The organism is Rhodococcus sp. IEGM 1372 (genome assembly GCF_030056835.1).
Lineage (GTDB): Bacteria > Actinomycetota > Actinomycetes > Mycobacteriales > Mycobacteriaceae > Rhodococcoides.
Map to the genome: position 1 here is coordinate 1 of NZ_JASHKS010000016.1, position 56,061 is coordinate 56,061.

General features: G+C 63.2%; 63 protein-coding genes (1 of these 63 only partly in view). 27 read left to right on the top strand and 36 right to left on the bottom strand.

Annotated elements, in window-relative coordinates:
* From QM590_RS14640 to QM590_RS14695, 12 genes are all read right to left on the bottom strand, one after another.
* The coding region (locus QM590_RS14640; protein WP_269595468.1) for a toprim domain-containing protein at positions 1-565 on the bottom strand (565 nt) is incomplete at its 3' end.
* A 23-nt stretch (positions 566-588) separates the two neighbouring features.
* Entirely contained in the window at positions 589-885 is a 297-nt protein-coding gene (locus QM590_RS14645; protein ID WP_269595469.1) for a hypothetical protein, read from the bottom strand.
* Between the two features lie 58 nt (positions 886-943).
* A complete protein-coding gene (locus QM590_RS14650; protein WP_269595470.1) occupies positions 944-1,780 on the bottom strand; it encodes a hypothetical protein in 837 nt (278 codons plus the stop codon).
* On the bottom strand, positions 1,777-2,340 hold the full coding sequence (locus tag QM590_RS14655; protein ID WP_269595471.1) for a hypothetical protein: 564 nt from the start codon (positions 2,338-2,340) through the stop codon (positions 1,777-1,779). The genes QM590_RS14650 and QM590_RS14655 overlap by 4 nt, the downstream gene beginning before the upstream one ends.
* A gap of 313 nt (positions 2,341-2,653) precedes the next feature.
* Positions 2,654-2,872 (bottom strand): hypothetical protein, encoded by a 219-nt coding sequence (locus QM590_RS14660; protein ID WP_269595472.1) that lies wholly within the window; start codon positions 2,870-2,872, stop codon positions 2,654-2,656.
* Complete coding sequence (locus QM590_RS14665) at positions 2,869-3,189, bottom strand: hypothetical protein (RefSeq protein WP_269595473.1); 321 nt, start codon at positions 3,187-3,189, stop codon at positions 2,869-2,871. Before QM590_RS14665 ends, QM590_RS14660 begins: the two co-directional genes overlap by 4 nt.
* Positions 3,153-3,680 carry a thermonuclease family protein gene (locus QM590_RS14670; RefSeq protein ID WP_283279198.1) on the bottom strand — a complete coding sequence of 176 codons (528 nt, stop codon included), beginning with the start codon at positions 3,678-3,680 and terminating at the stop codon, positions 3,153-3,155. Before QM590_RS14670 ends, QM590_RS14665 begins: the two co-directional genes overlap by 37 nt.
* Before the next feature lie 366 nt (positions 3,681-4,046).
* Positions 4,047-4,376, bottom strand: coding sequence for a hypothetical protein (locus QM590_RS14675; protein ID WP_269595475.1), 330 nt, complete (start codon positions 4,374-4,376; stop codon positions 4,047-4,049).
* Positions 4,377-4,467: 91 nt separating this feature from the next.
* Positions 4,468-5,388 (bottom strand): hypothetical protein, encoded by a 921-nt coding sequence (locus QM590_RS14680; RefSeq protein ID WP_269595476.1) that lies wholly within the window; start codon positions 5,386-5,388, stop codon positions 4,468-4,470.
* Positions 5,389-5,558: 170 nt separating this feature from the next.
* Positions 5,559-8,699 (bottom strand): type I restriction endonuclease subunit R, encoded by a 3,141-nt coding sequence (locus QM590_RS14685; protein WP_269595477.1) that lies wholly within the window; start codon positions 8,697-8,699, stop codon positions 5,559-5,561.
* A gap of 4 nt (positions 8,700-8,703) precedes the next feature.
* A complete protein-coding gene (locus tag QM590_RS14690; protein ID WP_269595478.1) occupies positions 8,704-10,041 on the bottom strand; it encodes a restriction endonuclease subunit S in 1,338 nt (445 codons plus the stop codon).
* On the bottom strand, positions 10,038-12,008 hold the full coding sequence (locus QM590_RS14695; protein WP_269595532.1) for a type I restriction-modification system subunit M: 1,971 nt from the start codon (positions 12,006-12,008) through the stop codon (positions 10,038-10,040). Before QM590_RS14695 ends, QM590_RS14690 begins: the two co-directional genes overlap by 4 nt.
* Before the next feature lie 483 nt (positions 12,009-12,491).
* Between QM590_RS14695 and QM590_RS14700 the strand changes: the two genes are divergently transcribed.
* The 5 genes from QM590_RS14700 (at position 12,492) to QM590_RS14720 (ending at position 16,543) form a co-directional block, all read left to right on the top strand.
* Positions 12,492-13,103 carry an SLATT domain-containing protein gene (locus QM590_RS14700; protein ID WP_269595479.1) on the top strand — a complete coding sequence of 204 codons (612 nt, stop codon included), beginning with the start codon at positions 12,492-12,494 and terminating at the stop codon, positions 13,101-13,103.
* Positions 13,100-14,401, top strand: coding sequence for a nucleotide-binding domain-containing protein (locus tag QM590_RS14705; protein ID WP_269595480.1), 1,302 nt, complete (start codon positions 13,100-13,102; stop codon positions 14,399-14,401). The genes QM590_RS14700 and QM590_RS14705 overlap by 4 nt, the downstream gene beginning before the upstream one ends.
* 331 nt (positions 14,402-14,732) lie before the next feature.
* Positions 14,733-15,671 carry a non-homologous end-joining DNA ligase gene (ligD, locus tag QM590_RS14710; RefSeq protein WP_269595481.1) on the top strand — a complete coding sequence of 313 codons (939 nt, stop codon included), beginning with the start codon at positions 14,733-14,735 and terminating at the stop codon, positions 15,669-15,671.
* Between the two features lie 90 nt (positions 15,672-15,761).
* On the top strand, positions 15,762-16,130 hold the full coding sequence (locus QM590_RS14715) for a histone-like nucleoid-structuring protein Lsr2 (RefSeq protein ID WP_094688949.1): 369 nt from the start codon (positions 15,762-15,764) through the stop codon (positions 16,128-16,130).
* A gap of 41 nt (positions 16,131-16,171) precedes the next feature.
* Entirely contained in the window at positions 16,172-16,543 is a 372-nt protein-coding gene (locus tag QM590_RS14720; protein WP_032407509.1) for a hypothetical protein, read from the top strand.
* A gap of 78 nt (positions 16,544-16,621) precedes the next feature.
* Here the strand turns inward: QM590_RS14720 and QM590_RS14725 are convergent, their stop codons facing one another.
* From QM590_RS14725 to QM590_RS14810, 18 genes are all read right to left on the bottom strand, one after another.
* Positions 16,622-17,098, bottom strand: coding sequence for a hypothetical protein (locus tag QM590_RS14725; RefSeq protein WP_269595482.1), 477 nt, complete (start codon positions 17,096-17,098; stop codon positions 16,622-16,624).
* 49 nt (positions 17,099-17,147) lie between these two features.
* Positions 17,148-17,696 carry a hypothetical protein gene (locus QM590_RS14730; RefSeq protein ID WP_094688951.1) on the bottom strand — a complete coding sequence of 183 codons (549 nt, stop codon included), beginning with the start codon at positions 17,694-17,696 and terminating at the stop codon, positions 17,148-17,150.
* Entirely contained in the window at positions 17,693-17,833 is a 141-nt protein-coding gene (locus QM590_RS14735) for a hypothetical protein (protein ID WP_155290488.1), read from the bottom strand. Before QM590_RS14735 ends, QM590_RS14730 begins: the two co-directional genes overlap by 4 nt.
* A 75-nt stretch (positions 17,834-17,908) precedes the next feature.
* Positions 17,909-18,310, bottom strand: coding sequence for a hypothetical protein (locus QM590_RS14740; protein ID WP_094639450.1), 402 nt, complete (start codon positions 18,308-18,310; stop codon positions 17,909-17,911).
* A gap of 38 nt (positions 18,311-18,348) precedes the next feature.
* The gene (locus tag QM590_RS14745) at positions 18,349-19,980 is read right to left on the bottom strand and encodes a M23 family metallopeptidase (RefSeq protein WP_269595483.1); all 1,632 of its coding nucleotides are present in this window, start codon (positions 19,978-19,980) and stop codon (positions 18,349-18,351) included.
* Positions 19,977-20,342 (bottom strand): hypothetical protein, encoded by a 366-nt coding sequence (locus tag QM590_RS14750; protein WP_027494135.1) that lies wholly within the window; start codon positions 20,340-20,342, stop codon positions 19,977-19,979. The genes QM590_RS14745 and QM590_RS14750 overlap by 4 nt, the downstream gene beginning before the upstream one ends.
* Positions 20,342-22,186: a putative type IV secretion/conjugal transfer ATPase gene (locus QM590_RS14755; protein ID WP_269595484.1), complete on the bottom strand. Its 1,845-nt coding sequence runs from the start codon at positions 22,184-22,186 to the stop codon at positions 20,342-20,344. The genes QM590_RS14750 and QM590_RS14755 overlap by 1 nt, the downstream gene beginning before the upstream one ends.
* Before the next feature lie 54 nt (positions 22,187-22,240).
* On the bottom strand, positions 22,241-23,746 hold the full coding sequence (locus tag QM590_RS14760) for an SCO6880 family protein (protein WP_219520323.1): 1,506 nt from the start codon (positions 23,744-23,746) through the stop codon (positions 22,241-22,243).
* Complete coding sequence (locus QM590_RS14765; RefSeq protein WP_269595485.1) at positions 23,743-25,302, bottom strand: hypothetical protein; 1,560 nt, start codon at positions 25,300-25,302, stop codon at positions 23,743-23,745. The genes QM590_RS14760 and QM590_RS14765 overlap by 4 nt, the downstream gene beginning before the upstream one ends.
* Positions 25,299-26,135, bottom strand: coding sequence for a DUF8175 domain-containg protein (locus QM590_RS14770; RefSeq protein WP_219520325.1), 837 nt, complete (start codon positions 26,133-26,135; stop codon positions 25,299-25,301). Before QM590_RS14770 ends, QM590_RS14765 begins: the two co-directional genes overlap by 4 nt.
* Positions 26,132-26,770, bottom strand: a complete 639-nt coding sequence (locus tag QM590_RS14775; protein WP_219520326.1) for a DUF8175 domain-containg protein — start codon at positions 26,768-26,770, stop codon at positions 26,132-26,134. Before QM590_RS14775 ends, QM590_RS14770 begins: the two co-directional genes overlap by 4 nt.
* Before the next feature lie 53 nt (positions 26,771-26,823).
* Positions 26,824-27,096 (bottom strand): hypothetical protein, encoded by a 273-nt coding sequence (locus tag QM590_RS14780; protein WP_094639457.1) that lies wholly within the window; start codon positions 27,094-27,096, stop codon positions 26,824-26,826.
* Positions 27,097-27,163: 67 nt separating this feature from the next.
* Positions 27,164-27,349, bottom strand: a complete 186-nt coding sequence (locus QM590_RS14785) for a hypothetical protein (protein WP_219520328.1) — start codon at positions 27,347-27,349, stop codon at positions 27,164-27,166.
* Positions 27,346-27,642 carry a hypothetical protein gene (locus tag QM590_RS14790; protein ID WP_094639458.1) on the bottom strand — a complete coding sequence of 99 codons (297 nt, stop codon included), beginning with the start codon at positions 27,640-27,642 and terminating at the stop codon, positions 27,346-27,348. The genes QM590_RS14785 and QM590_RS14790 overlap by 4 nt, the downstream gene beginning before the upstream one ends.
* Positions 27,643-27,680: 38 nt before the next feature.
* Positions 27,681-28,325, bottom strand: coding sequence for a DUF6668 family protein (locus tag QM590_RS14795; protein WP_094639795.1), 645 nt, complete (start codon positions 28,323-28,325; stop codon positions 27,681-27,683).
* A 32-nt stretch (positions 28,326-28,357) separates the two neighbouring features.
* A complete protein-coding gene (locus QM590_RS14800; RefSeq protein ID WP_230074838.1) occupies positions 28,358-30,046 on the bottom strand; it encodes a cutinase family protein in 1,689 nt (562 codons plus the stop codon).
* Between the two features lie 50 nt (positions 30,047-30,096).
* On the bottom strand, positions 30,097-31,002 hold the full coding sequence (locus tag QM590_RS14805) for a DUF8176 domain-containing protein (RefSeq protein WP_269595486.1): 906 nt from the start codon (positions 31,000-31,002) through the stop codon (positions 30,097-30,099).
* 92 nt (positions 31,003-31,094) lie between these two features.
* A complete protein-coding gene (locus QM590_RS14810) occupies positions 31,095-32,396 on the bottom strand; it encodes a hypothetical protein (RefSeq protein ID WP_269595487.1) in 1,302 nt (433 codons plus the stop codon).
* A 1,374-nt stretch (positions 32,397-33,770) separates the two neighbouring features.
* Between QM590_RS14810 and QM590_RS14815 the strand changes: the two genes are divergently transcribed.
* From QM590_RS14815 to QM590_RS14825, 3 genes are all read left to right on the top strand, one after another.
* A complete protein-coding gene (locus tag QM590_RS14815; protein ID WP_241257678.1) occupies positions 33,771-34,274 on the top strand; it encodes a helix-turn-helix domain-containing protein in 504 nt (167 codons plus the stop codon).
* Between the two features lie 89 nt (positions 34,275-34,363).
* Positions 34,364-34,582 (top strand): hypothetical protein, encoded by a 219-nt coding sequence (locus QM590_RS14820; RefSeq protein WP_219520330.1) that lies wholly within the window; start codon positions 34,364-34,366, stop codon positions 34,580-34,582.
* 441 nt (positions 34,583-35,023) lie between these two features.
* A complete protein-coding gene (locus tag QM590_RS14825) occupies positions 35,024-36,793 on the top strand; it encodes a hypothetical protein (protein WP_269595488.1) in 1,770 nt (589 codons plus the stop codon).
* Positions 36,794-36,841: 48 nt separating this feature from the next.
* Here the strand turns inward: QM590_RS14825 and QM590_RS14830 are convergent, their stop codons facing one another.
* The 3 genes from QM590_RS14830 to QM590_RS14840 form a co-directional block, all read right to left on the bottom strand.
* Positions 36,842-37,987, bottom strand: coding sequence for a GAF domain-containing protein (locus tag QM590_RS14830; protein ID WP_269595489.1), 1,146 nt, complete (start codon positions 37,985-37,987; stop codon positions 36,842-36,844).
* Positions 37,947-38,744 (bottom strand): MBL fold metallo-hydrolase, encoded by a 798-nt coding sequence (locus QM590_RS14835; protein WP_269595490.1) that lies wholly within the window; start codon positions 38,742-38,744, stop codon positions 37,947-37,949. The genes QM590_RS14830 and QM590_RS14835 overlap by 41 nt, the downstream gene beginning before the upstream one ends.
* Positions 38,745-38,888: 144 nt before the next feature.
* Positions 38,889-40,130 (bottom strand): cytochrome P450, encoded by a 1,242-nt coding sequence (locus QM590_RS14840; RefSeq protein WP_411741355.1) that lies wholly within the window; start codon positions 40,128-40,130, stop codon positions 38,889-38,891.
* Between the two features lie 184 nt (positions 40,131-40,314).
* Here QM590_RS14840 and QM590_RS14845 point away from each other — a divergent pair, with 184 nt between their 5' ends.
* From QM590_RS14845 to QM590_RS14865, 5 genes are all read left to right on the top strand, one after another.
* Positions 40,315-42,186 (top strand): putative bifunctional diguanylate cyclase/phosphodiesterase, encoded by a 1,872-nt coding sequence (locus QM590_RS14845; protein ID WP_269595492.1) that lies wholly within the window; start codon positions 40,315-40,317, stop codon positions 42,184-42,186.
* A 588-nt stretch (positions 42,187-42,774) separates the two neighbouring features.
* Positions 42,775-43,572: a ParA family protein gene (locus tag QM590_RS14850; protein WP_269595493.1), complete on the top strand. Its 798-nt coding sequence runs from the start codon at positions 42,775-42,777 to the stop codon at positions 43,570-43,572.
* A 236-nt stretch (positions 43,573-43,808) separates the two neighbouring features.
* Complete coding sequence (locus QM590_RS14855) at positions 43,809-43,988, top strand: ParB family protein (protein ID WP_269595494.1); 180 nt, start codon at positions 43,809-43,811, stop codon at positions 43,986-43,988.
* Positions 43,989-44,350: 362 nt separating this feature from the next.
* Entirely contained in the window at positions 44,351-45,295 is a 945-nt protein-coding gene (locus QM590_RS14860) for a DUF2637 domain-containing protein (protein WP_269595495.1), read from the top strand.
* Positions 45,292-45,921 (top strand): TetR family transcriptional regulator, encoded by a 630-nt coding sequence (locus QM590_RS14865; protein ID WP_269595496.1) that lies wholly within the window; start codon positions 45,292-45,294, stop codon positions 45,919-45,921. Before QM590_RS14860 ends, QM590_RS14865 begins: the two co-directional genes overlap by 4 nt.
* 131 nt (positions 45,922-46,052) lie before the next feature.
* Here QM590_RS14865 and QM590_RS14870 read toward each other — a convergent pair whose 3' ends face one another.
* Entirely contained in the window at positions 46,053-46,964 is a 912-nt protein-coding gene (locus QM590_RS14870; RefSeq protein ID WP_269595497.1) for a hypothetical protein, read from the bottom strand.
* Between the two features lie 91 nt (positions 46,965-47,055).
* Here QM590_RS14870 and QM590_RS14875 point away from each other — a divergent pair, with 91 nt between their 5' ends.
* The 9 genes from QM590_RS14875 to QM590_RS14915 all read left to right on the top strand — a co-directional run bounded on the left by QM590_RS14875 (position 47,056) and on the right by QM590_RS14915 (position 52,169).
* Positions 47,056-47,256, top strand: a complete 201-nt coding sequence (locus tag QM590_RS14875) for a type II toxin-antitoxin system HicA family toxin (RefSeq protein WP_269595498.1) — start codon at positions 47,056-47,058, stop codon at positions 47,254-47,256.
* Complete coding sequence (locus tag QM590_RS14880; RefSeq protein WP_269595499.1) at positions 47,253-47,639, top strand: HicB family toxin-antitoxin system; 387 nt, start codon at positions 47,253-47,255, stop codon at positions 47,637-47,639. Before QM590_RS14875 ends, QM590_RS14880 begins: the two co-directional genes overlap by 4 nt.
* A gap of 228 nt (positions 47,640-47,867) precedes the next feature.
* Positions 47,868-48,020: a hypothetical protein gene (locus QM590_RS14885; protein ID WP_269595500.1), complete on the top strand. Its 153-nt coding sequence runs from the start codon at positions 47,868-47,870 to the stop codon at positions 48,018-48,020.
* 2 nt (positions 48,021-48,022) lie between these two features.
* Positions 48,023-48,223: a hypothetical protein gene (locus tag QM590_RS14890; protein WP_269595501.1), complete on the top strand. Its 201-nt coding sequence runs from the start codon at positions 48,023-48,025 to the stop codon at positions 48,221-48,223.
* 66 nt (positions 48,224-48,289) lie between these two features.
* The gene (gene imuA', locus QM590_RS14895) at positions 48,290-49,138 is read left to right on the top strand and encodes a DnaE2-dependent mutagenesis accessory factor ImuA' (RefSeq protein ID WP_269595502.1); all 849 of its coding nucleotides are present in this window, start codon (positions 48,290-48,292) and stop codon (positions 49,136-49,138) included.
* Positions 49,135-49,467 (top strand): hypothetical protein, encoded by a 333-nt coding sequence (locus tag QM590_RS14900; RefSeq protein ID WP_269595503.1) that lies wholly within the window; start codon positions 49,135-49,137, stop codon positions 49,465-49,467. The genes imuA' and QM590_RS14900 overlap by 4 nt, the downstream gene beginning before the upstream one ends.
* 60 nt (positions 49,468-49,527) lie before the next feature.
* Complete coding sequence (locus tag QM590_RS14905) at positions 49,528-49,914, top strand: hypothetical protein (protein WP_269595504.1); 387 nt, start codon at positions 49,528-49,530, stop codon at positions 49,912-49,914.
* Positions 49,915-50,046: 132 nt separating this feature from the next.
* On the top strand, positions 50,047-50,442 hold the full coding sequence (locus QM590_RS14910) for a hypothetical protein (RefSeq protein ID WP_269595505.1): 396 nt from the start codon (positions 50,047-50,049) through the stop codon (positions 50,440-50,442).
* Positions 50,443-50,531: 89 nt separating this feature from the next.
* The gene (locus QM590_RS14915) at positions 50,532-52,169 is read left to right on the top strand and encodes a ParB/RepB/Spo0J family partition protein (RefSeq protein WP_269595506.1); all 1,638 of its coding nucleotides are present in this window, start codon (positions 50,532-50,534) and stop codon (positions 52,167-52,169) included.
* An 84-nt stretch (positions 52,170-52,253) separates the two neighbouring features.
* Here the strand turns inward: QM590_RS14915 and QM590_RS14920 are convergent, their stop codons facing one another.
* Both QM590_RS14920 and QM590_RS14925 read right to left on the bottom strand, forming a co-directional pair.
* Positions 52,254-53,201 carry a DUF2971 domain-containing protein gene (locus tag QM590_RS14920; protein WP_269595507.1) on the bottom strand — a complete coding sequence of 316 codons (948 nt, stop codon included), beginning with the start codon at positions 53,199-53,201 and terminating at the stop codon, positions 52,254-52,256.
* On the bottom strand, positions 53,198-53,440 hold the full coding sequence (locus QM590_RS14925) for a helix-turn-helix transcriptional regulator (protein WP_269595508.1): 243 nt from the start codon (positions 53,438-53,440) through the stop codon (positions 53,198-53,200). Before QM590_RS14925 ends, QM590_RS14920 begins: the two co-directional genes overlap by 4 nt.
* A 239-nt stretch (positions 53,441-53,679) precedes the next feature.
* On the opposite strand from QM590_RS14925, the gene QM590_RS14930 reads away from it, so the two are divergent.
* The 5 genes from QM590_RS14930 to QM590_RS14950 all read left to right on the top strand — a co-directional run.
* On the top strand, positions 53,680-53,919 hold the full coding sequence (locus tag QM590_RS14930; protein WP_269595509.1) for a hypothetical protein: 240 nt from the start codon (positions 53,680-53,682) through the stop codon (positions 53,917-53,919).
* A gap of 122 nt (positions 53,920-54,041) precedes the next feature.
* Positions 54,042-54,257 (top strand): hypothetical protein, encoded by a 216-nt coding sequence (locus tag QM590_RS14935; RefSeq protein ID WP_283279199.1) that lies wholly within the window; start codon positions 54,042-54,044, stop codon positions 54,255-54,257.
* Entirely contained in the window at positions 54,257-54,913 is a 657-nt protein-coding gene (locus tag QM590_RS14940; protein ID WP_269595511.1) for a DUF6349 family protein, read from the top strand. The genes QM590_RS14935 and QM590_RS14940 overlap by 1 nt, the downstream gene beginning before the upstream one ends.
* A gap of 35 nt (positions 54,914-54,948) precedes the next feature.
* On the top strand, positions 54,949-55,875 hold the full coding sequence (locus QM590_RS14945) for a hypothetical protein (RefSeq protein WP_269595512.1): 927 nt from the start codon (positions 54,949-54,951) through the stop codon (positions 55,873-55,875).
* A 136-nt stretch (positions 55,876-56,011) separates the two neighbouring features.
* Positions 56,012-56,061, top strand: the start of a protein-coding gene (locus QM590_RS14950; protein ID WP_269595513.1) for a hypothetical protein. It continues 283 nt past the right edge of the window; the window shows 50 of its 333 coding nt (coding positions 1-50); it begins with the start codon at positions 56,012-56,014; the stop codon falls past the right edge of the window.

The following is a 56,061-nucleotide window of genomic DNA, read 5'->3' on the forward strand; positions in this document are numbered from 1 at the left end:
TCGAGAGCATGTCCCACTTCGACCGGAAGTCGGCCTTGCGGTAGTCGCCCTCGGCGGCGATCGCGCTGACCGCTCGACGGGCTGTGAAGGCCTTACGCAGCGATGCGGGAGTTTCGTCCAGGAACTCCATCCGTTCGAGCTTCTTGTTCTCGAGGCCCAGGTACTCAACGATCTCCCAGCCCAGCAGTGAACCTTCACCTGTCGGGTCGAGATCGGCTGCATTGCAGACGCTCTCGCACTCCGAGAGCACTGACTTCAGTTCGTGGAGCAAGCTCTTCGCGTCCGAATCGGTGACCAACTTCCCGCCGGACACCCTGCGCCGGATCTCTCGCTCCCAGCGGAAGTCGTCTGCGTTCCACGGGAGATGTTCGAGCTCCCAGCTCCGGTACTTCTCGGCGAGGGACGACGTGACCATCGCGGAGGGGTCTTTCAGCTCGAGCAGGTGACCGCGAGCATTGACGATGACGTACTCCGTGCCCTCGAACGTGCCCCTCATCCCACCAAGCGCTGCCGCGAAATTGCGAGCCGCCGAGGGCTTCTCGGTCAGAATTCCAACTTTTCCCATGTTGTCTGCCTCTTTTCGAGAGTTCAGTGATCCGTCGGTAACGGTCGATCTTGTTCTGCGCGTGCTTGTATGGCTGATTCGTGCAGCGCGGCCCAGTCCTCGTTCTCGAGGAGCGTCGAGGTGCCACGTCGCCCGATCTCGACGACGGTGGCGGTGAGGGCTCGGTTCGCTTTCTCTGCGAGCTCGGCACCGACTGGACTGTTCATCAGCCGTGCGAAAGTGACCACGCGATCTTGGTTGAACAGTCGCAGCTCGAGGTCGTCGTCGCTGAGGCGAGATAGATCGTCGGCGTCGGTTGTGCTGGTGGGGGGTGTGTTCATGGCAGGCCTTCCGGATGTAGGCGGTGATGGGGGATGGGCCGAAGTCGACTCCGGGTGGTCATCCGGTCTCCCAGATCCCGCGCCAGTCGGACTCGATCGACAGGATGTCGGTCACGCGTGCGTCCAGATCGGTGACGTCGCCGTGGGTGGTATCGAGTCCGTAGATGCCGACGGCATTGGTCTCCATCAGCAAGCCGCCGTCCTGGTCGACTTCGAGAGCGACATCGAGGTAGGCAGTCCGTCCGGCGGCTTCGATCGTCTCGAAGGCTTCCGCGATCTCGGGCCACGTCGCTTGCCGCCGCGCTGCCGCGTCGCCGCTGGGCACCGCCACCTCGCCGGGGTGCGCGGCGAGCAGCCTCGGCCAGGGGATCGGTGCGTTCGCCCATGCCAGAAGCAGCGAGGAGGCCACCGCCGCATCGGCCCGTCCGATCAGGGCACCGGCCGTCGCCTCACGCAGCCAGTCCGGTACGTCGGCGTCCGCGGTGAACGTCCCCCGCTCGTCACCGTCGATCGAGGTCCAGTCGATGTGCGAGCGCAGTTCGGTGAACCTGCGGTGCGCTCGCGGGCTCCATTGCGCCCAGTACCGGTCGCAGGACTCGGTCAGTTCGGCGCGTGTGTCCTGTAGAGCACGTGCGCAGGGCAGACAGTGCGGATCGGTGTGAAAGACGTCGACCGACCACGCTCCGGTGGGTTCACCATCCGGTTGGCCAGGAAGCGCGGCCCTGCTCACCCAGTTACCGAACCGGGGAACGGTGGGTGCCACGGTCCCGGTGATCTCCTGGAAAGGAGCGGCACCGAGAACGGGCACCAGGCCGGACACGAGCCATACGGCATGGTTACCGACTCGCCAATGGTCGGGGGTGAGTCGAGGATCGCTGACCAGATCTGAGGTCACGAAAACTCCTTCTCGCTGTGGTCGGAGCACCGGTAGCTCTGCGGGGTCGGGCCTGCGGAGCCTGCGGCAGCGCAGACGATGCCGGTCGATCCGAGCCCTGCCACCACTACACCCGTCGCAGGCGGTCCATCGGCGGCGAGCGATATGCCAGCGCACATCCACCGCTGTTCGGCGAGGACCGTCATCCCCATCACCAGCGCAATGAGTGCCGCATTCATCCACACGTACGGACTCAAGAGATACTCAGGCCGTCCTGCGACACGAGCGAGAATCCCGCACGCGATCAGAACTGTGAAGAACTCCCGCACCATCCGCCGCGGCAGCACAGCCAAGGATCGTCGAAGCCGCGGCCTACGTAGCGACGGCGGAGACACCACTATCGAGACCCAGCTGAGGACAACAGCGATGACGGCAACGAACCATGACAGTGCGAGCGCGAATCCGGCAGCCACGCTGCTGGAGCCGATCTCTTCCGCTGCCCTCAGTACGGAGTCGAATGCGTCGAACACCGCCAGCATCGTGGGCCGCAGGGTGTCTGCTGCGGCGATATCAGCGCGCACGGAATCTAGATCGACCCACCGCGGGAGACCGAGCAGCAATGTCAGCCCCGCGACACCGATAGCGAAAGAGCATGTGGGTCGCAGGTACGGCAGAAGTTCACGGGCAAACCTTGCTACTGGCCGCGTGTTTGTAGTGTCGGATAACAGGTCTCGGAGACTCATCTGAACAGCTCCAATCGAATAGGTAGGGACACAGCGGCCCCGAAGTTGTAAGCGGCGTCGATATGAATCAGGTACGTCGGTCGAGCGGTGAGCATCGGTCGCATCAGTACTGCGGTCTGAAACGTGTTGTGCGGCAGTAGCGGTGAACCAGTCATGAGATATAGGGCGAGAGGCTGTAGGTGCCGGCCATGATCAGGCAGCCGAGGACGGAACCGACCAGCACTTTGGTGTTCTCTACCTCGCGGCCGTCGTGGTGCTTGCGGGTTCGTGCCATGCGGCCCAACGCGACCAGCACCCCGATTGCGCAGGCCAGGTAGATCGACAGCGTGACCACTTCGAGCACCGGCAACGCGCCGAGCGCGGCCGTCATGCGATCCACCCCAAGAACTCGTAGGCGGCAAACGAGACAAGGCTGCCGACCGCGGTCCCGATCACCACTTCCGTGGTCTTGGCCGCACGGCCTTTCTTGCTCGTTCGAGTCCATGCGATGCGGCTCAACGCGACAACAAACGCTGCTCCACAGAGGACGCACATGGCCAGCATCAACCCCCGAAAGAGCGGCAGTATCTTCAATGGCCCGGTCGGTGGGGGCAACGTGCTCTCGGTCGGGTGCAGCACAACCTGAGCGAACAACACAGCGGACTCGGTGATCACGAGGCTGTGTCGCCGAAGCACGGTGCGCCCCACAGGCCTGCACCGTTGGTCTGCGCAGTCGATTGCGCGGCAGTGATGTTCGCGGCCTCGGCCAGGTGTTGGTCTTGATAGATGTACGCCCGGGCCATTCCGGTTTCGGCGGCGCGGACGCTGTAGTTGCTGCCGTCGGGGAGCTGGACGTAGCGCAGGAGGCGTCCGTAGCGGTCGGTGTCGTCGGCTACCGGATCGGCGGTGAGGGTGATCGTGGTGCCGTCGAGCTGCTGGTGAGCCCAGGCGCTTGCTTCCGGCCCCCAGCACTGCACCGGTGCGTCGGGGTGCACTGTTTCGGGGGTATCGATACCGAGGATGCGGACCCGTACCGGGTCGCCGCCGGTCGACAGACGCACGTCGACGGTATCGCCGTCGATGACCCGATCCACGACACCACTGGTCGCAGAGATGGCGTCAGCGGCGTGTGTGAGGTTCGGGGGAGCGGTCAGGGGATCGCAGCCCGCCAGCATCGCGGCGACGGCCGGAGCGGCCACGCAGACTGCGAATATGCGCGTGCCTGTTCGCGGCAGACGTGGAGAACGGGCAGAGCACCGAGGGAGTGTGGACATGAGGGCCTTCGTGGGTGTGAGCGCGTCGGCCAGCACACGGCCACCGGGATGCACGCTGCTGAGCAGCGGTCGGTGGGTGCTGACCACAGGACGCTCGACCGTGACCCTCATCGACGGTCGAACACACCAGCCAATCTAGCGCATAGCACCGACATGATGGGCGTACCCGCTTCGCGCTGGGTCTCCCGATCGACAGTCAGAGCTGATGCGGAAACAAGCGTGGGTGTGCGCCGACGGCCCGGGCGTGCTTCTGGCGCGAGTAAGACGGGTCGTCGACGACATCAACCGAAATCAGTCGTAGTAGTAAAAAACGCGACTGGTCATGGTGTCAGCGTCGTCGTGGAACGCGCCGAAAGCTTCCTTAAGAAGCTCGTAGGCAGGTGCCAACTGTGTCTGCTCGATCTTCGTTACCGATGAGACAGTCCATCCGACGATCCCGTCGTGTCCCTCAATTGGCTTGCCGAACAGATCGACCAGGGCTTCGCGGCGGTACCCGTTCTCCACCAGATCGTCCTCGGTGTACCAATCGCTCCTGGGGTCATGAACGTATTCGTCCTGGGCCCTCTGTAGTTCGGTCACGAGCCAGTCGTCGCCAGTCGGTGGTGTCGTGGGTTCGGGCACTGCAGATTCCTTTCGGGTCGCGTCGCGAGTACCACTCCTTGTCCCAGTAGGTTATTCGATGCATGTCCACCTACCTCAATGGATGCTGCATTCACGTCGAATGCGGCAGTTGTCCGTTTGTCGTAAGCTCGCCCAGGGCGGAAACTTGATATCTAAGTGCGGCTTCGACGTCGATTATTTCTTTTGAATGATCACGAATATCGGTTGCGTGCCACTCACTAATGCCTGCGTCTTTGTATAACGCATCGAATTTGCTGGAATCTAGCGCGTCAATCTGTCCGGCGATTTCCATGTCACGCTCAATTTTTGCTTTCTTGACCAATAATTTTTCAATTGGACGAAGACGTGCCCGGTATTCGTACAAGGCGGCTACCTGATCGGCGAGAGCTTTCAGGGCAGCTGCGGCGGCCTGCAAGTTGTTCTCGGCAGCACTGCGGATCAACGGCGAATTTCGGGTCGCGCCATCGGGAAGCGTGGCAAGTGCTGAGTCGATCCGCGCCGCACGATTCATGACATCGACGACCGTTGCGTACAGGTCAAGACGTCCTCGCACGGTCTGGGACGAGAGCGACGACCATGCGGACGACTGCCTTATTTCCTCGCTGACTACGGATGCGAGTACTGCCGCTTGGCGGGCTGAGGCCGCAATAGGGTGGTTGATATCGCGGGACCAGACCTGCCTGGAAGGATCGTTCGCGCGTCTTCGGTCGGTCAACCATGCGTGTCCGACTGAGATACCCGCGAAAGCTACGAACGCCAGAGCGAGCGCCACGAAACTGAAGGCAACAGTCAAGAGGCCATTGTCGATCGACTCCACAAGCGGTCCACCTGCTGCACAAACCGCGACGAAAGTACCGAGCGCAGAAATGACGGCCAGCCAAACGATGGACTCCGGCACCGGGTCCTCGAAGATCGCCTTCTGGTGGCGGCTGTAGATATCGGAGTCCACAGAGTTCGCCGTCTCGGCCAGCCACTTTTGAGACCCTGTCGACTTGCGGGCGTTGTCTGCCATGGTCAGCCTGCCTTGAGATTTCGTCGTTGAGATCCATTGTCTCAGGTCCGATATGTCGCTCGATCACGCGGCTGTGAACACTGAATGCTGACGGTCCCGTGTCGATATCGAGCACCAGCGACAGGGGTGCTTACGATTATGACAACTGCGGCCGATAAGCAGCCCTTATGTCAAGAAGCTGCCGGGGGTCGATCGTTCCCCTGAGACGCGCCTCGAAACGCGCGGTAGATCTCGGGCAGCAGCCCGTCGAGCAGGGCTTGGGCGATGCTCTCGCTCGACAGAATCTGCCCCGACAGATCCTCCGAGGCCTTCATGGACTCGATCACCGCGCCGGTGAACACCGTTTTGATGTCGGGGCTGGCCGAGAATTGCGCCAGCGAGTTCGCGCGCGCTTGTTCTTGCAGCGTCTCGCTCTCGGTGAGCTTGTCTCGGATGTGGGTGACGACGGCGCGGGCGTCCGCTTCGGTGTGCTCGCCGGAGAACAGGTCGTTGATCTTGGCAATGATCTCCTCGAACCGCACCATCTCCGGATCGCGCACGGTACCGCTGCCGGCCTCGCGCATCGGATCGACGGTGGCCTGCCCCGTGAGCTTGTTCTGCGTGGTGGCTTGTTTGTGCTGGTCGATGTAATCGAACTGGACTGTCGACAGGTCGATTTCGTGGTTGATCTGCTCGCTGGTGATCGTCGGGGCCAGATGCTTGAGGAACCGTGAGCGGGCTTCGAGCTGCGGGTCTTCGTAGTCGACGATCTGGGAGAGGAAGTCGTAGAGCTTGATGTAGGTCGAGACGTCCTTGCGGAACATGTCCAGCTCGTCCCGTGCAGTCTGATCGTTGTTGGCCAGAGCCTGGTGTTCACCGTCGCGGAAGCGTTGACGAGCCGGGGTGATCCACCGGGTCAATGCGTTGTTTCCCTTGCCCCCCACGAACGCGTCCGCGAACCCGGTGACCTCGCTGTCGGTGTAGATCGCAGCCATGTCCAGTTTGCTGGCCAGGGTGTGAATGATGTTCGGATCGGTTACCCCGGACAGCGTGGTGGCCTCGTAGTACGGCTCGAACGCGTCGACGATGTCCTTCGGATCGTTGGCGAAATCGAGGACGAACGTCTGATCCTTCTTCGGAGGCAGGGTCCGGTTCAACCGGGACAGTGTCTGCACCGCTGCTACACCGGAGAGCTTTTTGTCCACGTACATCGCCACCAACAATGGCTGATCGAAACCGGTCTGGAACTTGTTGGCCACCAACATCACCTGGTAGTCGTCGGTGTCGAACGCATCGCGCAGATCCCGGCCTTTGAGACCTGGGTTCATCGACGTCTCTGTCAGCTTGTCCGGGCCGGACTCGGCGTCGATGACTTCTCCGGAGAACGCGACCAGTGCGGCGACGTCGGTGTAACCGTGCTCGGCGACGTACTTGTCGAACGCAACCTTGTACCGCACAGCAGCTTTGCGAGAAGAGGTGACAACCATGGCCTTGGCCTTGCCGTCGAGTCGCCAGGCAATGTTGGCCCGGAAGTGCTCGACGATGATCTGCACCTTCTGGGAGATGTTCGTCGGGTGCAGCTTGACCCAGTTCATCACAGACGTGATGGCCGCAGACTTGTCCACCAGATTCTCATCGGCCGGCCCGTCTGTCCTGACCGCGACGGTCCCACCCGTGCGGTCGGTATCACTCTCGTATGCCCGGCCGTTGTGGGTGAGACGGAACGCGGTCTTGTACGGGGTGTAGTTGGTCAGCACGTCCAGGATGAAGCCCTCCTCGATGGCCTGCTGCATCGAGTACAGGTGAAACGGCTCTGGTAGCCCGTCCGGTCCGGGCCGGCCGAACAGCTCCAGGGTTTTTCCCTTCGGGGTCGCGGTGAACGCGAAAAACGAAACGTTCGGGGTCGAGGCCCGAGCAGTCATCTGCGCGGCCATCACGTCCTGGGTGTCGTAGCTGCCTCCGTCGTCGAGCTCCGCCAACTCGCCCGGTGACAAGACGTCCTTGAGCCGCTTCGACGCCTCACCAGCTTGGGAGGAGTGTGCCTCGTCGGCGATGATCGCGAACGAGCGCGATGCCAGTTCGGTGCGGTCGGCGATCGCCTCCAGGGCGTGCGGGAATGTCTGGATGGTGACGATGATGATCGGGGTCCGTGCCGCGAGAGCATCAGCGAGTAGCTTCGATTTCGAGCCGCCGAGCCCGTCGATGTGGGCTACGACGCCGTGCACCTTGTCGATCTGCTTGATTGCCTCCTGCAGCTGGGAGTCGAGGACGGTGCGGTCGGTGACGACGATGACCGAGTCGAACACCTTCTCGTCGGCGGCGTTGTGCAGCCCGGAGAGTCGGTGCGCCAGCCAGGAAATGGAGTTGGTTTTCCCGGATCCGGCTGAATGCTGGATCAGATACTTGTGGCCGGGTCCCTCGGTGCGAGCGGCTTCGACGAGGCGGGTGACCGCTTCCCACTGGTGATATCGCGGGAAGAGCATCGTCTTCTTCCGAGTCTTCTTTCCTGTGATCGGGTCGACGCTGTCGCGGATTTCGAGGTGCATGAACCGGCCGAGGATGTCCAGCCACGTGTCGCGCTGCAGAATTGTCTCCCACAGGTACGCGGCGGGGGATCCATCAGGATTGGCGGGATTTCCTTTGTGGTGTTGGTTGCCGCGGTTGAACGGCAGGAAGACCGTGCCCGGCCCGGCGAGCTTGGTGGTCATCTCCACTTCGCTGTTCGAGACCGCGAAATGCACCAACGCACGCGAACCGAACGCCAGCAGCGGCTCGCCTTTCGGGAGCCGATTGTTTTTGTACTGAAGGACTGCGTCGGTGATGTTCTGGGTGAAGTCGGTCTTGAGTTCGGCAGTGGCGACAGGTAACCCGTTGACGAAGAACACAAGGTCGATGCTGTTGGAGCACTTAGACGAGTAATGCACCTGCCGCATCACCCGCAACCGCACCTTCGCGTACTTCTCGGCTGTGGTCGCGTTCAGCGTCGTGTTCGGCGCGAACTGACACATCGTAAACTGCGCATTGATGTGCTTGAACCCCCGCCGTAGCACCGACAGAGTGCCGCCGTCCTTCGACGGATCAGCATCCAGAGTCTTCGCTAGCGCCTGCAACACGCCGCGCTGGGCGGCTTCCAGCGTTGGGCCCGCTAGACCTGGTTTAAGGTGCTTCGCCAACTGGTCCGGCTGGGTGTCAGCGAGCCATCCGAACACATCCTCGGGAAACAACGCCAACTCTGGGTCGTAGCCGGAGTCACTCGCCGAGTACAGCCAATTGTGGGCAGCCAAGTGCTCACAGATCTCCCGCTCGAACTCGATCTCATTGTGCTGAGCCATGGGTCTACGCCGCCCCCCGAATGTCGATTTTCCCGGTTACGGCAGCCGTAATCAGCGCCGAGCGATACTCCCGCAGCGTGCCAATGGCCTCAGTCGCCTTCGCTATCAAAGCATCCAGATTGCGGCACTTATTCTCGATAAAGACGACGATCTGCCGTTGCTCATCGACGGGCGGAATTTCAAAGACGAACTGGCCAAGATCCTCAGCAGACATATTCGGCTGCGCGGATCCGGAATTTAGGATGGAGCGCTGGCCCTCCTCCTGGGCGGAATTCAGCAACCAATAAGCGAAGTTGCTGTCTATTTCGGTCGGCTTCCGATTTCGTAGCGCAACGAGTGAGGATGCAAGAGCTCCGCCTGAGGAAAGATCATAAACGCAATTTTTACCGAGAGAGCCACGGAGGCAATATAGAATGTCGCCGGCCTGGAGCTTCGCTCCTCCCATCGTCGCGTACTTCTCAGCGGTGATGTAGTTCATCGAGGAGAAGTCAACGCGTCCGTCCTTCAGGTGGCCGGCGTTGATGAATGGCACTCCTTCATCGACGAGTTCGTTGCTCGAGGGGTAGTTCGAGCCTCGATCGCCGTTCATGAAGCTGAATAGCCAAACGAGCTTCTGACGTACCCACGATTGAGGGACACTTCCAATCCACGCCACACCTGAGTCCTTCATCTGGGCGTCGGGGTTAAGTCCTTTGGTGACGGCGTGGGTGATGGTGGCGGTGCGGTTCTCGCGCAGGGTGGCGATCAGCTGGTTCTGTTTATCGACCAGCGCATCAATCTTAGATGTCTCGCGGTCGAGAAAGTCCACAATGAGCAGCTGCTCGTCGGTCGGTGGCACTGCAGTCGGCAGACGCCTCAATTGCCCCTCGTTCACAGACGGCACTGCGCCCGGATTGACGAGGACATCAAATCGAACTTGAGAGAGCAGATAACGAGCAAACCGTGGATCCACACGATTCCCCGAAATAAAGGCCATCATGTTGTTGTCGATGCAGCCTGGTTCAGGCAACGACGCAATTCGGCCCAGGAGGAGTGCCGCACCGACCTTGGCAAAGACGAGATCCCCGGCTGAAAGGATCGTGGCACCCAGCTTGCGTGCGGTCGCGCGCGAGATTGTGTCGTTCCGAGACTCAAGCACCCCTGACCGGCTCGCTCGGCTAAATGCATTTACTTTGTGGAATGCAAGTTCTTGGTCGGTGATGCCTTGATACTCGTGCGGAAATCCACAGCCGCCTTCGAACCTTCCGAATTTGGAAAATGTTCCGACGGTCCAGTGCGACGGGACATCGCCGAGCCATCGCGTGTCCGTACTGACATATTTTGGGTATCTTGGCCAGTTCACTGGCCAACCCCGGCGAGCATTTCTGTAATGTCTTTGACCAGAATCTGCAAGTCTGCCTTAATCTCGCCTAGGTCGCGGGGTGGGATGTACTGGTAGAAATGGCGGGTGAAGGGAATCTCGTAGCCAATTTTGGTTTTGTCGTGGTCGATCCACGCATCTGGAACGTGAGGGAGAACTTCGCGGGCGAAGTACTCTTCAATGTCCTCGGTCAGCGGCACGTTCTCAGTGTCCCGGAGCGCCGGATCGGGTTCAGGGTTGCCCTTGGAGTCGGTGCAGATCACCGCGTTGTCATCGTGCTCGCCGATACTGGACCAGAGTGCTTTAATCAGTGGAGAACCAGGTTTGATAATGCCGGCCTGGCGTAGAGCATCCTTCAGTTCGCCTACGAACGCATCACGGTCGTTCCACACCCCACCAATCAGCCCGGTCAAAGCATTGCGAATCGCGGCCTGCTCTCCCGACTTCAGCTTTTCGATTGGTTTTTGGGCGAGAACCCCATCGACCGTGTCCGAGGTGAGCTCGAATCGCAGCTGCAGGGGCCGCTCGACGGTGATTGTCGCGTAGCCGAAGTCTGCGTTATCGAAAACCTTGGAAAGGGCCGGTTTGTCTGCGTCGCCTTGGTCGTTTACCTGCTCGATGTACAGCTCGGCGATGGTCGCGATGTCGTCGGGCCGGAGTTCCTTGCGTTTGGAACCAAGGGACTTGCGCATCTTCCCGAACATGGACGAACCGTCGATCAGCTGCACCTTGTTCTTGCGGTCTGAGGGCTTGTCGTTATCGAGGATCCAAATGTAGGTGCTGATACCGGTGTTGTAGAACATGTCGACAGGCAGCGCCACAATTGTGTCGAGTAAGTCGTTCTCGATGATCCAGCGACGTATGTTCGATTCCCCCGATCCGGCTCCACCGGTGAACAGCGGGGACCCGTTGAGGACCATCGCCAGTCGGCTGCCTCCGTCACGTGGGGCGCGCATCTTCGAGATCAGGTGCATCAAGAACAGCAGCGACCCATCGGAGACCCGGGGTAGGCCCGGTCCGAACCGTCCGGCGTGTCCCCGCTGATCGTGTTCGTCAGTTACTGCTTTTTGTGCCGATTTCCATTCAACACCGAAGGGTGGGTTGGAAAGTAGGTAGTCAAAAGTGTTGCCTGAGTAGCGATCGTCGGTGAGGGTATTGCCGAGGTAGATGTTATCGATGTCTTGGCCCTTGATGATCATGTCGGACTTGCACATCGCGTAAGAGCGGGCGTTAATCTCTTGGCCGTACATCACGAGGCGGGCCTTGGGGTTCATGTCGTGTAGGTGCTCGTCGGCGACCGAGAGCATGCCTCCGGTGCCGGCGGCGGGGTCGTAGATGGTCCGGACGATGCCGGCTTTGGTGAGCACTTCGTCATCGTTCTGGAAGAGGAGCTCGACCATCAGTCGGATCACTTCACGAGGGGTGAAGTGATCACCTGCCTGGGCGTTGTTGGACTCGGCGAACTTGCGAATCAGTTCTTCGAAGATGTAGCCCATGTCGTGGGCGGAGACCATCTTCGGGTGTAGGTCGACGTTCGCGAACTCTCTGACGATCAGGAAGAGAAGGTTCTTTTTGTCCAGGTCCGCGATCAGCGAGTCCATACCGAAGCCGTCGAAGACATCTCCGACGTTCGAGGAAAAGCCTGCGATGTAGTCGATCAAATTGTCGGCCAACCCTTCCGGGTCGGCGGCCAGCTTCGCAAAGTCCCACATTGAGGTGTTGTAGAACGAGTATCCCGATTTCGCGGTCAGGAACGGTTTGAGCGCAACACCCGACTGCTTGCGCTTCTCGAATTCGGTGAGGACCGCTGCTTTGGTCGGGTCGAGGATGCAGTCCAGGCGGCGCAGAATGGTCAGCGGCAGGATCACATCGCCATACTGGTTGGGTTGAAACGGTCCGCGCATCAGGTTCGCGATGCTCCAGATTAGTGCTGCGTTGGTCTTGGCCATCAGTGGTGCGGTCTCCTCGATAAGTGCGTTTGCGTTGAAAGTTACCCCCACGTGGGTTCCGGCGCGGGAGGTGTCGAGCCGCGAGCGCGGCAGTTCAGTCGAGGGTTGAGCCTGGTTCTTGGTCGGTATCACGTTCACACAGGAGGTTGCGGTGTCCTACTCGGCGATCCTGTAGGCCAAGGTTGACAGCGCGGCAGGCGAAGACCAGCGGCGCGACGACGTAGAACCCTGTCACCCAGAAGAGCTGCCCTCGGCTCCCGGTGATCCCTTAGGTTTGGTCACTTTGCGGTAAGCGCTGCTCGTTGGGCGGCCTTTGGCATGTTGGCGAAGCGGGGGTGTAATCGAAGAGTGATTCTTTCCGTGTCGGTGACCGTGGGCATACTTGGCTCCAGTGCAGCGACCGTCGTCAGGCGTCGCATTCCGGCGACACCGATTCGGAGGTCCTACGGGGATGCACCGGCCGGTAACGACGATCGGAGAGACGTGGCAGAAGAGACAGAGCCTGGCGATACAGGTCAGGCTGGAGAGGCCTCTTACCTGTTAGCGCAGGTACGAGAGTCCTTCGGCCGCGTGGTCTACAGCCACAAAACCCGTGAAAAGCAGGCCGACATTTGCTTCACGAAGCACCGGTGGCAGCAGGGCATCCTTATCGCCCTCACGGCTGTTAGCTCCGGCACCTTCCTGGTCGCGGTGGTCGGCCTATTCGGGGACCCAGCACTCACCAGTCTGGTTACATCGTTCATCGCGCTCCTGGTCACCTGGATCAGCCTTGGTGCCAAAAATTTCAGGTTCGCGGACGAATCCGACGCCCATCGCGGCGTCGCCTCCCGGCTGTGGGACATCCGTGAGTCCTACATCTCCCTAATTTCCGACCTGATGTCCGGCGGTATCTCCGATGAACTGGCTAGGTCTCGGCGCGACGAGCTTCAGGAGGCCACCCGTGGCGCTTACGCCGATGCTCCCAGGACGACCCCGAAGGCATACACACGGGCACAAGAAGGACTCAAGCACAACGAGGAGATGACCTTCGCTGACCACGAGATCGACCTGTTCCTCCCCGAAGCGCTTCGTCTCAATCGGGAGCCACGATCGTGAAGACATCGGAAATTTTTGACGCGTTGCTTGCGAACCTTAAAGTTGGCGACACGGCAACGACAGTGGGAGCTCGCAGAGACGAAATTACGAAGTCGTTGAACAAGGACTTCCGGTCCAAAGACGGTGACACCACCCACAAGTTGATGGTCGGGTCCTACGGCCGGCACACCGCCATCAAGGGTGTCTCCGATCTCGACATGATCTATATCCTCCCCTCCGATATCCGGGCCAATTACAACACTGAGTCAGGCCCCCGGAGGGTGCTCGAGCGCGTCCGGGACGACCTGAAAGCTCGATACTCGAACACCGACATCCGTGTCGATCAGTGCGTTGTGCGCGTGCAATTCACGAGTAACGCTTTCAAGTTTGAGGTGCAGCCGGCGTTCGAGAACTCTGATGGCAGTTTCGATTACCCGGACACATCCGCGGAGAGTTGGAAGGTCACCAAGCCTCGCGCCGAGATCGAGGCCACAAAGGCGTGCAACGACCGCACCTCGACGAATATGCGCCATCTTGCGAGGATGGCCCGAGCGTGGAAGAACGCCAACGGTGTAGGTATCGGCGGGCTGCTCATCGACACACTGGTGCATCGGTTCTTCGCCCAGACCAGTGACTACGACTCGGCTGGGACCGGATCGTTCGACTTGATGGTCCGCGACTTCTTCTTCTTCCTCAAGGAGGAGCCGGACAAGGACTTCTACCTGGCGCTGGGCAGCAATCAGCGGGTGAAAGTCAAGGCGCGATTTCAGCCCAAAGCCAAGAAGGCGTATAGACGCTGCCTTCAGGCGATCATTGATGAGGGCAAGGCCTCGGCGAACAAAAAGTGGCGCGAGGTCTTTGGAACATCGGTGCCGCTCAAGACCGTCGTCGAGTCGGCTCGCTCTTTCGACAACACCGAAGAGTTTATCGAACAGAAGTACCCTGTCGACGTCCAGTACACGCTCGCAATCGACTGCACCGTCACTCAAAACGGCTGGCGTCCGGCCTCCCTGCGCGAGATGCTCCACGCCAAGTCTCTGCTCTTGCCCAATAAGGAATTGGACTTCACCATCGTCGATTGCAACGTTCCAGGTTCATATGATGTCCGTTGGAAAGTGCTCAACCAAGGTGAGGAAGCCGAGCGTCGGAACAGAATTCGTGGGCAGATCGTCGAGCCGAACCGCGTGACCGGCAGGGGCGAACGCACCTCCTTCCGCGGCGAGCATGTGGTCGAATGCTATGTCGTACAGGATGGAGTAGTGGTCGCACGGGACCGCATCGACGTGCCGATCGGCGCGACGGCTGGTACTTCCACCTAGTCGATACCGCCTTTACGTGCGGGTGACCGGCGGTCCGATAAGGCAGTCTTCGATCAGACCGGACCACCGACGTGCTCCTTTATCGCTAACGACATTCATTGCCGATAATATAGATTATGTCAGGTTGCAGTCGAAAGTCATTGTCATGCAACGTATGTCAATCCTACCTGCTGGCGCGACCGCCTGCCGGACGTGATCTAGAAGTACCGCGGATCCGCCGTTGTGAAGCAGTTCCGTTTCGTGTTGCAAGCCGCGGTGCTGTTGCTCGAGATGGTTCGGATGCCAGCGGCGCGGGCATTCGTCGCCGATGCCCCCGAATCCGTTGTCTCCGATGCTTGCCACTGCTGGGCCGCTCCCGTCCGGACCGGCCTGGGTGTGGGAATGGAAGTGGGATGGCCAACGTGGGGTCAGCGTTGTCGACGGCGCATCGCGGGTGAAGCTGTTCTCGCGCAACGGAAACGACATATCCGCCTCGTTCCCGGATGTGGCGTCGGCGTTGTCGGATACGACGGCGGGGCGATCGATGATCCTTGACGGTGAGTTGGTGGCCCTGGATTCGGGCGGTCGGCCCGATTTCGGGTTGCTGCAACGCCGAATGCATGTCGCGCGGCCGTCGGCGGCGTTGCTGCGGTCGACCCCGGTGACGTATTTCGTCTTCGATGTCCTCGACGTCGACGGCGAATCGGTCCGGACGCTTCCCTACACGCAGCGCCGTGCGCTGCTCGAGGGTCTCGGCGTGGCAGACGGGCGGCGAGTGCAGGTGCCGCCGACTATGACGGGAATCGACGGCGAGACGTTGATGGGCATTGCCGCCGACAACGGTATCGAGGGGGTCGTGGCGAAGAAGGCTGAGTCGGTGTACCGATCGGGGATCCGGTCGCCGTCGTGGATCAAGGTACCGATCCGGAACACACGCGAAGGCGTGATTTGCGGATGGGTTCCGACGGGCGGCCGCGCTGGCGGGACACTGGCGGCGCTGCTCCTCGGAGCGTACGACGAGGCGGGCGAGTTGGTCTACATCGGTCGTGTGGGAACGGGTTTCACTGATCGGATGCGCCGGGAGCTGCGGAGCGCGCTTGCTGATCGCACTCGTTCGGACAGTGCGCTGCACGGTCCGGTTCCGCGCGCCGACACGGTCGGGGTGTCGTGGGTGGCACCGGAATTGGTGGCGACCGTGGAATATCGCGAACAATCGGCAACGGGGCGTTTACGGCATCCCGCATTCAAAGGAATCCGATCCGATATCGCTCCCCGCGATGTCGTGACTTGAAAGGGTGCAGCTCATCGCCACATTCGTTGGTTACGCTGGCCGGGTATCCGAGTCCGTAGGCATTGTGTGTGATCGAAAGGTTTTTCGGCTGTGGCCAAACGAGTGACAACCCAATTGGTGGACGATATCGACGGGTCGGTCATCGACGACGAATCCGGCGAAACGATCGAATTCGCGGTCAACGGTGTCGAGTATGTGATCGACCTGAAAGCGAAGAACGCCACCGAGTTTCACAGGAAGCTCGACTACTACATCGAGCATTCGACGCGGGTCGGTGGCCGCAAGCGTAAGCCCTCCCCCGCCGGCGCGGCGACGCCCGCGAAGACCGGGACACCGGCCACGCGTGATCCGGCGCAGACACGCGCGATCCGGCAGTGGGCGGCCGACGAGGGTTACGAGATCAGCGATCGCGGTCGGATCCCCGCTGCGATCGAAGAGGCGTACAACTCAGCCCACTGAGTACCGCGACCCTGTCGGTGGTCGGCCCTACAGTGTCGCGTGTGAGCGAGTGCGAGTCCGTCGACGCGGCTGCGGTGCCCAATAACGTGCTCGACGAGCTCGCCGAGGTTCTGATCGACAGGCTCGATCAACTACTCGATCGGTTGACCGACCGGGCGTTGGCCGCGCCGACACCAGGGTCGGCTGCGTGGGAGTCGGAGTGGAGCATCCGCAATACGGAGACCGGCCGCGCCCGTGAACGCGAACGCTCTCGGATTCGCGCCGAATTGGTACGACGAGCAGGTGCCGGCCTCGGCACAGTCGGCTCCGCTCCCCCGGTTGCTTCGCCGCCCCTCGCCGATTCGGTGCCCCGATCACGCAGAGTGCGTGCAGCTCGTCGTCGCGTCGACGAGGCACAGCTCGCGTTCTTCTGAGATCAGCTGTTCAATTGCTTTCTTGCTGCTCTCGCGGACTGGTGTGGCGAGTTCGTGCGCACCTTCTGTGTCATCGCGCTAATTCGAGGCGGTCGCTGTCACCGTAGGTGGAAGCGCATCGACCATGGCGGCTACTTCGGCGTCCGATAGATCTTGGTCTGCGTCGGGCGGGGCGGAAATCATCTTTCGCAGGCGGTCAGGCTGAAAGGTGCTTTCGAGGAGCTCTACGGCACGGTAGATGACGGTTTCTTCGATGTGTTGGACGTGGTCGATGAGCCAGCCTTGAATTTCGTCTGGTCCCTCGACGTGGGGGCCGAAAAGGCGTCTTAACGCCTCAGGCTTGTACCCCCAGTCGATCAGCTCGGTAGCTGTGAACCAGCGGCCGGTGGGTCCGGGGGCCCAGTCTTCGTGGCCGTAGTGCGGGTCCGCCTCGTTGGTTGGACCTGGTTGTTCATCACGGGCAGGGTCTTTGGCGTCGTCGGGGATCCTGGTATCCGACATTGTGGTCTCTCCTTGTTCGATCTTCTCTGGTGTGGCGTTTCTGTCGTAGCCCATGGGTCCCCTCGTCTTCTGCGCTCGCGGTTGATGGTGTCTGCCGGCACCTCTACCGGCTGGCGTTGTCCAGGCGGTAGTTCGCGACTTTCCAACCGTGGTCCGTGCGTTCGAGGTCGACGGTGGCCGTGTATGCGGTGTACGGGGTGATCTCGCCGCTGGTGTGCTGCACGGTCTGCGAGATCACAACTGGGACAGTGGCTTTGCCGGTGCCTATGGAGGGCTCGCCGTCGAGTGTGGTGATTGCGGTGACGATGTCGCTGCTGCGGGACCACGCGGACCACTCCGACATCGGTTGCGGCGCTGGAATCGGGCGTGCTGCGGCCGCGGTGGCCATCGGCCCTGTGAGGTTGTCTCGCTGCTCGTGCAGGGCTTCCCACGGTGAATCCTGTACTGCTGGTTGCCATGTGTACACACCGGACATGACGGACGTTGCTACTCCGGCCGGGTCCGTGGCCGAGGGGTCGATGGCAATTCCGGCGTCGGTGCCCGCACGCGGGGGTGTGTCCGAACCACGTGAGAAGAACACGATTGCGGCGGCTATGGTCACCGCGCCGACGATGCCGAAGCACGCGAGAACGATTGTCGCTGTGCGGTTCATCTCGAGCGTTCCTGGGAATCGAGTGCATCGGCTGGATCGGTGTCGGAAATTTGTCCCAGTGCAGCGGCTTTGGCGATGACTTCGAGCCAGCCGGTGACGGGTCCGTGGGTGTCGGTGCGGTCGAGGATGTGTGCCATGTCTGTGCTCCTTCGATTCGATGATGGTCAGTGTCGCAACGGGTACCGACACATCTGCGCGGGTCGGCGGTTGCTCTATCCGAGGATGTTGACTCCCGCAGCGGCGAACACGCTGACAGTCCAGATCGCCCACATCGCCAGGAGAGTCGATGCCACAGCGATTGCTTTCTTCAGGGCGGTGACCGTCCAGTTCCTACCCCGCATGTAGTCGATTCCGACCGCCAACACACTCCCGATAGCCAGGGCGACGGTGACCACGATGATCGCCCACCATCCCTGGCCGAGGGCGTCCTCTGTTGCTTCGAGGCGGCCGGCGTTCTCTTCGATGGTGTCTGCGGACGGTAGGACCCAATTCGCTACGGGAACGGACCAGGCCAGCCAGATGACGACTGCGGTCACGGCGAGCGCGACGAGCGCTCGGTGCACGTCGTGGGGTCCCAATTCGTATGCCGTGCGGTGGGGTGTGCTGGTGGCCATGGCCGTTGTCTCCTTCGGTCGTGCGTGGTCGGTGAGGGCTATCGAGCCAGGTCGTAATCGGATGCGGTGGCGGTGATGGTGGCGACGTAGTTCTGGGTCTCCGAGTAGGGCGGGATGCCGCCGAACTGTTGGACCGCTCCGGGGCCGGCGTTGTATCCGGCGAGCATCAGTTCGACGGGATCGCCGGTGATGGCACCGGATTCGATACCCGGTCGCAGGGTGTCTGCGACCGAGCAGTTGTAGCGTCCCTGCGCCATGACGGCGTCGCCGATGTCGTTGGGATCCCCCTCCCCCGCTGCCCCGGTGACGACGCCCTTGTCATCGACGGGGAAACCGAACGACGCCCACGTGCCGGGTAGGAACTGCGCATACCCTTCGGCACCGGCCGGGCTGGTCAGGCCCGGTGTGAAGCCGGATTCCTGTTTGAGCTGAGCGGCGAGGATCGCGGGTGAGAGCTCGCGGCACTGCGCGGCCGAGAGGGCGAGCCACGGCTCGAACTCGGGAGGGATCTGGCCGGCGGCGAGGTTCGCGTGATCACCGAGACCGGCACCGGGTGCGGTGGTGCAGTTGCCTGTGGCTTTCGGTGCCGATCCGCCGCCGCCTGGGACGGGCCCGTAGGTCTGGCCGGGTGCCGGTGCGCCGTGGCCGACTGTGGTGACGTGGACGTGGTCGAAGTGGTTCTGGGTGGGAGACCCCCTGTCCTCCATGGTGTTCGGTTCACCTTGGGAGGGGATGTATTCCTGTCGCCAGATCATGTATTCGATCTGGAGGTAGTCGCGGTTCGCCCACAGGTAGTCCTTCACCTGGTCGCCGAGTGCTTTTCCTTCCTCGGAGGACCAGTTGTCAATCATGATGTCGGCTGCGCGTCCGGAGGGGTGATCGTCGAATCCCCCACCGTCGGCGCGCCACCCACCGATGCGCGTGATCTGCGGGAACTTGGCGTGGATGGCGCGGGCGACGCGGACGGTGTCGACCTGGAAGTGCTCTTCGGAGCCGACATTGGCGGGCAGCGCTGCCATCTCCGCGGTGCCGCCGTTCGGGGCGGGCGAGGTCGGTGCGGTCGTCGACGGCGTCGGCAGTGGACTCTGACCGGTCTGCCCGCTGCCGGGTTCGGCGGCGGCTTCGTAGAACGGCTGCGGGTCGATCGCGTTGTCGGGTGACCAGGGGCCGGTGTGGTACTCGAAGTGCAGGTGCGCGCCGGTGGTGTCGCCGTTGTTGCCTTCGTCGGCGATGTGCTGACCGGCGGTGACGTGCTCGCCAGGCTTGACCAGGACACCGTCGGGGAACATGTGCCCGTAGACGGTGGAGACGATCTGGCCGTCGATGTTGTGTTCGAGGACGATCCACATCCCGAACCCGTCGGCGGGTCCGGCTTGCGTGACGGTGCCGTCGGCGTAGGCGTAGATCGGTGTGCCGACGGGACCGGCGAGGTCGATGCCCTTGTGCATCGTTCCCCACCGTGACCCGAACGGGCTCGTCAGCTGTGCTTCGGAGGTCTTCATCGGCTTGGAGAAGGACCCGGCCGGAACACCACCAGCAGCCGCGGAGATACCTTTCCCGGGAATGCAGTTGGTGGGTACTTCTTCTCGGACGCCGGTGGTGACGAACAGGACCACGAACAGCGACAGTGCGAGCACCACGCTCAGCGCGATCGCGCCGCCCTTCTTCACAGCGCAGCCGCCCCGAACGAGTGCGAGCCGTAGGATTGGGTGGTGATCGAGCGCGGCGAGCAGGCGGCGAGTCGTTCGGTGAGAGTGCGGTTCTCGCTGCGGAGCCGCCCGATCTCGGCTTCGGCCGCCCGTAGCTTCGCGGCGACGTCATCGGACGCCGGGGACCGGGAGGATCCGAACTTGTCCTTGACCCACCGTGTCACGGTGTTCTCGTGCGCTCCGATCGCTCGAGCAAGGACTGCAACACATTCGGCGCGCGAGGCGTAGTTCTGGCGAGACTTCTCGTACTCGGTCAATACCCATTGCCGGGTCTCGGCGGGGAACTCGGCTCGCCGATGATCGCGGGGATCGTCGGCGCGCATCACCGCGCACCGACCAGTTCGGAGTCGTTGCCGTAGGCATCTGCACCGTCGAGTTCGTGGTGCTGGCCGGCGAAGTACTCCGCGAAGCGGGCGTTGGTGTCGTGGACTCCGGTGTCGTATTCGACGTCGGTGAGGATGGTCTGGATGGGGATGCCGGGGGTGTTGTCCTTGGCGACCTTGATCAGGAACTTCCCGCGGCCGATCGGGTTGCGGACGGTGCGGCGTTCGGATCCGCGTAGCGCTGCCCCTCGTGACCAGGAGGTGACCATGCCCGCTTCGGCGTCGGTGAACTTCAGCTCCCCCGAGAGGCGCTCGACCTCACCGATCGGCAGGCCGCCGCACACGACCATGCCGGCGCGGTCGATGAAGCCCTTCGCGGTCTTGATATCGGCTTCGGTGGGCAGGGTTTCAAGGTCGCGGCCGGTGTGGGTGATCATCAGCAGCCCGGTCGCGTCGGTGCGGTTGAGGCGGGTGATCTCGTTGACGCGGGCGACCATGCCCGGTCCGGCACCGATGACCTGCCACAGCTCGTCGAGGGCCATCAGGAACAGGCGTTGACGGTCCAGGCCTGCGTCGGCGAGCAGGTGCGCCGCTTCCACGGTGCCGTAGGCGTCGGCCCAGCAGGAGAGCATCACGGCCGCTTTGAGGGTGGTGTCGCCGCGGTCGAGGGAGGAGACGTCGATGCAGATCATCGGTGCGTCGAGGTCGATCGGTTCGGTGGTGTGGTCGGCGAAGATGTCCCCGAGTGGCCCTGAGGTCAGTGCGCCGAGGGCCTGCATCAGTTCGGTGATGGCCTCGCGGTAGCCGTCACGATCGGTCTTGTACGCCGCTTGGAGCATGGCCGGTGATCCGGCGTCGATGCGGGCGTAGAGGTCTTTGAGCAGCGGCGGGTGGGTGTAGGAGAATCCGCCGTCGGCGTACAGCTCGCGCAGCGCGATCCCGATCAAGGAATTCTCGAAGGCCTTCACCGAGTGGGTGTCGTAGCGGATCAGCTCGACCAAGGCGCAGACGGCGTTGATCTGACGGGTGGAGATGGTGATGGTGGCGACGTCGATCAGCTCGTCGAGCTCGGCGATCCGGGCTGGGTCGGTGGCTTCGTCGCGGGCGGCGATCGCGCGGACGACGGCCTGCCCGAGGGCCCCGGCGGCGAGCGGGTTGAGGTGCCCGCCGCCGTGCCCGAGGGTGATCACCTGCCCGCCGAGCAGGCGGGTGAGCTTGACGTATTCGCCTTTGATGTCGCCGGCGACAATGGGGGTCTGTCCCCATCCGCACGCCCCGAGGAGGATCTTGCGGATCAGCGTCGACTTCCCCAGGCCTGGCAGGGACAGGACGAACATCGAGGGGTTTCCGATGAGCTTGTCGCGGAAATACGCGAACGGATCGCACGAGACGGCGTTGCCGGTGATGGCGTGCTGACCGACGATGGTCCCCGACGAGGGCGCGGCCGCGCCGATCGCCCACGGGTTGAGCCCGCACATCTGCACCGAGGTCGCTTCGTACTCGATCGGGGCCGGGACGGTCGACATTCGGCCACCACCGGCACCCTTGAGCCCGCGTGTGGTCGAGGACAACGACTCCCGCCACAACTGGTCCGAGGCGGCCTCTTGAATGAAGGCTTGGTTGCTGACCGGGTTCTCGTTGCGCCACCGAGTCAGGCCGATGCCGCGTCGCGAGAGCTTGTAGGGCTCTTCGGCGTCACCGGTCGCGACGGCTGCGGCGAGCGCGGCGTAGTCGGTGTCGCCGATGATCCAGCGGACGAACGCCGACGGCTGCGCAGTGTCGGTCTCGAAGTGCAGGTCGCCATCGCTGTATCCCGAGTCGGGTCGGTCGGCGGTCATGGTCATCGTCGGGAGTCTCTTTCTCACGCAGGGGTATGGGCCGGTGTGGGCGAACAGCGTCTAGCTGCGGCGCACCAGGATCGAGGTCGAGATCTGATCGGGCAGCAGCACACCCACACCGAGACCGGCGACGAACGCGGCATCCTGGAAGGCGAACGCGCGGCGCAGCCGCAGCCGGGAGCGGGCAGCGAGTGATTCGGTGACGGCGGCGGCGTTGGCGATCTCGTCGACCGAGCCGACGGTGATCGTCAGCAGCGCCGAATAGCGTTCGTATCCGGCTCCGGAGACCATTTCCCGGCGTGCCTGCTCGGCGATCTCGTGGCGCTTCTCCGACCCGGCGGAGGTGATCTTGTTGCCGCGAGAATTGATCGCGTGCAGCGCGTCTCGGTGCTGCTTGTCGACCTTCTTCGCGGCGTCCCCGGCGGTGTAGGGGCGGTAGACGAGAGTGAGGCGCTTGCGCGGGAGGTCGTCGTGCGGCTGCAGCAACGGTTTGAGGACGGTGTCTGTGAACACCGATTCCGGAGGCGCGGCCATCTCCCAGACGACCGAGACGCCACCGTCGTGGCGGTAGTGACCCCACTCGGTCTTCGCACGTCCCGGTCCGGCGTCGTCCCAGTCGACACCGTGCTCTTCGCCGGAGATCTCGAGTTCCTCGAAGTCGTTCTCGGTCGACGGGTTGTAGGAGCGGTGCACGGCCGCGGTGATCTCGGCGGCGGTCATCGGCTGGGCATCGATCCCGGCACCGGAGAGTGACTCGTACAGATCCGGCAGACGACGGGCCAGCTCGGTGGCCATCTCCTCGGGGTCCTTCTGCCGCTCTTTGGTGGTGGCGCGGAAGGTGATCGACAACCGCGCGAGGGTGCGGTGGCGACCGGACGGCATCCGGACGGCGGACTGCTGGACGAACGTCGCCGCCAACGGCGGTGCGGCGTCGACGAGTTCGTGTTCTGCTCGCCGCGCCAGCCGCAGCCCGGTGGCGGGAATGTTCTCCACCACCACCACCGCGCCGACGATGTCGCCGGGCAGGCCGAGATCGGCGAGGTAGACACCCCAGTCGGCGGTGTAGAGATCCTTGTCGCGCTGAACGATTGCTTCGTCACCGCCGGGGAGGGCGTCGAAGACGACGGTGTAGCGGTGATCGTCGGGGTTGTGGATCATTCCGAATTCGTTGCCGTGCCGGTCGATTCCCATGTAGACCTTGGTGCGGGCGAGCAGTCCGGGGAGTTTGTATCGGCCACCGGGGATCCTCGAGTGCGGTCCTGCGTGGTATTCGGTGGACTTGTCGACGTGCTTGCGGCGAAACCATTGCATTCTCAGTTGTCCTGTCTCGTAGAGGGTTCGGCCGTTCGGCGCGATGACCAGCGGGGTGAGGATCACTGCGCCGACACCCATCAACGCGAGTCCGAAGAGGACGTTTCCGAAGATCAGGACCGCGAACGAGACCGCGAAAAATCCTGCGCCGTAGGCGATTACCTTCGTAGGTAGGCCGAACGCGAACGTGCTCTGCGGCCGGTTGCCGGCCGAGTAGATCGGCGGCTCGTACGGCGCTTCGAGCTGTGTGGTCATCGTTGGATCCGTCCGTGGTAGTTGCCGACTGCACCTTCTGCAGCGGAGCCGAGGGTGTTCGAGATCGAGCCTGCGGTGCGGCCGGCGTTGCCTGCGGCTTTGAGTGCCCCGGCTGCCCCACGCAGGCCTGCCGAGGATGCGGTGCGTCCTGCCGAACCGACGGCCGAGCCGACTCTGCGGGCTGCACCCATCGGCCCGGACGATGCACCTGCGTGGGAGGGACTCGATCCCCCGTTGTAGCGGCCCTGAAATCCGGGGGTGGAACGTGCGCCGGTGCCGTTCCCACCCGAGGACCCACCTTTGCCGCCGCCACCGGAGGATCCGGCGACGGTGTTGGCCGCTGCCCCGAGGGCACGCGACCCGGCCCTAGCGGTACTGCCCATCACCGCGCCACCGGCTGAGCTGACCTGTCCGACTTCGCGGCCACCGGCGGAGATGGTTTCCGCTGCGGGAGCGACGATCTTGACCAAGGTGGGCAGGGAGAACCCGACGACGGCCAGCAGGATCGAGCCGATGATGACCGTGGCGATCTGATCCGAGCTCGACGCCGAGGATGCCCAGAACGCGAACAGATACAGCAGCGTCGCTACCGGCTTGAACAGCAGCGCGCCGAGAGTGAACGCGATCATCGACTTGTAGGAGCTACGCCCGGTGCCGGTGGCCGACGCTGCGGCGGCGAGCGGGATGACGGCGACGACGACGCACAGCACGGCCTCACGGATCAGCAGTGCGATGAGCTGGGCAACCGAACCGAGGAACGCGAACCCGGCGCAGGCGAGAGCGAGTATCGGGCCGAGGCCGGTCTTGTCGTCGAACGCGGTGATGGCGGTGATCTTTTCGTTCAGATCGCCGCCGACGAACTTCTCGAGCGCGTAGGCCGAGGCGACGTCTCCGACTTGGTGGAACATCAACACCAGGATCGGCAGCAGCGAGACAGTGATGACCGTGCGGACCAGCATGCTGGCTGTTTCGGTGGCTCCTTCCATCACTGCTTGTTTGCGGGCGATGGCGAGTTTGGTCATCGCGATGACGATCGAGGCGAACAAGGCGACGAGGGTGAATCCGGTGATGATGTTGCGTAGCCCCGACATGGCGTTCTCGGCGGCGAGTCCTGGTATGCCCGAGGACATCCAGAAGGTCATGACGGTGCGGAATGCCTGGCTGTTGCCTTCCATCACGGCTTTGGTGAAGTCACCGACGGGGTCACCCCAGAACGCGGACGATGCGGAGGAGACGGCAGTGGAGATCGCGTCACCGGGATTGTCCTCGAACGAGTTGGAGAGGCAGAACACCTGAGGGAGTGCGTCACCGGTCACGCTGTTGAGTTGGTCACCGATCCAGGTCGAGTCCTCGCGCGCCTTGTCCAGGCATTCCCGGCGATCCTTCTGAAAGTCGTTGCCTTGGTTGGCGATATCTGCGATTCCAGGAACGGGCGGTGGGTCCTGGGCGTACGCGACGGCGTTGCTTCCCGCGATGATCCCGACGGTGACCACCGCGAGAAGAAGGAACCGAATCGCACCGCGTCGGATTCGCTCGAAGACGTTCGGGCGCGTCACGCGAAGCTCCAGGGAGTGAAGGAACTGATGTCGGTGATGTCGGTGTCGGTGGCGACGGAGCGTTTGTCGAGCCGGCTCCTCCAGGTACCGCCGTCGTAGAACATCGACGTGCGCAGGACTGTGTAGACAGGGGTGGTGCGGCGTTGCCCGTTGTCGTCGATGGGAACTTCGATGGCGAATTCGACTGACGCGAAATCAGAAGTGCAACTTCCGATACGGAACGCCACCGGAGCGGGAAAACCAGTGGCGGCGTCTTGACCGGGCGAGTCCCACGCTTCGGCAGCGGCACCGCGATCGAGTTCGTCGGTGTGCACCGTGAGGAGCTCGTAGGCGTCTTTTGCCACCGGACCGGGACCGTACGTCGTTGCCACCCAATTCCACCCGGCCAGGGCTGCCCCCTGGGGAGTCTGTGTGTAACCGGTGGGTACGTTGCCGGTCACCGCGGTGGGTCCGTCTGTGGTCGAGACCAGCAGCGGAAGTGAGGCGGTCTGTTGGATCTGTACTCCGGCCGGTGAGGTGACGGGTGTGTTGGTCGGAGTGCATTCGATCCGCGGTTCCGGAGCGGTCTGTGGCAGCGGCTGCCCGATCGGGTTGTTGGGGACGGTGACCTTGCGGCCGAGTATGTCGACGACGGGTGTGCCGAAACCTCGTTGGCCGTTGCTGCCCGATCCGGACGGGTCGCTGGGCGTGGGTTCGGTGGTCGACGGTGCAGCCGTGGCCGGTGGGGTGTCGTCGTCGTTCATGTTCGGGACGATGAAGACGATCGCACCGACGATTGCGACGACGACGAGCGCCGCAACGCCGATCAGGATGGTGCGGATGCGGCGGCTCATGAGGTGCGCTCCAGGGTGGTGTAGCCGTCGAGGGAGTCCAGTTCGACGGCGTCGATGTTCTCCTCGGCGGTCGGTAGGACGATCCGCCAGTCATCCGATATCCATTGCAGCGCAACCGGGTAGGCATAGAGCTGGGTGTCGGTACCGATGGTTTGGGCGACCGACACTGCCGCTGAGAGCGGGTCGTCGCTGTAGTCGGTGACCTCGAACCCGACGAACTTCGGTGCGGCGTCGGCGGGGACCGATCCGGAGACGGTGACGGCGGTGCGGGCGGCCGCGAATTCGTCGCGGCCCGGTCCGGGTGCGGTGACGGTGTTGACCACGTCCGGCCAGGCGCGGTCGTCGGCGACGGCGAGTGCGGTCTGTCCGTTGATCGCGGCCAGGACAGCGCCTTGCGGGGTTTGTGCGTATCCGCTGCGGTTCACCGATGTTCCGGCGAAGGGCCCGTCGATCCGTGAGGTCGGCACAGACACTCCCGCGACCTCGCGCCAGGTCAGTTCGGCCGGGGCGGAGCGCAGATCGGGTGCTGCGTCCGGGGTGGCGGTAGGGGCGTCGTCGTTGCCGGATCCGCACGCAGCGAGTGCGAGGACGGTCGCCGCTGTCGCGGCGATCCGGAGTGTGCGGGAGACGGTCATCAGGTGAGGCCTTTCGGGTCGAATGTAGTTCGGGTGCAGCGAATGTGGGTTTCTCAGGCGAGGACGGCTTGAGCGATCCCGGATGCGGATCCGATGATGGCGGCGCAGATCAGGATGCGGGCCAGGGTCGCGTCCTCGACCATCTGTGTTCCGGTGGACTTGCGCTGGTTGACGAACACGGCCCCGCACACGAACAGTGCTGCGATGCAGGTGATGATGGCGAACCAGAGCAGCCACGACAGGCCCGTCATGATCGGCTGCCACACCTCGTCGGGCCATTCGACCGGTTCGGTGGGTGGTTGAGCGAGCACGTCGGTCATGGCCATGACACGTTCACCCACCAGGCGCTGAACGAACAGAGCACGGTGATGGCCAGGGCGCCGGTGTGACCGGTCATGCGATCACCGCGCCGATACCTGCGGAGACAGTGCCGACCACGGTCGAGACCAGCAGGACTGTGGTCGCGCGGTCGTGTCGGCTGCAGATGGTCTTGTCGACGGCGACCACACCTCCGCTGATCACCATCGCGCTGATCGAGGCGATGAACACCCCCCACAAGGTCCAGTTCAAGGCGGTCATAGGACGAGCATGTTGACCAGGCCGGCGGCACCACCGATGACAATGGACCCGAACAAGCCGCCGACGAGTTTGCCGGTGGCACCGCCTTGGCCACCGCCGGAGATCTTCTCGTAGGCGAGCATCGCGCCGCAGATCATGATTCCGGCGACGGCGGCGATGATGCAGCCCCACATCAGCCAGGACAGCAGGGTCAAGATCTTCTCCCCGGTGCGGCCGTCCGGTGCTTGGGGGCTGACATCACCGATGTTCTGTGCGAGGAAGGTGGTTGTCGACGCGGCGAGGGTAGTGATCATGGTTGATCTCTTTCTGTGAGGGTGAGTGGTATTGCGGTTCAGTGGCCTGCCGCGATGCGGGCGGCAGCGAAGATTTCCCGCCCGATCACGGCGAGTTCGTGGTGTGGCGTGGTGGTCGAAGGGGCGGGTGCCCGCATCCGCCCGGGTGGGGGTGGGTCGGGCTCGGAGGGTGTCCAGATCGCGAGCTCGTGCTGTCTGTGGGTGCGCAGATCCTCGACGTACGGGATCCGCCAGACCGCCGGGGCTGCGGAGGCGACGACATCGGCCCAGCGGCGCAGGGTCTTCGGGAGTGGGCCTGGTGCGTCGGGAACCAGAGCGAGTCCGAGGAGGGTGCAGCCGCCGGTCAGTCCTGCGGCTGCTTGCAGGAGCAGATCGTGTGCAGCGTCGAGGCCGGCGCGGTCGGTGCGCGCGACGACCACGACGTGCGGGTGCCGGTCGCGGGCGGGCCAGCCCCGGCGGGCGTCGCCCGCCGGGGCCCAGATCTGAGCGAGTGTGCCTGCGCCGGAGCGCCCGTGAGCGGCGAGGAGCCACATCGCGGGCTGGCGACCGTGGACCGATGGTGAGACCGGGTTGTCGTGTATCGGTGCCTGCCGGGATTGCGGTGGTATCCGCAGTCCGGCCGGGGTGACAGATGGTTCGTCGTCTCGGTCGTAGTCACGGCGCTCTGCTGGTTGTGCGGCCATGTCGGGCGCACCTCCTTCTCCGGCGTTCTCGGTCACCGAGTGGTGGTTGGTGAGACGGTGGTTGGCACAGCGGCAGAAACGGTGGGGGTCGCTGTGGTGGCCGCTGTGGTCGTCGTGGCGGTGCCGGTGGTTCCGACGGTGGCGTGGGTAGCGAGGATGCTCCCGGCGCTGCGGACGGTGTCGGTGGTGGCGAACAGGGCCGCGCCTTGTTTGATCACTGCGCCGACTTTGTCGGCGAGGCTTTGATCGCCGGTCAGGTCGGCGGCGAGGGCGACGATCCACCGGACGGTCAGCTCGACGGGGGTTTCACCTTTGGATCCGACCGGAACGCTGTCGTAGGAGCCGTGTTTGGTGGCGGTGTTCCAGTACGAGGTGTCGGTGACGAGCTGCGCGAGACCGGCGTTCTCGTCGATGGTGTTCGACACTTCCTTGAATGCGACGTCGACGGCCGAGTCGATGGTGGCCGGGGGTACGAGCTTGACCGCTGAGGACAGCACTTTGGTGGCGAGTATGCCGAGGGCTGCGGGTGGGTTGGTCAGGCCGACGGTGGCGAGCTGGCCGATCGTCTCGGGGGTGATGACGTCCTTGGCGACGGTGATCGCCGCGCCGATGGCCATACCGGCGATCTTGGTGACCGCACCGACCGCTTCGTCGATCATCTCGTCGGTCGAGGTGGCGGAGGGGTCGGAGTACTTCGCCATCTTCGACAGCACCGTCTCCGACGATGAGTTGACCTCGAATCGTCCTGCCTTGGAGTCGAAGTCGATGTTGTCGTTGATTACCGACGCACCGGTCATCAGGGCAGTGCGTCCGACGGCGGTGGAGACGTCGGTGAGGATCCGGACGGGGTCGCGGGTGTCCATCGAGGACTGTCCGGCGATGGACGCCACCAGCTTGGCCGCGGGTGCGTCGACGGGGGTGTCGCACGCGAGATCGCCTGCGGTGCAGTACGAGGCGACCCGGTCCGACACTGCTCCGAATCCAGCGATCTTCGGTGTCGGTGCGATACCGCCACCTGCGGGGGCGGCTGCGGCGACGGCCGGGGCGAGTTGGACGGTGTCCACGGCTGCGCCGTCGGTTCCCGGTGCCGGTGCGGGGGTCGATCCCCCACCTGCGATGACGTCTTCGCCTTCGGCGCGGGTGGGGTCGGAGAACAGTGCTCCGCCGGCGAGATCGTCGGCAGGTATCGGCCCTTGTCCGGCACCGATAGCGCGCAAGACCTTCGATGCGGCTTCGCCGCCCTGGGAGTAGCCGGAGATGAAGAACTTGGAGTCGGGGCAGCGTGCGGCGATATCGGAGATCATGGTGGTGGTGTTCTCGGCACCGATGTCGACGGACTGGGCGTAGGGAACGGAGCTGCGGTCCCCTGGCTTGCCGCCGAACGATGCCGGATACGGGACGTACTTGCGGTCGAGAGCGGGTCCGTCGCCGGAGTTCGCATCGCGCATCGCCGGGACGGTCAGCCGGGAGAAGAAGCCGGAATCGGTATCGGGTGAGGTGTTTTCGTCGATCTCGGTGGTGCCGGGGACGACGAGGAGTTGGAGCACCGGGCAGTCGCCGTCGGTGCTGGTTCGGCTGGTCGTTGCTGATCCGGACGGGGTGGGTGTGGCGGACGGTTGCGCGGCTGCGACTCCGCTTGCGGAGACCACGATGGTCAGCGCGGCGGTGACGGCGAGCAGGCGCACGGTGTGGCGGCGAACCTGGTCGATGGGTGTGTGCACGGCTTCTCTCTTCTTCGGTGGGATCCAGCGGATATGCCTGGTCTAGGGGGTCAGCGCGGGACGATGGCGGAGATGAGCGTCGTGCCGTCCTGCGCCTTGGTGGTGGTGATCCGTTGGCGACTCATGCGTCCGTCGATGCCGGGTCCGCGCTCGACGACGGTGACGTCGTAGATCCCGGCGTCGATCGGGTCGGCCAGGACACAGAACTCGATATCGGGTTCGAGCTGGTCGATCCCTACCTGGAGGCGCTGCGCGGACGCCATCACCGCATCTGGTGCACCTGCGGCGCGGGCGGCAGCGCCGTCGCGGTCGAAGTAGAAGGCCTTCTCGAACCGCCAGATCGCCGCCGCGCCGGGGTCGGCACTGTCTTCGGTGACCGGGTCACCGTCGGCTTGCCCCCGGCACCAGGTGACATCGGCTGCGGCTGCACCGGCCGCTGCGGGAGCGGTCGAGGTCGGAGCCGTTGTGGTGGTGACGATCTCGTCGGGAAGCAGTGCGGCCGGTGGTTGCGGTTCGTCACCGAATCCGGTGAGCACCAGCACGGTTCCCACTACTCCCCCGATCAGGACCGTGAGTGCGGTGGTGACGGCGACGGCGGCGCGGTGGCGTCGCCACCACGACTGCGGAGGTGAGGGCGCGGTGTAGGGGCCTCCAGCGCGAAGCACGGAGGTCCGTTCGTCGAAGGAGCCGAATCGGTCCGTCGGCGTGGCTACGGGGCCCAGGTCCGGCCGGTTCACGTTGGGGCCGTCTGCAGGACCGTCGAACCAGTCGTCGTCAGGCTCGACGTCGGCGAACTGGTGCTCGGGCAGAACGGTCAGTCTGCGCTCGGTTGGATACGCGGAAGCTGCTGCAGCAGTCTCGGTCTCGGCGATGACAGGCTCAGCGAACCAGTCGTCGGTGCCGTCGACGTCGCCGATGTCGTTGTCGGTGTCGGTGGTGCGGTCTCGAGGTGCCACAACAGGCCTTTCCGAGGGATCGAAGTAGAGGAACGGGGTCGAACCTTCGGATACAGCCCGGCCACCGGGAGTGGTCGGGCTGCACCCGGAGGTCAGACCGCGAGGTTCAGGCCTGCAAGTGCGGCTTTCGCCTGGTCGAGAACCGGAGTGACGGCGGTATTCACCGCGGCGACGGTGTCCGCAACGGCAGGCTGCTCGATGGCTGTCGAGGTGAACTGCTGAACCTGCTCGTAAGCGGGTTCGGTCCACACCTGTGCGTCGTGAACGGCCTGGTCGACGATCGGTGCCGCACTCTGAACCGCGGTGTCGGCGGCCGCGAGCACCTGACGGCCGTTCGAGTCGGCGGCAAGGGTGTCGCGAACTTGTCCCACGGCACCGGGGAGATCGACTGTTGCAGCCGGCGGGACTTCGGGGACGCTGTCGGCGGCCGGGGGAACCACCGCAGGTGCGGGGGCAGGCTCTTCGATGATCTGCTGTTCGCCACCGAGCACTGTGGCACCGAGGACGCCGCCGATGGCCGCGCCTGCGCCGGTCAGGCCCAGCACGATCGGTGCCGACAGAGCAGCGCCGACTCCTGCTCCTGCGAGCGCTGCCGCTCCGGGAACGAAGATGTATCCGATCGGCCCGGCCGGAAGAATAGCGACTGCACCCGCAGTTGTTGCCGCAAATCCGAGTGCGCCACCGATAGCGGCACCGGTTCCGATGATCACTGCGGCCGGGGCCACGGAGGCTGCGAGGCCGACAGCGCCACCGGTGATGACACCGGTCGCGGTACCGGCGGCGATGCGGTCGGCGCGGGGTGCGTCGGCGAATCCGTTGTCCACGAGCCAGTTTCCGCCGTCGGCCTGGAGCGCGGCTCCGGTGTTGTTGAACTGTTCGACCAGGTTTCGGTCGAGCAGGTTCGGGTCGTACGGGACGAGTTCGCCGCCGACGAGGACGTAGCCGTCGGGTGCGTCGATGGGGGCGATGTACTTGCGCTGCACCGTCGGAACGGGCGGCGGGGGCGGCGGAGTTGCTTGCAGTGCGGGCGGTGCCTGGGTTGGTGCGGCCTGCGGCGCGGGAGCAGTCTCGTAGTAGGTGTTCTGGTAGGAGGACTGCTGGTTGCCGGACCGGTAGTCGTCGTAGCTGCGCCACTGGGACTGCTGCACCTGAGGTGAGGCCTGGTAGCCGGGCAGGAACTGGCGTTCCTGGGTCGGGGCCGGCGGCGGCGCGACCGGGGTGGTGTCGGTGGTTCCGGACTGTGCTGTGTCGGGTGCGGTCACGAAGTCCTGTGGGGCGGCGTGGGCGGTGGCGGTGCCCCATGCCAGTGCGACGGCGACCGGTACGGCAGTGAGAACGAGTGCCCGTTCTCTGCGGCGGCGGTGACGCCCGCCGATTCCTTGCTGAGGAGACATGTGCGGTGATGCCTTTCGTAAGACGCTGCGGTGCAGCGGTATTGGATGGGGTGTCAGAAGTGGTTGATGGTGGAACCACCACCGTCCGCGCTGGGGAACGACCGAAAACGAGGGTCAGCCTTCGGGTGATCCCTCAACGCAGACGACAGGTGATGCCTTGGTGTGGATGCCAGCACGCGTTCGTTGCGAACTGGCATCCACGAGCTGTCAGCCCAGGAGGCCGAGCCAGAACCAGAGCTGCGAGAAGATCCAAGGCATCGGGCGTATTCCTTTCTGTCAGTGAGGGGTTGAGGGATTTGTTCGATGTCCCGGCGGGGTCGCCCAGTTCGGCACACGATGAGGTAGAAGCGTCACCGTGCGACCCTCACGCCGGTCCACCAAATGAGCTACCGCGTTTGTCTCAGGAGTCGGACTGTCGCTGTAGCTCACGATTGGGGTTAGGCGGCGTCTCCGAAGATGTCCGGTCGGTCGCTGAACGCGACTTGCCGCCCGGGGGTGTGAGTCGGGGTAATCCAACTGGGCTTACGGAACGCTGGGTCGGAATCCGTCCACTCGCCGAGCAGCTCGCCGGTCTCTTCACACAGAAGTTGGTGCGTGGAATGGGGCGACGAGGTCAATGAGCACACAGCGAGGCCGGAAACTCGATCGTTGATCGCAGGGCACGGACTCTGCGCGTGCCATACAGTTTCGGTGTGTAACGATTCTTGCGATGCAGGAGATTGCATAACTGTCTCCGATCCGATTGCGGTTCGTATACATCCGCATAGGCTGGGAGAGCCACAACGGATACACCTATGCCCTCGAAAGAGGTCAAGGTGTTTCTAGGTGGAGGGGACTCCGGATGCGTTTCGAGACGGCAATCACGGCGCATCTGGAGTCTGCTACTTCTTCAATGGCATTGTCAGGGTGGAATTCTCACTTTCGAGTGGCGGTTGCACATGCGATCTATGCTGCTCGCCGACACTGCTGCTGCAGGCCGGTTTGAGTGCCGGTTTCGAGTGGATCGAAACTCTAGAAAGCCATCGCGCGAATTGACCAGGCGCGCCGAAGACGCCGCATCGTTCCGCCTTGTGGCGGTCGATCGGCTGACATTCGACTGGTAGTGCACCGGAATCACAACCCCCGTCAATGGCTCCCGTTGGCGAGCAGCACAAAGTGCGCTCATGCATCGATCGCTGTCGAACAACTCAGACGGCGAGAATGCCTCCACGGAGGAGGTGCAAGCGTTAGCTAACCATGCATCAAAGCTCGTGGCAACTGTTCGCATCATGACCTCTACTGATCTCGCCGGGTTCGACCCTACAACGCGATGCTACGTTAACACACACCAGTTAACACGTACAGGTGTCGCTGAAGTGCATGGGAGGGCCATCGATGTCCATAGGATCGAACGAACAGGAGTCGGAAGCATCAGGAGTCAAAGACGTGTCCAGGAGTGGTGTGAGGCTCTTCAGTGGCGCTCGACTCCGGCAATTTCGGGAGCGAAAGAAGCTCTCCGTGGACGACCTGGCCGGCCTCTCGGGGGTGTCTCGTCAAGCGATCTCGACATGGGAGACGGGCCGCGCTCAGCCAACGCCCGGGCCCCTACTCCGTGTTGCAGCCGCTTTGCAGACGACAGTGCCCGATCTCGTCCCAATCCCATCGGGCGAAGTCACTATCAGCGACCTCAGAGTGAGAGTCGGACTCACCCAGGGTGAAGCCGCAAGTGGGCTGGGAATATCGGCGACGCTGCTGGTTGATATCGAGCGCGGGCGGAAGCCGCTCAACGACTCGAGGGTCGATGCCTTGGCAGACCTCTACCAAGTGCCGGTCGACGAGATTCGGTCTGCATGGCAACGAGCGATCGACACGCGCGAAGCGCGACTGAAAACCCTCTAGATATCCTCTCCAGGATTTCTCACCCCTATCTCGAGCCCTTGCGGCGTGTCTCGACCGAACCTGGTGCAATCGGTGTTATTCATATCCCTATGCCTAGCACCGCGAAGCGCCACCGCGACCGGAAGAAGTCCTCTCTGTTCGTAGAGATCGATCCTGCCGTTGTGGACCGCGTTACCGCGGAAGCAGCAAAACGCGGCGTCAACAAGTGGGAGATCGTGGAAGCGGCTCTCGGCCTTGGGCTCGAGCGCCTGACGCCGGTCAAGGAGCCCTACAGTTTGGATCTCCATGGCTTGGACAAGACCGCATGACGCAGGTGCAGGGCGACCGGAAATCTCGAAAGGACGGTGGTGACTGCTACTGACGTGGATTTGACGAGTCATGTTGCTGGTCAATGTGACTCGATGCAATCGAACTGAATCCGCAGTGAAGCAGACAGCCTAGAAATAGAAAAACCCCTGGCGGCAGGGCCAGGGGATTTCTAAGTTGTCGAGGAATCGAGTTGGTAGCTCGGAACCTCTGCTCTTCTGCTTATCCCCGAAGGGACTGTCTTGCTGGACAGGTCTCAGGGTACATCGCGCCCTGACATAGGTACAAGATCTAACGTTCGTGTCGGCCCATCGAAGTTGACACCCGACAACGTGTGGAGACGTCTGTCTCCGCTGGTAACCGCGCGTCGGTCCATGCGAGTCTGGAGTGCCGCCAGCGGTAAGTTCGATACCTCGCGGCCCCTGACGAAGCACCTTCCCTCCGTGCCGGCCGCACTGCCGATCTATGCGCGCGGCCGCACAAGTCTGCTAGCGCTGGACTTCGACGCCAAACACCACACGCCGGAGCAGGTCGACGCCGATGTCGAACGTGCCTTGGGATGGCTCCACGAATGCGGCGCGCGCACCGTTACCGACCGCTCGACGAGCGGCGGCCGCCACGTCCTGGTGCCCATGGCCACCGACATTCCTCTGCGCGTCGACGACATCAAGATGGTGATGCAGCTGCTCACTGCCCGCCTGGTCACCCTGGACGCCACTCCGATGCTCAACGCGAATTGGGGATGCATCACTCCCCCCGGCTCACCGTGCCGCGAGGGCGGGTACCGCGTCCTCGACGGCACCCTCGACGACGCGATCGACGCCTTCACTGTTCGCTCCGACCGTGGCATCGTCGCGCGCCTGATCGCTCTGCTGGGCGGTGCAACCACTCCTCGGCATCGAACCCCCACGGCCGCTGTCGCCGCCTCCCTGACCCAGGAGGAACGCCTCGTCGGTACCGGTCGAGATCGACGCCTGGACCCGCGTTTCCACCGCAACACCCCCGTCCCTGATGCCGTCGAGACGTACGCGGCCACCGGCAAGTTCACCAAAGCCCACAAAGGCCTATGGAAATCCCCGTCGGAAGCACGCCAGTCCGTCATCAGCCACGCAGTCCTGCGCGGTGCCAGCGCTGCGGACATCGAGAAGACGATCGCCACCACGAAGTGGGCCGGTTTACGCCGCGTCTACCTCGACAAGTACGGCACCCACTCAGCCGCCGCCCTGCAACGAGACGTGGACAAGGCCCTGACCTGGGCCGCCACGATTGTCCGTCCATTCCACCAACTCGCGCACAAGAACATATACACAGGGGGGGATGGTTCTTTCCTGAAAGATCGAGTTCGTCGGCAATGGCTGGCGCACGCGGAGCTGTGGATCAACGCAGAGTTTCTCGGTACCCGCCAACGCCCTGTCCTACTCGCAGTGGTGCAAGCGCTGGCCTACACATCCGCTCTGGCCGGTGAATTGGTCGAGGGAGTCCCGGTCGTCGCAGTCGGCGGTCGAAGTCTGTCGCACGCAGCTGGACTGATGTCGGAATCGACCGTGTGGAGCGCGCTCAGACTACTCAGAGAGACCCCAGGCTCTCCCCTGCTGCTGGTATCTCGCGGGGCAGGCCGAGAGGCCGACCGCTATGCCCTGACCACTCCAGCGACGACCCAGGACGGCCCCGGAGCGGCGCATATCGCGCGAGCACGGGTCGAGCCGGTACACCCGGCATGGAGCGTGCTCGGTCTACGCGGCAGAGCGTTGTATGAGCTGGTCAAGGCCGGCCTTGTCACCAACGTCGACGACGCATTCGCTGCCGCCAAGCTCAGGCCCTCCAACGGATACGCAATCCTCGCGGATCTGACGAGCGCTGGGCTCATCGAACGGAACAATGCAACCCTGACCCTCGGACAGCGCACATTGGACGACCTCGGGTCAGCTCACGGCCTCGCAACCGTCGCAGCGGACCGCATCATGCGGCACCGAGCAGAACGGCTGTTGTGGCAGGTGTGGCTGGAAAGCCGCTTCGCTCCCCCACCATTGAGTGACGGAGCGATCGAGCTGGCACCGCAATTGGTGGCTACTGCCATGCCTCTAGCTGACGAACGCGAGTCCGAACGGCTGTGGGCCGTTCGGTTCGCTGAAGGCCCACCGGTCAGAGACCCGGTGCTCGACGCAATCGAACTGCTGGGGGATCAGCTCGGTGCGGTGATCGTCGCTGGATGACACCGCCCGACAACAACCACCGTCAAATCCGATCGATTGGTTGCTAGCTCACCACATTGCCGGTGGCGCGACGCACTCACCGATCTGAATGAGGGCGGCTCGAATGGTCTTGCCGCCGGACGAACGTGCATCGCCGATCGTGGTGATGGTCATGTCGGCCAGCAGCCACTCATCGTCACCGGGGAAGCGGAGATACAACGGAAACGAAGCTTGCTTTTCGGATCCGTCCAATATTGCGGCGCGAGCCAGATCCAGCGCCTCGACCGTCTTCGGGTGGAGCTCCGGGTTGTGCCGTTCCCATTGGTCGAACGGGGCCGGCGGTGTCTTCAACCATTCGAAGACGATGCCAGTGTTGAGATCCAGATGCCCGAGACCTGCGTCGGTGTCCTTCGCCACGAGCTGCGCGGCCGCTCTGGCAATTTGCCGATCCGACATGCCGGGGGCCTTTTCGGCACCCTCTGTGGTGTCGTGCAGGAGACCGACGATGCGTCGCCCGTCCGGGGCGATCCGCGCTCTGACGGACATGTCGATCCGTCGTTGAATTCCGTTCGCATCGGTTAGGTAGATCGGGGCGTCGAAGGATTCTCCGGATGCAAACTGGTCGCAGGAAAGGGCATCCAGATACTCGCGATACGCCTCTTCTGCGTCGAACCGATCGAAGTGTTTCCAAATCTCCTGCAGAGTTCTGGTATCGGCTCCATCGTCCAAGCCCAAGATTTGCGCATCGTGTCCTGGACCATGTTTCGTCACCTGACGTTCGACGTCGAACTCGAACGTGCCGACAGATTCGGCGGGCGGCCGTGTCGCGTCGGGATTGCCTGCCCAAATCTGGACCCCGAAGACTCCTGAAGGGCCGATGATCGGGACACCGAGGACCATCATTCGTTCGTACGCTCCATGGCCGTGCACGGGCTCGACCACCGTATCGCCCGTCAAGAACACTTCGGGGATCACTTTCTGGATTGTTGCGAAGGTGGTCCGGGTGTCCGTTCGCCGCTTGATGCTGGTGAAACTACGATGACCACTTCCTTTGGCGACGACCGTGGGCTCGATTCCGTCGGCGAACCCCAGCGTCTCGATCACGAGCCACTCGCTCCAGCTCGGGTCCGACTGATCTAAGTTCTCGTTCGCCATGCAAATCCCCGTCCGCCGATCATCTTCTGGTCTGTAGCTCTTCCAGCGCAGCTCGGTCATGCGAGCAGAACACTTCTACACCTATGTGTTGGTTGTGCGCCAGCTCCTTGAGCCGTGCATGGTTGATTGCGATGCGTTTCGGATCCACGGCCAGCATCGTTTCCAGGGCTCGCAGACCGCGCGATCTGAGGCTTGCTCGTGCTGTTCCCATCTCGATCGATGATTGATCGTAAAAGGCGTCGCCAGCATGAAAGAGCCAGCCTCGTCGTGCCGCCCTGATCGCAACACCCGCGTGCCCGACAGTATGTCCGGGCATCGGGACCAATGTGAAGTCGTTCAACCCGGCAACTGGATAGCTGCTGGAAAAGCCCAGGAACGGTTCGCCCTCCCCCGCATATGTTTTTACACGCATGTCGAGCGGGAGATGATGTTCGCGGTACCGGAGCTTCGCCGTGATCGCCGGGCGTGCACTGGCAATCGCGTGCTCTGTGGCCGTGACATGCACCAATGCGTCTGGGAAGTCGCGTGCGCCGCTGATGTGGTCGTAGTCCAGATGCGTGCACACGATATGTCGAACGTCGTTGGCGCTGTACCCGATTCGCTGCAGCTGGGCCAGTGCGGTTTCGTTCTGTTGCAGTGCCGGCCCCAAGGCCAACGCGGCTTTTCCTAGAGCAGCGGGCGTCGCAATGTCCGCACTCCCAATTCCGGCGTCGACCATCACAAGGCCATCATCGGTTTCGCACACCACTACGTGGGTCACCAGGCCGAACCGGAAAGAGCCGCAATTGAGATGATGGACAGTCTGCACACCGACCATGACGTACCTCACTTCGGATGAATGGCGATCCTGGAGGCGACAGCCTGCAGGGAGCGCACACGTCCGAAGCCGAATAATCGAGGCCCTGGGAAACCCACCGCGAGAGCGAGCTGCGTCGAGGTCGATGCTATCGGTGCCGGAGACCTACGTCCACGGCGTCTCACGGTCGACCCTGCACGGTAGGCGATGGATACCGCTGATGAAAGCCGAGAGGACAAGATCAGGTGGCGTCGATGCAAGGTGCGGATGTCGAGTCATCAGATGCTTGAGCAGGGTGCGAACCTCGAGTCGTGCGAGATGTACGCCAAGGCAATGATGGGGATCGCGAGCACCGAACCCGAGCTGTCGGCTTGCGTTGGAACGGGTTATGTCGAACCGGAGGGGATCGGCGAAAATTGCCTCGTCGTGATTGGCGGACAGATACCACATCACGACCTTGTCCCCCGCCTCAATCGTCCGGCCGCCCACCGATGCGGTAGCAGTCGCCGTGCGCCGCATATAGGGGACGGGTGAGGCCCACCGAACTATTTCGTCGATGGCCCCGTCGATATGACCGTCGAAATCGTCGACGAGTAGCTTCAGCTGCTCAGGATGAGTGGTCAGCAGGTGTGCCGCCCATGACAAGGTTTGCCGCGTCGTGTCGTACCCCGCGGTGATCAGCAGGATGAGAAAGCTCGCGAACTCCTCGACCGTTAGCTCAGCGCCCTCTACTCCCCCCGCGACTGAGGGCCGCAGAAGTCGGGTTATCACGTCATCCGACGGCTTCATCTTTCGCGAAGCGCCCAATTGCGCTGCATAAGAGTAGATCTCAAGCACGCTCGGTGACATCCCTGGAGAGTTCGTAAACAGCTCGTTGCTGTTCCCGACCACCTGGTCGGTCAACCGCTTGATGAGGTCCCGGTCGGCGGGTGGAAGGCCGAGGAGTTCGCAGATCACGACAAGAGGCAGCTGACCTGCAACAACGTCCACGAAGTCGAACTCCCCGGATGCCGGAATGGCATCGATCAACACCTGAACGTGTCGATCGATAGTTCCAGCGATCTGACGTACCGACCGATGTGTGAAGGCACCCTGGACAATGCCACGGAATCGGCGATGCTGGGGGTCGTCCATTGCAATCATCGAGCCCGCGAACGCAAGTGCTTCAGCGGGGAAATCGGCAATGGTGAAACCCGCAGCCGAAGAGAATGTTTCGGGACGGCGACTTACATCGACTACCTGATCGTAACGAACGATCGACCAGAACCCTGGTCCTCCGGGCTCGTCGTGAAACTGCGGTGGGCTTTCTCTTAACAGCCGGAACCGGTCGAGCCTGCGATCGAATGAGGTATCCCAAAATTCCTGCGTCGCAGGCGATACGGCCACGTCAATCGTACTTGGTGACACATGGACCCCCGAGTCCTTGAGCTGACAATTGCGTCGATCGTAAGTGCCGGTCGCACCTGGCGGCGATACGAAACCAACCGAGCAGCCGTCGCGGTACAGTTCGCCGAGCCTGCTCGGTTGGTTTTGACCGCTCGAAGCAGACCGCCCGCTCAGCTTTGCCGTTGCTGCCCCCTGAGGAGAATCTGTGCGTCCCACGGAAAGCCTGGACGACCTGGTGACGGTCATATCGACAATCCTCATGCCGGCGGATGCCGACACCGCTCAAACTGCGTTCGGGCGAGTACTCAGAACGCTGGTCGAGCATTTTCGGTGCGATGCTGGTTTCCTGCGGCGCAACGATCACGAGGTCAGAGCCAGCATCATGGTCACCGAGTGGCCGATTCGCCCTGACGCTCCTGTCCCCGACCCATTGGGAACGGTCTATTTCGACGGTGCAGACTCGGTGTTCGCCAGGTCGGAACACCTCGCAGCCCCTGTCGTGTTCAGGCCGGGCAAGGACATCGAGGACTATCGGCAACGAATCGAGGCCGCGTCCGGACATGCTGCAACGTCAACGGTGGTGGTTCCCCTACTGGGATCTCGAACCGAAGGGGTGCTCGGGCTGGTGCACCTCGGGGACAGGCCCTGGTCGGACGAAGAAACCAAAGCCCTGATGGTTGTCGCAACGATGCTCACGCAGGTCCAAGGCCGAATTCAGGCGCAGGAGTCGCTTCGACTCGCGGCGTTGCACGACTCACTGACGGGGCTACCGAACAAGCTCGGGATCACCAGCGAACTCGGCCACCGCCTGACCGATGTGAGAGCAGAGGACCCGGTCACGGTGCTCTTCTTCAACTTCGACCGCCTCGAGGCCCTCAACGACTTTCATGGACACGCCGCCCGAGACTTCTATCTGGAGTCGCTGGTGCGGACCCTTCGGAAGGTGCTCGGAGAGGGCGCGTTCTTAGGGAGGTGGGCAGATCACGAGTTCATCGCGCTGCTGCAACCCAAGCAAACGGACTCGACCGACGTGGCGAAGCTGCTGTCCCCCAGCGCTGTGGCAGCGAGAGTCCTCGAAGCAGTAGCAGAAACTACGGTGGCCATCGGCGGCGATTCGATTACCCGCACGGTCTCCGTCGGAGTGACCACTGCCTTTCCCGGCGTCGACGAGGTACACGAGTCGATAGTGCACGCCGATCAAGCCGCCCTGGTGGCCAAACGTCGGGGCGGGAATGGCGTGGCCTTCTTCGATCACACCATTCGAGCTGCAAGCTCGTTAAGGAACGATGTGGAGCTGCACCTTCACGCAGCAATCCACGACGGCGATTTGGTTCTGCACTATCAGCCCGAGGTCGACCTGGTGACAGGCCGCGTCGCGGCCGTCGAGGCATTAGTGCGGTGGCAACATCCTCAGCGGGGCCTGTTGCCACCCTCAGCCTTTCTGAGCGTGGCGGAAGGCTCTGACCTTGCAATCGAACTCGGGGAATGGGTCCTCGGGGCAGCCACATCGGCGTATGCCACCTGGCTGCGTGATTTGCCGAATCTCGACGTTGTCTTGAGCGTCAATGTCTCCCCCAACCATCTACTTGCCCCGCGGTTCCTCGACACCGTTCAATTCGCGCTCTCCCAGAGCGGCATGGACCCAGGCAAACTGTGTTTGGAGGTAACAGAACACAGTGTCGTGCAGGACACCGAACAGACCGCCAAAGTCCTCTCGCTAGTAAGGGACCTTGGGGTGAAGGTCGCGATCGACGACTTCGGTACAGGCTTCAGCTCGCTGATCAATCTGAAAATCCTCCCGGTCGACATCGTGAAGATCGATCGCGAGTTCGTTCGAAACCTGGAGCACGATCCTCAGGACCAAGCGATCGTCCGTGCAGTTGTCTCGTTGGCAGAGTCTTTCGCTCTCAAGGTAGTCGCCGAAGGAGTCGAGTCGTCTGCCGCCAGCGAGGCCCTTCGCTCAATGGGATGCAGACACGTGCAGGGCTTCTTCTACTCGAAGCCGGTCGCTGCCGGGCAGGCTCTCAAGTTGTTCCCGGACCGCTTCGACCTCCCCTCGGATCTGGCCGGCGGATAAAGCGATCCGGGCTCGACTTCCCTGCAATCTCTGCGCGTGCACCAGACCGCACGGGGTTGCAACGCCTACACCCCCTAGTGCCACTATGGGCAATAGCGGTTATAGCCGGGGCTTCCCCCCGGGGGTCTCGGCGCGCGCGCAACTCTGTGATCACTCGGGGCGAAGTTGCGCTGGCACTCCTCCCCCGGCGGGTGTGAACGTTGAATATGTGCGCTGACGACCAGGGCTTCGAGCAGCGAGCTTGCAGCGTTTGCGCTGGGTATGTGCACGATTGTGCGCCGATTTGCAGGCCGTCGCGACAGCGCTGTGTCAAGTCGCGGACGAGCTCAATGCCCATATGGGCACATATATTAGCTTATATTGACTACCGTAACCTTTACTAGCTAGACTAGGTTCAATAATATTGCGGTAGATAACGTAAGCGAAGATTGGTTTAGCTATCGCAAGCTAAGTGGTTCTTCCATAAGCTATTGGCAGGTAAGACCCCCGCGCCTGCCTGGTGTCGAGCCCGCACGCCCAGTTCTCCCCTGGATAGACACACAAACCCCGAAAGGGCAGGGGGCCGATGATGAAAGAGGTTTGCTGTCCATGACGATTACTGCGATTGCCAATTTGAAGGGCGGGGTGGGGAAGACCACGATCGTCAACGGTCTCGCTCACGCTGCAGCGAGCGCACGGCGCACTTGCTTGGTGGTCGATGCGGATTCTCAGGGCAACTCGACCAAGCACCTCACCAGCCACGATGTGGAATCTCCGCCTGACTGGAGTCTTGCCGATGTGCTTGACCGTGATGTCGAGTGCTCCGCCGAGCAGGCCATCATCAAAGCCCGTAGATCAGGGATCGATGTTCTACCCAGCGGATTCGGTGACCTTCAAGCTGTCATGGATACCCTGGTAGCCAAGACCGGTGGCGAAATGGCCGTGGACAGGGCCTTGAAAGCTGTTGCCGACAAGTACGAACACATCCTCATCGACTGCCGCCCAGCAATAGACCTGGTCTCGCGGGGGGCTCTCTATGCGGCGGACAACGTACTGATCGTTGTCAACCCGGAGTCCGACGCGATCGACGGTTTCGACGCTATCCGTCAATCGATCGACGATCTCGAGCAGTACATGGGCAAAGTTCTGCCGATCGCGGGCGTGGTTGTGAACAAGATCGACGGACGCCGCGCCGACCATGCCAAGACCCTCGAATACCTCAGGGGCTACGTCAAGGAAGCCGATATCCCTATCGTGGGAGAGCCGATCCCGATGTTGACTGACATCAGCAAGCTCACCAATGTTGGTATGGGCCTCGATGAACACCCCCGACCGACCGGGAGGATCCGGAACCTCCATGAAAATTTCGTCAAGATCCTCAACGCAACAGGGGGAGAGGCAAAATGAGCACGATTCCAGAGCCGAGGATGCCCGCGCCGCGTGCGTCCAGGCAGCGAAACGCGTTTGCGCAGGCTGCTAGTCCACCAATCCAGCCCAGCCCTCCACACAGCCCGGAGAACGAACCCGCGCAGGATGCAGCGGATCGGCACCGGAGCGTGCAGCCTTCGACGGGCGCGGAGAGCAACGCGGGGGTGAAAGAGCGATCCAAGAGGATGGAGGGAACTCGCGACATTCTCCTGTCCATGCCTTCGTCGCAGAAAGAGCGAATGGAGGCCACCATTGCCCACACCCAGGCCTTCACCGGGGTCAAGCATCAGCAGGTTTTCATTCGGACGGCAGTGGAGCGGTTGTGTGAACAGCTCGAGCAGCAGTACAACCAGGGGCACCGCTACCCCTTGCCTCCGTCTACGCCGTCGCTTTAGTACCCCTACTTCCCCTACCGCCCATATGGGCTATGTCCTGTTGTAGTCGTACATGTGCGGACTAGGTGCGGCGGTCCGGCAACCATGCATCGCACTGGAAACCGAGCGGTGCGGGTTATTGGCCTCCTGCGCGCGGCTGGAGGACGTGTGAAAGCTCGGTCATCCCGATTGCACCGAAATCGATGTTTTGCAACGACTTCGGTACGGCATCGTCCTACCTGCCCTCAACGCCGTGGCGAAATGGTTCGTGGATCTTTGCGCGGCCAGCTCGTGGCTTCAACTTCATCTCTCTCGGCCTTGAAGGCCCCGGCAGTGCGGGAACACCGCCGGGGCCGGCCGATCACAGAACGGACCTGCGATCAATGAACAACGCTAATACCGACGCCGACCGGGACATCACGGAGGCCGCGCCGGAGATCCATCCAGCTGTCATCACCTGGGCGCTCGTCATCGGTCTGATCGTCGCTTTCGTCGTGACCGCGTCGAGCTTCAAACTGAGCTTCACCACTCTGCTCGATCTGGGCACCATGGCCGGTATGCGCGACTCCGCGTGGGTCATCCCGGTCGTGCTCGACGGACCGATCCTGGCGGCCAGCATCCTGCGAATCGCGCTGTCCCAACACACCGATAGGCGCACAGTCCTCGGTCGTCGATTCATCATCGCCGTCTTCACGGTCACAGGAGCGCTCAGCATGGCCGGCAACGCCTACCATGCCGTTCTCACCGTGTCCGATCTGAATGCTGCCGTAGCCGCAGCGATAGGCGCACTTGCACCACTGATGGTGATGACCATGGCCGAAATGATGTCCGTCGCGATCAGCGCCCCTCGTCGACGCCCCGTCACCACCACAGGCCCGGTTGCAGACGACGCTGCTGCGACGACCGCTCCATCCTCCATCGCAGCTACTCAGGGCAGCGCCGCCGACGAAGCGGCATCGAAGCCTGTCGAGACCGTGATCGTGGAGGAAGACCTGGACAACGGCCTGCTCAAGCCCGCCGTGTGGAAGAGCGTGAACCTCTACCTCGCGCACCCTGACTGGTCACTGACCGATATCGCGCGACACCTCCAGAAGGCCCAGGGCGGAACGACCCATACTTCCACGGTCTCCCGGCACATCAAGGCATGGACCGAAGTCCAGCAGAAGATCGCCAGCCAGCGCAGCCTCGACCCGCATGATGATCACCCACCGGCCCTGGCACATGTCGACCACGCTGACGACGACGTGGAGGGGAGCCCCGACTACGGCACCGACGATCAGTACGCCCCGGCCGAGGGTGGACGTGACTACGCGGAGGCCGTTCGATGACTCAGCAGCGGGCGATCAAGACCCGCGCCGCCGTTCTCGACGGTGCCGCAACAGAATTCGCACAGCACGGATATGTCGGCGCATCGGTCAACCGCATCATCGAGTCCACGACGGTCACCAAGGGTGCGATGTACTTCCACTTCCAATCCAAAGAGGCCATGGCCGAGGCAATCCTCGATAGCGCCGCCTCCGTCTACACCGCGATTGCGAATCGGTGGACCGCCATCGACGGGGTCCATTCATTCGACGCGATCGCCGGGATGGTCGACGACGCGGCCCAAGCCTTCTCCGAGGACATAGCGTTGCGGGCAGAGGCCCGATTGACCGTCGAAACCGAGTTCTTTCAATACCGACCCCTCTCGGAGTGGGATGCTGCGGTCTTGGATTTCGCAGGCAAAGCAGGCGAATCAGGCTGTTTGCGAAAAGATTTCACCGCAGCGAAGTTCATGGGGGTCTTGTCGGCGTCACTGGCCGGGCACCGCCTGCTCGCTCACACGGCCCCGACCGGCACCGCTGCATCGCTCGAAACCGGCTACCGCGAGGCCGTGGACACCGTACTGGCCGCATCGCGCACAGTGACGTGCATCGAATCGCACGGATCTGATCGGACGCGAGCTTCCGCATAAGCGGGCGGCGGCACTCGAAATGGGTGTCAGCACGGTAGGGGAGTTGCCTCCGCGAACGTCGCCGGCCCCCCGGCAGACCGACCTCACTTGCTCACGTGGATATTTCGGTTGGGCTCGCGTGAACCGACTGTCTACTGCGAGGTGTCGGCCGGGTCCGCCGAATCGGGCTCCGGCTCGAACAGTGGCCTGAACGGGCGAGGAAACATGTCCTCGAGGAGAGTCAGGTCGGGATCGGTGATCTGAAGGCTGTCGCTTTGTAGGTGCTGCGCGCAAAAAGCGTTGTGGTACTGAGCAACCCATGCGTATTTCTCGCGGATCCGCGACGGGTCGGGGTAAGTGGCCAGGGCTGCGACGACCACGTCTTTGTGTTGTTGCAGGAAGTGTTCGGCCGGGCCGATGTCATCCTGTTCGGCCGTCAACGCCGTATCGAGGTAGTTGACGAACGCCCGGCCGTCGGCGTCGACCATGAATGTTCTGTTCCATTCGGACGTGTACGCCTCACGTCCGTAGCTGCCATAGCCAGCAGCTAGTGCATATTGGATCGCCTCGTCACTCAGCAGCACCCGGGGCACAATCGCTGTGTGCTCCTCGAGTACCACAGCCTCAACCAGGGCAGGGCCAGTGATGTGCGCATAATCCGCATAGATGTCGCCGGTGGATATCCCTCCGCGAAGGAACCGGCCACTGATAGCGAGCTGAAATTGGTAGGTTGCGATCGAGTCGGACAACATGCCGAGCTCACTACCGAATGCAGTCCCGTTGATAGGGACGGCGAGCGCAATACTGTCACTGAACGTCAACATCCGTTGAAAGCGGCCTTCCCAGCTCGCGTCGTGAAGCGTGCGATTCAGCTCATCGAGCAGCTCTATCTGCTGCTGCAGACCGGCGTCAGTCATGCCCTTGACCGCTTCCTTGGTCCCCAGGGCGTCGAGGTACGCGGCGACGGACCGACGTAAACGCGGCTTGCCGGTGTCGTCGCTGTAAAGCTCTCGACCCTCCGTCAGTCGTTGTTGTTCTCGATCGCGGATTTGGTCGCTGTCCATGAATCGACGTTACCGCCAGCCATGGGGTACGTGTCACGGGTTCCGTCTAGCCTGATTGACTAGAAACTGTCTAACGTAATAGACTATATTTATGGTTACCGAGCAACCCACGCGGAAGGTGGTTAAAGCCCTCAAGGCGGCCGGCTTCTCCTCGGTCCGCACAGTCGGCTCGCACAGTACGTGGGTCTCGGCCGACGGTGCGGTCAAAGTGACTGTTCCGGACGGGCACCGGACGATTTCGCCCGGCGTCTACCGCAAGATCCTCGCAGCCATGAAGGAGGCGCAGCAGTGAGCAAGACCTACACGGTGTCCATCACTCGTGACGGCAAGTGGTGGATGATCACCGTTCCAGAGCTGGACGCTCTCACCCAGGCCCGCCGCATCGACGACGTCGCCACCGCGGCGAAAGAGTTGATCGCCCTCGAAACCGGCGTCGCCCTCGCCGACGTCGAGATCGAACAACACATCGAACTCGAGCCCGGGGGAGAGGACCTCGCCGCCCGTGTCGCGGACATCAAGGCCCAACGTGCCCGTCTGAGCGAGGAAGAGGCGCGAGTGAAAGCCTCGACCGAAGCATTCGCAAAGCAGCTCGCAGGCGCGCATGTCCCGGTACGCGATATTGGATCACTGCTCGGTGTGACCTTCCAGCGGGCGAGTCAGCTCGTCAACAACTGAGCCTCGAACCTGCAGCATCGCCGTATGGGGCGGGACCGTCGAGTGGGTCGTCAGTGGCCGAAGTGTGGCGTGGTCCTGGCCGCCGCCAGCACTCTTGTGCAGTTGTGCATCCCCGGCTCGGGCAGTGGCATTCGGACCTTTCGGCGTCGGCACGTCCTCACCGGCAGCGTAGTCGCGGCACCGGATAGCAATCGGCTTTCGCGCTTGCTGTGGGAGATACTGAACTTCATGGCCGATGACCGCACTTTCGTTCCTGATTCCGACCACGGGCAGGCAGGGTGGGTGACTCTGCCGAGCGGGCAACGCGCCTACCGCTACGTTGGCTCCGACGACCTGATCTACGACGCCGGAACCGCACCCGGCACCGCCGCGTCGAACTAGGCATGGACCCGATCGAGCGCGCCGCCATCATCGACGAGGGCTACGACCCCGACGACCCTGCCGTGCACGCTGCCCTGGCCGACGTCGTGCGAACCCTCGGCGAGCATCGACACCTCACCAGCGAGCCAGAGCTGTCGATCGACTACCTCGTGAACACCTCCAGGAGCCGCGAATCGGGATGCTCATCGGACGCACGCAGGTAGTTCGACATCGAACATGTGTTCGGATAGATTGAGGCGAGGAGATCCGTTCGGCGAAAGGTCGCACTCATGGCCGGTACCGCCGACGCACTACCCGACCTCACCGGCCTGGGCAAAGCCGAGCAACTCGCCGCCCTCCGGCGCAGTATGGCCTCGATCCCCGGCCGCCGCGACCATGCACCGACCGAGCCCGTCGACGGCATGCCGTTCACCCCATCGCGGGCGCACGCCTCTGATGAATCCACCGCCGACGATCGAGCCCTGAGCGGGCCTGTGCGCTCACAAACCCTGCGCACCATCCCGACACCCGCGCCGCTGACCGAACTGCTCCCACGCGGTGCACTGGCCCGCGGAACGGCCCTGTCGATCACCGGAGCCGGATCGATTCTTGTCGGCCTCGTCGCCGCCGCCAGCGCGGCCGGCCACCACGTCGCCCTGATCGGACAACCGAAGTTCGGACTACTCGCAGTCCACGAGCAGGGCGGCGACCTCTCGAAAGTCCACCTGATCGACCCCGGACAAGCAGACCCTCTCGACGCCGCCAGTGTCTGCATCGAAGGCCTCGATCTGGTCGTCACGACCGTGCACGGTCGCGACGTGCCGCCCACCCGGGCGCGTGCCCTTTTGGCCCGAAACCGCACTCACGCAGGGGTACTCGCGATCACGGACGGGCACATGCCGGGCCTGGACCTGACCATTTCCTCTCGGCCCGTCGCATACGGCGGCATCGAGCAGGGGAGAGGCCGCATCCGCTCGATCACCATCGACACCACCGTGCACGGACGCGGCATCACCGAGCGCACAGGCCGCTACACCCTCACCGCGCCCACGTTCGGCGAGCACGAGCTGCGCTGGACCCCAGTCGCCGTCGATGCTGCCGCCAACCACCGACCGCACCGACTGGCGGTCGCGCAATGACCCCCGACCTGTACGAGAACTGGCCCGTCACGTTCGATCCGCCCACACGCCGCATCGTCGACCCAGCTCAGAGAGTGTTGGTCAACGTCGCGCTCACCGTCGCGGGGTCGTCCGGAGGATCCTTCCGAGACGGGGTGCCTCTCAAAGTCCGCTCGGAGGGGCTCGCGATGGACGTCAAGGCCCCCGGTCTGCTTCATGCGTGGGTGAAAACATCACGCGGACAGTGGCTGTGCTGTTTGAGCTTCGACATACCGATCGGAAACGGCAAGGGCTTCCTTCGCCTGGAACAGCAGTGGTGCCCCGCCGAAGCGGCAACCCCGGTCGCCTGATCGAAGCGCCTAACGTCAAGATGTCTTGACGAAACGGTAGCGTCAAGATATCTTGACGATATGGAATCCGAGAAGGCCCTCACTCCGACCGAGCTGACCGAGCTTTACGTCGAATACAAGGCTGCGCTGCTCGATGTCGAACTCGCGGAAACGTTGCGGGACAGTGGAAGCAAGGACGCTTCAACCTGGGAGTCGAACTCCGAGAAGCGGGTGGCCGACGCTGTCTCCGACGTCGACGCGCTCGAAATCAATGCCTACCTGGCCTCGACGATGATCGCTGACCGCTACGCCATCATCGGACGCCTCCGCAGCCAGGAGCGGCCGGTGCCGTGGTCGAAGATCGGCGAGATCCTCGGCATGAGCAAGCAAGCCGCACAGCAGTGGTACGACACCTACAACCTGCGACCCCGCATTGAAAACCCCACCCGCAAAGCGGGTCCGTCCTGAGCGCAGGCATGGTTCGCCCTGTGATGCGAAACGGGTCGGCGGCAATACGGACCTTGGTGTCGGGCGCTGAGTAGTTTCCACGAAAAGTGTTGCAGCACTTGACCTTACAGCGAAACGCTGTAAGGTTGGGGTATGGAAGAAACACGCAAGGATCTGACCGCGATCACCTCCGAGTTCGGAGACGAACGAGCCGACGGCCGGGTGGGGGTGACGATCCGCTGCGTCGACGGAGATATCGACTTCCTGTCGGCAACAAACGATTCCGATTCCGATTCCGATTCCTGGACCCGTGCCGCGTCGGTCGAATTGTTGACCGCGCACGGCTACGAGGTGATCGGGGACTGGTCCGACATCGGCACAGATGATCCCATCTGGGAGGCCACCGTGACTCGGACCGGGCCGCAGGCCGACGTCGCTACCGACATCTTCGGTGAATTCACCGCTGTCGAGTGCGACCCCGAGCAGGCGGTCGAGTGGCTGTTCGGCATCGAATGCGACGACGACTGCCCGGAGTGCAACCCAGCGTGACCGACCGGCCCGAATCGACGAGGCACCGGGCAGCTGCTATCTGCCCGGTGCCCCACCGCATCACATCACACCAGGGGAGAGAGAAACCAATGACCATCACCATGCCCGCACCGGCCTCCACCGGATACACCCTCGTCGACGCCGACCCGAACGAACTCGACATCACCGCCAACGTCCGCACAGGCGTCGACATCACCGCCGCACCCGAGTTCATCGCCTCCATCACCGAACTCGGCGTTCGCCAAGCCGTGCTTGCAGTGCGCCGCGCAGACGGGACCCTCGCCGTTCACGACGGGCAACGCCGCGTCCTCGCCGCCCGAGAAGCCGGCCTTACCTCCATCCCGGTCATGGTGCGCGATCAGACCGCCGACGAGCGGGCCGCAGGCATCGAGCGCATCACCGAGCAGATCAACCTCAACGATCAGCGCGAAGCCCTCACCAAGGGTCAACACGCCGCAGGCGTCGCCGAGCTGCTCGACCTGGGACTGAACGTGCAGAAGGTCGCGTCAGCGCTGCACGTCCCCAAGTCGTACGTCGAGCAGGCCGGTCGCGCGGGACGATCCGAGCGTGCCCGCCAGCACCTCGACGACCGTCAGCTCACCCTCGAAGGGGCCGCGATTCTGGCAGATCTCGAAGATGCGGCCCGCGCAGAACCATGGATCACCGATGCGATCGAGAAGATCTTCGAGAACAGATTCGGCTTCGAGTACCGCTTGGGCACCCTCCAGCGGAAACTCGACGAACGAGCCGACGCCCGAGTCGCCGCCGCCGACCACATCGCACGCGGATTCACCCTGCTTCACGACGAACCGTCCACCAGCGAAGGAGAGTGGTTCTCCCTCGCAGACCTCCGTACCGCCGACGGCAGCGTGGTCCCGGCCGACGCACCCGAGCAGGCACCGCACCTGTGGCATATTCACGTCTACGAGACCGGTGCCATCTGGGTCGACAAAGCGACCCGCGACGAAGTAGCCGAAGACGACATCGACTTCGACACCGAGGGCGACGACGACGCCGAAGCCTACGAGGAGTTGCGGCACGCCAACACGGTCGAAAAAGTGCCCGCCTGGAGCCACGAGTTCTTCCTGCACCGTGACAACCGCGCTGCGGCCGGCCTCGAACTCGCACCCGAACGAATCGCCGCACTCGGCGGCGCATCCGATGACGATGCTCAGGACGGGCTGACCCCGCCCCAACGCAAGGCAGCGCGCGCCGAAGCCGAACGCATCGAGAAAGAGCGGGCCGAACGCCGAAAGGTCAAGGCACTCAACCGTGCCGGAGCGACCGCGACCGAAGCCCGTCGAGCGTTCCTCACCGGTCTGCTCTCACGCAAGGACGTCCCGAAGAACGCCACCAAGTGGATGGTGAGGGTCCTGGCCACCCACGGTGATGTGTTCACCGAATCCAAATGCGGGGAGCGCTATGCCGACATCATGGGCTCCCCCCTACGCGAGGTACCGCAGAAAGCCGACAGTGCCACCGTTGCGCGCGCCGAGGTGCTGCTCCTGGCTCGTGTGCTCACCGCGTTCGAGGCCCGACTCACCGGGCCCCAGGACGCCAAGGACTACTGGCGGTTCTCCGCCAAGCACTACCGAGGCATGGTCGGCATCGACAGCTACCTGACCTTCCTCGCCGACAGCGGACACGCCCTGACCCCTGTCGAGCAGGCCGCGATCGGCAACATCACCGTCGACGACGCCTACGCCGCCGTTGACGACGACGCTTGACCGAAACCCCCATGGGCCCCGACCATCACCCGATGGCCGGGGCCCCTCGCGTTCGTCAAGATATGTTGACGAATAGTAGGTGTGTCAGCGGAACGGCGTGTCCGAGCAGTGCACGTTGTAGGAGGCGGCGATGTACCCGTAGCGGTGCAGCATCGATTGGGCGGCAATGTAATTTTCGTACTGATGCGGACCGGGGCCGACGTACAGGCCGATGACGGCGTCTCGCGTCAATTCCGTCACGTTGCGGTACGGCACCAGGCCTGTTGCGCCGGGACGAAACTCGGGCACGTCGAAAAATCCGGGCTGAACGAACCGCCATTCCCGTTCCTCGCTAAACCCCTTGTGTTTGACGCTCGCTGCAACGAATGCCAGAGATTGAACTGCCCTGTGGAGGTTGTGGTCGGTCGGCTTCTTTGTGAACTTCGGGTCCATCGTTTCGGCGATGAACCAATCGACTGCACTGATCAGCGGTTGTTCGAGAGCGTCCGAGAGATACTGCACCTGATGCAATCCGAGCCCGGCCCGATGAACATTGGAGCCGTCCGATCGGGGAAATCTCGCGGGGTCGAACCCGATCGCGAAACCTCCTGTGCCCTGACCGTATCCGCGCCACTGGCTCAACATGTCGGGGTCTTCCGAGAACGAGACAGTGCAGCAGTGGAGGTAGTGGGGGTACTCGCGCTCGATGATCGATTGGATCGTCTCGCACACCGCCCGCATGAATGTGTCCGCTGCAGGATTGCTCTGGAACAGCCCACGCCCGCCCCAGAGGCGGAGATGTTCGAGTACGAGAGCGAGTCCGTGGGTCAGTTCACGGCGGTCGTTCAGGAACTGTGCGGCTGTCGCCCGCAGGACCGGCTTGTACGAGCCGGACCCCACGACGTTCGGATCTGGCTTCTCTCCGACGTTGGTGAGGATTCCCAGCAGTCCGGCGGCGTCGGTGTAGTGCCACAGTTGGTCGGGTAGCGACACCGACTGTTCCGGCGGCGTTGCTGCCGAGGCTGCATCAACGTCCTTCTTCGGTGACGTCACCCGCGCAGGTCTGTTCGCGCGCCGCTGCCGGGCCGGTCGGTGATCCATTGCTCGATCGCCTTCTGCGAGTACAGCGGGGCATTGGAGATCCGACGTATCGGCTTCGGGGCCTGCCCTCGTGCGACGTAGGACCGCCACGTCGACGACGTGATCGCTTTGCCGGTCTTGTGTTCGATCAGCGTCAGGACCTCGGCGAGGGACAGTTCGTCGGCATCCATCACTGCCTCGCGGATGCGCATAGTGGTGCGGTACTCGACATGCCTGCACCTTACAGCGATTCGCTGTAGAAACTTCGTCGAACCCCTTGCAACCTTACAGCGGAACGCTGTAGGGTTGGGTTATGAACTCGACGCACACCGAATCGCACCAATGCGATTGGCGGTCAACGTTGTTCGATGACTGCGCTCTGCCGGGTTGTGGCGCTCCAGTCGCTACGCCGGGGGATGTGTGCCAGTCCTGCCGCGCGGCGTTCGGGGACATGCTGACCGTGCGAGCCGACGGTCCTGACCTCGACCCGGAGCAGGTCCGCGCCGAACTCGCTGCCCGTGACGCGAGCACCCGCGAACAGTACCGAGCGCAGGCCGCCACCGTGGCTGCCGCGCAGCAGGTTTCGCCCCGAAAGCGCAACCAGATCTGCTGGCTCTGCGACGAGCGGCGAACCTGCACCTCTCCCGGTGGGCGCTGGGAATGCGCCGACTGCCAGGCCCTGCCGGTCTGAGTAGTAGCACGAGCCCGCGCCTCTCTCCCTCATCTTTTCTCCGCCCGACCTGGGGAGCACCCATGACCGCCACTCTCGCCGCACCCACCACTACCGCGCGTCGTCGCCTCAAAGGAGTTGGAATGAAACTGATTTCGCTCGACACCCAGTTCGACGGAACGATTGTCGACATTCTCGGCTACCGCACCGCGCCCGCAGGCCGCGTCGAGGTCACCGTCATCCTCGACGCACCCGGCGCCTGGTACAGCCGCACCCACCCCGTCGTCGTCGACGCCAGCGACGTACGACTCTCCCTCGCCGTGCAGTCCATCACCCGCCCCGAGCTGGGCGTGCGGTGATGACCGAGACCTCAGGCCAGATCGACATCTTCGAGGTGCTCGCCGCCGCCGAAGCCGATGAACAGGAGCTGCACGTCCAGCGATACGGCATCCCGATCCTGTTCGCCAGCCCCACCCGAGGGGTGGCAGCTCGCATCGCCGAATTCGAGACCTGGGCGACCACCTGGGGACGGCACGGCTCAACCGCCGCCTCGCACGCGTTCCGCCCGGGAATCTGCGACCCGTCCACACCCACTGACACCTGCCAACCCACCCGTATTTCAGCGGACCTCGACTGCTGCTGCCCGGACACGAGCAGGGACACCCCCTGCCAGTGCGTCGGCGGCGACCTCTACCGCGGCGCGTGCACCGGCTGCCCGTGGGAAGGGGACAACCGCGCCGACGAGGACGCCGCAGTCTGCGACGCCCTCGATCACGCCCACCCCGGCTGGCTCGACGACCTCCCGATCGTGACCCCCGAACGACGTCCGTCCCAGAAGGACCAGGTGTGGACAGCGAAGGTCACCGACATCGTCGGGGAACGCCCCACCGGATGGCCCGTCATCACCCGACGCGGCGACACCATCGCACTGCGCTCGGTCCCGCACCGCTCACCCTGGGGTGGCTACGACGTCGCCGCCGCCACCGCCGAAGCCCACCTCGCCCGCCGCCCCTGATCTTGCTGCCCACCCGAGCCGGAGGCCCATCACCGATGAACAACCCGATACCCCAACCGACGCCCACCTCCACCGATCTCGCAGTGTTCCTGTCGTACGTCCTGTGGGGATGCACAGCCGTCGGGATCGCGGGCATGATTTACGGCGCAGCCACGCTCTACCGGTCTCGCATGTCAGGTAACGAGGCCCGGACCGCCCCGCAGATATGCGCAGGAGGGCTGTTCATCGCCATCGCCGCCACCGCAGTCCGAGCGCTCCTCCTGCCGGTGTCTACCGGCGAGGCGACGGACCTACCTGCCGCCGCCCCGGCACCGTCGGCCATGGTCGACGCCGCACCCGACGCTCCAACGGACTGGACGCCGCTGGTCTGGATCTTCGTCGCAGTGGTGCTCGCCCTCGCACTGGCCACGTACCTGATTACCCGCACTCGTAGTCACCTCGTCGACCGCCGCAACGCGAAGAAGGCACTCGAGGCCGACTACGCCTCCGCTCACGCCGTCTACGGCGAGGTCGCGGACGCCTACGCCGCCTACCTGGCCGATCCCTACTCCATCTTCATCAGGCCCCTACTCGACGACCTCACCGAGCCCCGCACCGCAGCCTTCATCGACGCCTTCGCGACCATGAACGATGTCCGGCCCGAACAGTGCCCCGACACCCACGAACGCGTGCAGGCCTTCGCCACAGCCGCGCAGAAGGCACGCACGGCCTGGCGCAGCGCCGACGGCTACGCCCGCACCATGGGCTTGCGCGTGACCAGCGTCGAGGACCAACGAACCGTGCGCCGGATCCGCAGCGCCCTCGGTATCGCCCTCGACGCCTCGGCCACCGGGCAGGAACGACAAACAGCGCTACGCACCGTCGGGGAACTCGCGGCCGGGATCGTCACCATCCCCGACCGCATCTACGCCAGCGCCAAGATCGCGATAGAGACCACCACACGCAAACAACTCACCAGCTGACCCCACCACGACCCCGGAGGTGCCGACACACAGCAGTGTGTCGGCACCACCTGGCAATATGACGCACCAACGACACAACAACGGACACAACCGTCGACTACGGCTGAACCCCACAGCTCGAAAACGGAGACACCCCATGAATCTCGTCAACCCCACAGCACTGACCGTGTTCGTGGTAGCCGTCAC

Excerpts from the sequence above, each read along its gene's own strand:
- QM590_RS14645 (WP_269595469.1), bottom strand. The coding sequence starts at position 885 with ATGAACACACCCCCCACCAGCACAACCGACGCCGACGATCTATCTCGC.
- QM590_RS14660 (WP_269595472.1), bottom strand. The coding sequence starts at position 2,872 with ATGACGGCCGCGCTCGGCGCGTTGCCGGTGCTCGAAGTGGTCACGCTG.
- QM590_RS14680 (WP_269595476.1), bottom strand. The coding sequence starts at position 5,388 with ATGGCAGACAACGCCCGCAAGTCGACAGGGTCTCAAAAGTGGCTGGCC.
- QM590_RS14685 (WP_269595477.1), bottom strand. The coding sequence starts at position 8,699 with ATGGCTCAGCACAATGAGATCGAGTTCGAGCGGGAGATCTGTGAGCAC.
- QM590_RS14695 (WP_269595532.1), bottom strand. The coding sequence starts at position 12,008 with ATGGCCAAGACCAACGCAGCACTAATCTGGAGCATCGCGAACCTGATG.
- ligD (WP_269595481.1), top strand. The coding sequence starts at position 14,733 with ATGCTTGCCACTGCTGGGCCGCTCCCGTCCGGACCGGCCTGGGTGTGG.
- QM590_RS14725 (WP_269595482.1), bottom strand. The coding sequence starts at position 17,098 with ATGGGCTACGACAGAAACGCCACACCAGAGAAGATCGAACAAGGAGAG.
- QM590_RS14730 (WP_094688951.1), bottom strand. The coding sequence starts at position 17,696 with ATGAACCGCACAGCGACAATCGTTCTCGCGTGCTTCGGCATCGTCGGC.
- QM590_RS14735 (WP_155290488.1), bottom strand. The coding sequence starts at position 17,833 with ATGGCACACATCCTCGACCGCACCGACACCCACGGACCCGTCACCGGC.
- QM590_RS14740 (WP_094639450.1), bottom strand. The coding sequence starts at position 18,310 with ATGGCCACCAGCACACCCCACCGCACGGCATACGAATTGGGACCCCAC.
- QM590_RS14750 (WP_027494135.1), bottom strand. The coding sequence starts at position 20,342 with ATGCGCGCCGACGATCCCCGCGATCATCGGCGAGCCGAGTTCCCCGCC.
- QM590_RS14755 (WP_269595484.1), bottom strand. The coding sequence starts at position 22,186 with ATGACCATGACCGCCGACCGACCCGACTCGGGATACAGCGATGGCGAC.
- QM590_RS14760 (WP_219520323.1), bottom strand. The coding sequence starts at position 23,746 with ATGACCACACAGCTCGAAGCGCCGTACGAGCCGCCGATCTACTCGGCC.
- QM590_RS14770 (WP_219520325.1), bottom strand. The coding sequence starts at position 26,135 with ATGAGCCGCCGCATCCGCACCATCCTGATCGGCGTTGCGGCGCTCGTC.
- QM590_RS14775 (WP_219520326.1), bottom strand. The coding sequence starts at position 26,770 with ATGACCGTCTCCCGCACACTCCGGATCGCCGCGACAGCGGCGACCGTC.
- QM590_RS14780 (WP_094639457.1), bottom strand. The coding sequence starts at position 27,096 with ATGGCCATGACCGACGTGCTCGCTCAACCACCCACCGAACCGGTCGAA.
- QM590_RS14785 (WP_219520328.1), bottom strand. The coding sequence starts at position 27,349 with ATGACCGCCTTGAACTGGACCTTGTGGGGGGTGTTCATCGCCTCGATC.
- QM590_RS14790 (WP_094639458.1), bottom strand. The coding sequence starts at position 27,642 with ATGATCACTACCCTCGCCGCGTCGACAACCACCTTCCTCGCACAGAAC.
- QM590_RS14795 (WP_094639795.1), bottom strand. The coding sequence starts at position 28,325 with ATGGCCGCACAACCAGCAGAGCGCCGTGACTACGACCGAGACGACGAA.
- QM590_RS14810 (WP_269595487.1), bottom strand. The coding sequence starts at position 32,396 with ATGTCTCCTCAGCAAGGAATCGGCGGGCGTCACCGCCGCCGCAGAGAA.
- QM590_RS14815 (WP_241257678.1), top strand. The coding sequence starts at position 33,771 with ATGTCCATAGGATCGAACGAACAGGAGTCGGAAGCATCAGGAGTCAAA.
- QM590_RS14820 (WP_219520330.1), top strand. The coding sequence starts at position 34,364 with ATGCCTAGCACCGCGAAGCGCCACCGCGACCGGAAGAAGTCCTCTCTG.
- QM590_RS14830 (WP_269595489.1), bottom strand. The coding sequence starts at position 37,987 with ATGACCGAGCTGCGCTGGAAGAGCTACAGACCAGAAGATGATCGGCGG.
- QM590_RS14835 (WP_269595490.1), bottom strand. The coding sequence starts at position 38,744 with ATGGTCGGTGTGCAGACTGTCCATCATCTCAATTGCGGCTCTTTCCGG.
- QM590_RS14850 (WP_269595493.1), top strand. The coding sequence starts at position 42,775 with ATGACGATTACTGCGATTGCCAATTTGAAGGGCGGGGTGGGGAAGACC.
- QM590_RS14855 (WP_269595494.1), top strand. The coding sequence starts at position 43,809 with ATGCCTTCGTCGCAGAAAGAGCGAATGGAGGCCACCATTGCCCACACC.
- QM590_RS14860 (WP_269595495.1), top strand. The coding sequence starts at position 44,351 with ATGAACAACGCTAATACCGACGCCGACCGGGACATCACGGAGGCCGCG.
- QM590_RS14865 (WP_269595496.1), top strand. The coding sequence starts at position 45,292 with ATGACTCAGCAGCGGGCGATCAAGACCCGCGCCGCCGTTCTCGACGGT.
- QM590_RS14870 (WP_269595497.1), bottom strand. The coding sequence starts at position 46,964 with ATGGACAGCGACCAAATCCGCGATCGAGAACAACAACGACTGACGGAG.
- QM590_RS14875 (WP_269595498.1), top strand. The coding sequence starts at position 47,056 with ATGGTTACCGAGCAACCCACGCGGAAGGTGGTTAAAGCCCTCAAGGCG.
- QM590_RS14885 (WP_269595500.1), top strand. The coding sequence starts at position 47,868 with ATGGCCGATGACCGCACTTTCGTTCCTGATTCCGACCACGGGCAGGCA.
- QM590_RS14890 (WP_269595501.1), top strand. The coding sequence starts at position 48,023 with ATGGACCCGATCGAGCGCGCCGCCATCATCGACGAGGGCTACGACCCC.
- imuA' (WP_269595502.1), top strand. The coding sequence starts at position 48,290 with ATGGCCGGTACCGCCGACGCACTACCCGACCTCACCGGCCTGGGCAAA.
- QM590_RS14900 (WP_269595503.1), top strand. The coding sequence starts at position 49,135 with ATGACCCCCGACCTGTACGAGAACTGGCCCGTCACGTTCGATCCGCCC.
- QM590_RS14905 (WP_269595504.1), top strand. The coding sequence starts at position 49,528 with ATGGAATCCGAGAAGGCCCTCACTCCGACCGAGCTGACCGAGCTTTAC.
- QM590_RS14910 (WP_269595505.1), top strand. The coding sequence starts at position 50,047 with ATGGAAGAAACACGCAAGGATCTGACCGCGATCACCTCCGAGTTCGGA.
- QM590_RS14915 (WP_269595506.1), top strand. The coding sequence starts at position 50,532 with ATGACCATCACCATGCCCGCACCGGCCTCCACCGGATACACCCTCGTC.
- QM590_RS14925 (WP_269595508.1), bottom strand. The coding sequence starts at position 53,440 with ATGCGCATCCGCGAGGCAGTGATGGATGCCGACGAACTGTCCCTCGCC.
- QM590_RS14930 (WP_269595509.1), top strand. The coding sequence starts at position 53,680 with ATGCTGACCGTGCGAGCCGACGGTCCTGACCTCGACCCGGAGCAGGTC.
- QM590_RS14935 (WP_283279199.1), top strand. The coding sequence starts at position 54,042 with ATGAAACTGATTTCGCTCGACACCCAGTTCGACGGAACGATTGTCGAC.
- QM590_RS14940 (WP_269595511.1), top strand. The coding sequence starts at position 54,257 with ATGACCGAGACCTCAGGCCAGATCGACATCTTCGAGGTGCTCGCCGCC.
- QM590_RS14945 (WP_269595512.1), top strand. The coding sequence starts at position 54,949 with ATGAACAACCCGATACCCCAACCGACGCCCACCTCCACCGATCTCGCA.